The sequence below is a fragment of the Nocardia sp. NPDC004582 genome, assembly GCF_053602115.1.
On record NZ_JBSGCY010000033.1, the window covers coordinates 1 to 52,468 of the forward strand.

49 protein-coding genes and 1 other RNA gene are annotated in these 52,468 nt (G+C 69.4%); 32 read left to right on the top strand and 18 right to left on the bottom strand.

Annotated features, from left to right (window positions below; translation table 11 throughout):
- The 15 genes from ACWELJ_RS12405 to ACWELJ_RS12475 form a co-directional block, all read left to right on the top strand.
- On the top strand, positions 1-520 hold a 520-nt coding region (locus ACWELJ_RS12405), incomplete at its 5' end, for an ABC transporter permease (protein WP_452366248.1).
- A gap of 1 nt (position 521) precedes the next feature.
- A complete protein-coding gene (locus ACWELJ_RS12410; protein ID WP_452366249.1) occupies positions 522-1,379 on the top strand; it encodes an ABC transporter permease in 858 nt (285 codons plus the stop codon).
- Between the two features lie 4 nt (positions 1,380-1,383).
- Positions 1,384-2,409, top strand: coding sequence for an MlaD family protein (locus tag ACWELJ_RS12415; protein ID WP_452366250.1), 1,026 nt, complete (start codon positions 1,384-1,386; stop codon positions 2,407-2,409).
- Positions 2,406-3,410, top strand: a complete 1,005-nt coding sequence (locus ACWELJ_RS12420; protein WP_452366251.1) for an MlaD family protein — start codon at positions 2,406-2,408, stop codon at positions 3,408-3,410. The genes ACWELJ_RS12415 and ACWELJ_RS12420 overlap by 4 nt, the downstream gene beginning before the upstream one ends.
- Complete coding sequence (locus ACWELJ_RS12425) at positions 3,398-4,360, top strand: MlaD family protein (RefSeq protein WP_452366252.1); 963 nt, start codon at positions 3,398-3,400, stop codon at positions 4,358-4,360. The genes ACWELJ_RS12420 and ACWELJ_RS12425 overlap by 13 nt, the downstream gene beginning before the upstream one ends.
- Positions 4,360-5,346 (top strand): MlaD family protein, encoded by a 987-nt coding sequence (locus ACWELJ_RS12430; RefSeq protein ID WP_452366253.1) that lies wholly within the window; start codon positions 4,360-4,362, stop codon positions 5,344-5,346. Before ACWELJ_RS12425 ends, ACWELJ_RS12430 begins: the two co-directional genes overlap by 1 nt.
- The gene (locus ACWELJ_RS12435) at positions 5,343-6,395 is read left to right on the top strand and encodes an MlaD family protein (RefSeq protein WP_452366254.1); all 1,053 of its coding nucleotides are present in this window, start codon (positions 5,343-5,345) and stop codon (positions 6,393-6,395) included. The genes ACWELJ_RS12430 and ACWELJ_RS12435 overlap by 4 nt, the downstream gene beginning before the upstream one ends.
- On the top strand, positions 6,392-7,348 hold the full coding sequence (locus ACWELJ_RS12440; protein ID WP_452366255.1) for an MlaD family protein: 957 nt from the start codon (positions 6,392-6,394) through the stop codon (positions 7,346-7,348). The genes ACWELJ_RS12435 and ACWELJ_RS12440 overlap by 4 nt, the downstream gene beginning before the upstream one ends.
- A 17-nt stretch (positions 7,349-7,365) precedes the next feature.
- Positions 7,366-7,956 carry a hypothetical protein gene (locus ACWELJ_RS12445; protein ID WP_452366256.1) on the top strand — a complete coding sequence of 197 codons (591 nt, stop codon included), beginning with the start codon at positions 7,366-7,368 and terminating at the stop codon, positions 7,954-7,956.
- 41 nt (positions 7,957-7,997) lie between these two features.
- Positions 7,998-8,882, top strand: a complete 885-nt coding sequence (locus tag ACWELJ_RS12450; protein ID WP_452366257.1) for an SDR family NAD(P)-dependent oxidoreductase — start codon at positions 7,998-8,000, stop codon at positions 8,880-8,882.
- Positions 8,883-8,904: 22 nt separating this feature from the next.
- Positions 8,905-9,099, top strand: coding sequence for a hypothetical protein (locus tag ACWELJ_RS12455; protein WP_452366258.1), 195 nt, complete (start codon positions 8,905-8,907; stop codon positions 9,097-9,099).
- A 14-nt stretch (positions 9,100-9,113) separates the two neighbouring features.
- Complete coding sequence (locus tag ACWELJ_RS12460; protein WP_452366259.1) at positions 9,114-10,130, top strand: virginiamycin B lyase family protein; 1,017 nt, start codon at positions 9,114-9,116, stop codon at positions 10,128-10,130.
- Positions 10,127-11,080 carry a ketopantoate reductase family protein gene (locus ACWELJ_RS12465; protein WP_452366260.1) on the top strand — a complete coding sequence of 318 codons (954 nt, stop codon included), beginning with the start codon at positions 10,127-10,129 and terminating at the stop codon, positions 11,078-11,080. Before ACWELJ_RS12460 ends, ACWELJ_RS12465 begins: the two co-directional genes overlap by 4 nt.
- Before the next feature lie 153 nt (positions 11,081-11,233).
- Positions 11,234-12,202, top strand: a complete 969-nt coding sequence (locus ACWELJ_RS12470; RefSeq protein ID WP_452366261.1) for an alpha/beta hydrolase — start codon at positions 11,234-11,236, stop codon at positions 12,200-12,202.
- A gap of 118 nt (positions 12,203-12,320) precedes the next feature.
- Complete coding sequence (locus ACWELJ_RS12475) at positions 12,321-13,313, top strand: AraC family transcriptional regulator (RefSeq protein ID WP_452366262.1); 993 nt, start codon at positions 12,321-12,323, stop codon at positions 13,311-13,313.
- Here ACWELJ_RS12475 and ACWELJ_RS12480 read toward each other — a convergent pair.
- From ACWELJ_RS12480 to ACWELJ_RS12495, 4 genes are all read right to left on the bottom strand, one after another.
- On the bottom strand, positions 13,310-15,136 hold the full coding sequence (locus tag ACWELJ_RS12480) for an acyl-CoA dehydrogenase (RefSeq protein WP_452366263.1): 1,827 nt from the start codon (positions 15,134-15,136) through the stop codon (positions 13,310-13,312). The two genes, ACWELJ_RS12475 and ACWELJ_RS12480, sit on opposite strands and share 4 nt — an antisense overlap.
- Positions 15,137-15,281: 145 nt before the next feature.
- Positions 15,282-16,436 carry a TetR/AcrR family transcriptional regulator gene (locus tag ACWELJ_RS12485; protein WP_452366264.1) on the bottom strand — a complete coding sequence of 385 codons (1,155 nt, stop codon included), beginning with the start codon at positions 16,434-16,436 and terminating at the stop codon, positions 15,282-15,284.
- A gap of 132 nt (positions 16,437-16,568) precedes the next feature.
- Positions 16,569-17,894: a YhgE/Pip domain-containing protein gene (locus tag ACWELJ_RS12490; RefSeq protein WP_452366265.1), complete on the bottom strand. Its 1,326-nt coding sequence runs from the start codon at positions 17,892-17,894 to the stop codon at positions 16,569-16,571.
- Positions 17,895-17,916: 22 nt separating this feature from the next.
- The gene (locus ACWELJ_RS12495; RefSeq protein ID WP_452366266.1) at positions 17,917-18,900 is read right to left on the bottom strand and encodes an alpha/beta fold hydrolase; all 984 of its coding nucleotides are present in this window, start codon (positions 18,898-18,900) and stop codon (positions 17,917-17,919) included.
- Between the two features lie 187 nt (positions 18,901-19,087).
- Here ACWELJ_RS12495 and ACWELJ_RS12500 point away from each other — a divergent pair, with 187 nt between their 5' ends.
- The 11 genes from ACWELJ_RS12500 to ACWELJ_RS12550 all read left to right on the top strand — a co-directional run bounded on the left by ACWELJ_RS12500 (position 19,088) and on the right by ACWELJ_RS12550 (position 30,174).
- A complete protein-coding gene (locus ACWELJ_RS12500) occupies positions 19,088-19,426 on the top strand; it encodes a hypothetical protein (RefSeq protein WP_452366267.1) in 339 nt (112 codons plus the stop codon).
- Positions 19,416-19,853, top strand: a complete 438-nt coding sequence (locus ACWELJ_RS12505) for an SRPBCC family protein (RefSeq protein WP_452366268.1) — start codon at positions 19,416-19,418, stop codon at positions 19,851-19,853. The genes ACWELJ_RS12500 and ACWELJ_RS12505 overlap by 11 nt, the downstream gene beginning before the upstream one ends.
- A gap of 16 nt (positions 19,854-19,869) precedes the next feature.
- A complete protein-coding gene (locus ACWELJ_RS12510; protein WP_452366269.1) occupies positions 19,870-21,270 on the top strand; it encodes an ABC1 kinase family protein in 1,401 nt (466 codons plus the stop codon).
- Positions 21,267-21,599: a hypothetical protein gene (locus ACWELJ_RS12515; protein ID WP_452366270.1), complete on the top strand. Its 333-nt coding sequence runs from the start codon at positions 21,267-21,269 to the stop codon at positions 21,597-21,599. Before ACWELJ_RS12510 ends, ACWELJ_RS12515 begins: the two co-directional genes overlap by 4 nt.
- Before the next feature lie 88 nt (positions 21,600-21,687).
- Positions 21,688-22,644, top strand: coding sequence for an alpha/beta hydrolase (locus ACWELJ_RS12520; RefSeq protein ID WP_452366271.1), 957 nt, complete (start codon positions 21,688-21,690; stop codon positions 22,642-22,644).
- Between the two features lie 67 nt (positions 22,645-22,711).
- Positions 22,712-24,370 (top strand): CocE/NonD family hydrolase, encoded by a 1,659-nt coding sequence (locus ACWELJ_RS12525; RefSeq protein ID WP_452366272.1) that lies wholly within the window; start codon positions 22,712-22,714, stop codon positions 24,368-24,370.
- Positions 24,371-24,373: 3 nt separating this feature from the next.
- On the top strand, positions 24,374-25,771 hold the full coding sequence (locus tag ACWELJ_RS12530; RefSeq protein WP_452366273.1) for a M20/M25/M40 family metallo-hydrolase: 1,398 nt from the start codon (positions 24,374-24,376) through the stop codon (positions 25,769-25,771).
- A gap of 222 nt (positions 25,772-25,993) precedes the next feature.
- Positions 25,994-26,833: an alpha/beta hydrolase gene (locus ACWELJ_RS12535; protein WP_452366274.1), complete on the top strand. Its 840-nt coding sequence runs from the start codon at positions 25,994-25,996 to the stop codon at positions 26,831-26,833.
- A 193-nt stretch (positions 26,834-27,026) separates the two neighbouring features.
- On the top strand, positions 27,027-27,848 hold the full coding sequence (locus ACWELJ_RS12540; RefSeq protein WP_452366275.1) for a class I SAM-dependent methyltransferase: 822 nt from the start codon (positions 27,027-27,029) through the stop codon (positions 27,846-27,848).
- 74 nt (positions 27,849-27,922) lie between these two features.
- Positions 27,923-29,221: a PPE domain-containing protein gene (locus tag ACWELJ_RS12545; RefSeq protein ID WP_452366276.1), complete on the top strand. Its 1,299-nt coding sequence runs from the start codon at positions 27,923-27,925 to the stop codon at positions 29,219-29,221.
- Between the two features lie 101 nt (positions 29,222-29,322).
- Positions 29,323-30,174: an alpha/beta fold hydrolase gene (locus ACWELJ_RS12550; RefSeq protein ID WP_452366292.1), complete on the top strand. Its 852-nt coding sequence runs from the start codon at positions 29,323-29,325 to the stop codon at positions 30,172-30,174.
- 31 nt (positions 30,175-30,205) lie between these two features.
- Here ACWELJ_RS12550 and ACWELJ_RS12555 read toward each other — a convergent pair whose 3' ends face one another.
- The 6 genes from ACWELJ_RS12555 to ACWELJ_RS12580 all read right to left on the bottom strand — a co-directional run bounded on the left by ACWELJ_RS12555 (position 30,206) and on the right by ACWELJ_RS12580 (position 38,650).
- Positions 30,206-30,523 (bottom strand): hypothetical protein, encoded by a 318-nt coding sequence (locus ACWELJ_RS12555; RefSeq protein WP_452366277.1) that lies wholly within the window; start codon positions 30,521-30,523, stop codon positions 30,206-30,208.
- Positions 30,524-30,649: 126 nt separating this feature from the next.
- Complete coding sequence (locus ACWELJ_RS12560; RefSeq protein ID WP_452366278.1) at positions 30,650-30,838, bottom strand: DUF397 domain-containing protein; 189 nt, start codon at positions 30,836-30,838, stop codon at positions 30,650-30,652.
- Positions 30,835-31,734 (bottom strand): helix-turn-helix domain-containing protein, encoded by a 900-nt coding sequence (locus tag ACWELJ_RS12565; protein ID WP_452366279.1) that lies wholly within the window; start codon positions 31,732-31,734, stop codon positions 30,835-30,837. The genes ACWELJ_RS12560 and ACWELJ_RS12565 overlap by 4 nt, the downstream gene beginning before the upstream one ends.
- A gap of 713 nt (positions 31,735-32,447) precedes the next feature.
- Positions 32,448-35,462, bottom strand: a complete 3,015-nt coding sequence (locus ACWELJ_RS12570; protein ID WP_452366280.1) for a bifunctional [glutamine synthetase] adenylyltransferase/[glutamine synthetase]-adenylyl-L-tyrosine phosphorylase — start codon at positions 35,460-35,462, stop codon at positions 32,448-32,450.
- 201 nt (positions 35,463-35,663) lie between these two features.
- Complete coding sequence (locus ACWELJ_RS12575; RefSeq protein ID WP_357278199.1) at positions 35,664-37,004, bottom strand: glutamine synthetase family protein; 1,341 nt, start codon at positions 37,002-37,004, stop codon at positions 35,664-35,666.
- Between the two features lie 128 nt (positions 37,005-37,132).
- Positions 37,133-38,650 (bottom strand): alpha/beta hydrolase, encoded by a 1,518-nt coding sequence (locus ACWELJ_RS12580; protein ID WP_452366293.1) that lies wholly within the window; start codon positions 38,648-38,650, stop codon positions 37,133-37,135.
- Between the two features lie 165 nt (positions 38,651-38,815).
- Here ACWELJ_RS12580 and ACWELJ_RS12585 point away from each other — a divergent pair, with 165 nt between their 5' ends.
- The 5 genes from ACWELJ_RS12585 to ACWELJ_RS12605 all read left to right on the top strand — a co-directional run bounded on the left by ACWELJ_RS12585 (position 38,816) and on the right by ACWELJ_RS12605 (position 43,419).
- Positions 38,816-39,946, top strand: coding sequence for a S1C family serine protease (locus ACWELJ_RS12585; RefSeq protein WP_452366281.1), 1,131 nt, complete (start codon positions 38,816-38,818; stop codon positions 39,944-39,946).
- Between the two features lie 109 nt (positions 39,947-40,055).
- Entirely contained in the window at positions 40,056-40,925 is an 870-nt protein-coding gene (gene panB, locus ACWELJ_RS12590) for a 3-methyl-2-oxobutanoate hydroxymethyltransferase (RefSeq protein WP_452366282.1), read from the top strand.
- A gap of 200 nt (positions 40,926-41,125) precedes the next feature.
- Positions 41,126-41,572, top strand: a complete 447-nt coding sequence (locus ACWELJ_RS12595; protein WP_452366283.1) for a hypothetical protein — start codon at positions 41,126-41,128, stop codon at positions 41,570-41,572.
- Positions 41,572-42,528 carry a prolyl aminopeptidase gene (pip, locus tag ACWELJ_RS12600; protein WP_452366284.1) on the top strand — a complete coding sequence of 319 codons (957 nt, stop codon included), beginning with the start codon at positions 41,572-41,574 and terminating at the stop codon, positions 42,526-42,528. The genes ACWELJ_RS12595 and pip overlap by 1 nt, the downstream gene beginning before the upstream one ends.
- Positions 42,529-43,419, top strand: a complete 891-nt coding sequence (locus ACWELJ_RS12605) for a CHAD domain-containing protein (protein WP_452366285.1) — start codon at positions 42,529-42,531, stop codon at positions 43,417-43,419.
- Between the two features lie 119 nt (positions 43,420-43,538).
- Here ACWELJ_RS12605 and ACWELJ_RS12610 read toward each other — a convergent pair whose 3' ends face one another.
- The 4 genes from ACWELJ_RS12610 to rnpB all read right to left on the bottom strand — a co-directional run bounded on the left by ACWELJ_RS12610 (position 43,539) and on the right by rnpB (position 47,010).
- Positions 43,539-45,020 (bottom strand): RNB domain-containing ribonuclease, encoded by a 1,482-nt coding sequence (locus tag ACWELJ_RS12610; protein WP_452366286.1) that lies wholly within the window; start codon positions 45,018-45,020, stop codon positions 43,539-43,541.
- A 14-nt stretch (positions 45,021-45,034) separates the two neighbouring features.
- Entirely contained in the window at positions 45,035-45,277 is a 243-nt protein-coding gene (locus tag ACWELJ_RS12615) for a hypothetical protein (RefSeq protein WP_452366287.1), read from the bottom strand.
- A gap of 389 nt (positions 45,278-45,666) precedes the next feature.
- Positions 45,667-46,485 (bottom strand): SPFH domain-containing protein, encoded by an 819-nt coding sequence (locus tag ACWELJ_RS12620; protein WP_452366288.1) that lies wholly within the window; start codon positions 46,483-46,485, stop codon positions 45,667-45,669.
- 93 nt (positions 46,486-46,578) lie between these two features.
- An RNA gene (gene rnpB, locus ACWELJ_RS12625) (RNase P RNA component class A) lies at positions 46,579-47,010 on the bottom strand.
- 30 nt (positions 47,011-47,040) lie between these two features.
- Between rnpB and ACWELJ_RS12630 the strand changes: the two genes are divergently transcribed.
- The gene (locus ACWELJ_RS12630) at positions 47,041-47,928 is read left to right on the top strand and encodes an alpha/beta hydrolase (protein WP_452366289.1); all 888 of its coding nucleotides are present in this window, start codon (positions 47,041-47,043) and stop codon (positions 47,926-47,928) included.
- 40 nt (positions 47,929-47,968) lie between these two features.
- Here ACWELJ_RS12630 and ACWELJ_RS12635 read toward each other — a convergent pair whose 3' ends face one another.
- The 4 genes from ACWELJ_RS12635 to cobC form a co-directional block, all read right to left on the bottom strand.
- A complete protein-coding gene (locus ACWELJ_RS12635) occupies positions 47,969-49,195 on the bottom strand; it encodes a bifunctional RNase H/acid phosphatase (RefSeq protein ID WP_452366294.1) in 1,227 nt (408 codons plus the stop codon).
- 272 nt (positions 49,196-49,467) lie between these two features.
- Positions 49,468-50,205, bottom strand: a complete 738-nt coding sequence (locus ACWELJ_RS12640; protein ID WP_452366295.1) for a zinc ribbon domain-containing protein — start codon at positions 50,203-50,205, stop codon at positions 49,468-49,470.
- A 195-nt stretch (positions 50,206-50,400) separates the two neighbouring features.
- Positions 50,401-51,531: a Nif3-like dinuclear metal center hexameric protein gene (locus tag ACWELJ_RS12645; RefSeq protein WP_452366290.1), complete on the bottom strand. Its 1,131-nt coding sequence runs from the start codon at positions 51,529-51,531 to the stop codon at positions 50,401-50,403.
- A 78-nt stretch (positions 51,532-51,609) separates the two neighbouring features.
- A partial coding sequence (cobC, locus tag ACWELJ_RS12650; RefSeq protein ID WP_452366291.1) for an Rv2231c family pyridoxal phosphate-dependent protein CobC occupies positions 51,610-52,468 on the bottom strand: 859 nt, incomplete at its 5' end.

Here is a 52,468-nt window from a genome sequence, read left to right on the forward strand (position 1 = left end):
ACCGCGATCCCGACTGACACCGCGGCGAGCACACTACGAATCGCGCTTCTCACAGATCCCCCCGAATCTCCGGCCCTCGCTGGGCGCGCGCACCATTCGCGACGAGATCGACGCCCTGCGCACCATGGGCATCGACCCGGTCGCCCGGCTGGTGGTGCCGCGCATGGTGGCCATGGTGGTGGTCGCGCCGCTGCTCAATGTCCTGATCATCTTCGTCGGCGTGCTGGCCGGGTACGCGGTCGCGATCGGCGCGCAGGGCGTGACGCCGGGCAGCTACTGGTCGGCCTTCGGCTCGTTCACCGTCGTCACCGATGTCTGGGTGTCGCTGGGCAAGTCGGTGATCTTCGGGTTCCTGGTGGTGGTGATCGCCTGCCAGCGCGGCCTCGAGGCCAAGGGCGGCCCGCGCGGCGTCGCCGACGCCGTCAACGCGGCGGTGGTGCTCTCGGTGGTGACGCTGATCGTGGTGAACGTGCTCGTCACCCAGTTGGTGACCATGTTCCTGCCGACCCGGGTGGCCTGACATGACGCCCTCGACACACCGGCCCGCCGCGATCCGCTACTACGCGATGAAGCGCTCCGCGCTGCTCGGACCCCTCGAGAACGCCGGATTCGCACTGGGTTTCGCCTGGCACGTGCTCATCGCGGTGCCGCTGACCCTGCGCCGCTACCGGGCCGAGACCATGCGCACCGTCAACAATATGACCTGGGGCCGGGGCTCCATCATCGTCGGCGGCGGCACCGTGCCGATGATGATCGTGCTGGGCCTGGCCATGGGCGCCTCGGTGGGCATCGAGTCCACCGCGACCCTGGACATGATCGGGCTGGGCCCGGTGACCGGCGTGGTGTCGGCCTTCGCCAATACCCGCGAACTGGCCCCCATCGCCGCGGCCATCGGTTTCGCGGCGCAGGCCGGCTGCCGGATGACCGCGGAGATCGGCTCCATGCGCATCGCCGAGGAGATCGACGCGCTGGAATCGCTGGGCCTGCGGTCGATTCCGTTCGTGGTGACGACCCGGGTGATCGCGGGCGCGGTGGCCATCGTGCCGACGTTCCTGATCGCGTTGATCCTCAGCTACCTGGCCTGCGCCGCGCTGGTGACCCTGCTGCACGGCCAGGCCACCGGCGTCTACGACCACTACTTCTACCAATTCGTCAGCGGCGCCGACATTCTCGCGGCCGTGACGAAGGTTCTCGTCTTCGGGACAGCGGTGATTCTCATTCACAGTTATTTCGGCTTCTTCGCCACCGGCGGCCCCGAGGGCGTGGGCATCGCCTCCGGCCGGGCGGTGCGCGCCAGCTTCGTCGTCATCATCGCGCTGGACATGGTGCTCACCCTGCTGCTGTGGGGCATCGACAGCGCCGTGGAATTCACGGGGTGACGTGATGCCGACCTATGGAATGCCGGGGGTGCCCGTCGACCGGCGCCGCTCGCTGCTGATCGGCGTGGGCGCGGCGGCCACCGTCGCGCTGATGGCCACGGCCGCGACCGGTTACCACGCGACCCGGCCCGAGGACGGGATGCGGGTTGCTCTGTACACCGAGCAGATCGGCGACGGCATCGACACCGGCAGCCGCGTCTCGCTCGACGGGGTGGCGATCGGGCGCGTCGACGACATCTCCCCCGGTCCCGCCGGCACCCAGCGAATCACGCTGCGGCTGACCGCGTCCCGGCTGCACGGCCTCGACGACAGTCTGCGCGTCGACTACGCGCCGGAGAACCTGTTCGGGATCAGCGAGATCGAACTGCGGCGCGGGCCCGGCGGGCAGCCGTTGCGGCCCGGCGCGGAGATCCATCTCACCGGCGCCCGCGCGGCCGACGTCTACGACGCCACCATGGGCAGTCTGCTGCGCAGCATGTCGACGGTGTCGACCGCGGTGCTCACCCCGCAGCTGTCCACGCTCATCGACCGGCTGGCCACGGATCTGCGCGCCTTCACGCCGTTCCTGCAGTCGATGGTGTCTATGGCCCGGGTGGTCGCAGACAATCAGCGGCTGCAGCCCGCACAACTGCTGGGCCGCTTCGGGGATGCGCTCGGGCCGACCTCGGAACTGGTGGACGCCACGGTCAGCACCATCGACCACATCTATCGCATCGAGGATCTGCGCACCGATCGCACCCGCATCGACGCGGGCCTGAACATGGTGATCACCCAGCTGTTCCCGACGCTGACCAGCACACTGTTCCACGCCGCGACCTTCTCCGGGTTCACCGACATGCTCGCGCCGCTGCTCACCGTGCTGGCGCAGATGGTGCCCGCCCCGCAGCGCTCCGGCGCCGAGATCGCCGAACTGCTCACCCGGCTGCGCGACGCCATGCCGGACACGCCGTCGGGTCCGGTGCTGAATCTGGACGTCGAGCTGAGCGGTGTTCCCGCCGTGGCCGTCCCGTTGCTCGGAGGAGCTCGGTGAAGGCGGTCGGACCGGTGCTGTGGCGGCTGGCCCTGTTCACCGGGGCGATGCTGGCCGTGCTGGCGCTGGTGATCAGCCTGATCCAGCGGCCGATCAGCGGCGAGACCCGTTCCTACCGTGCGCTGTTCACCGACGCCAACGGTTTGAAGTCCGGCGACGACGTGCGGATCCGCGGGGTCGCGGTGGGCAAGGTCGGTGAGATCGAGCTGGCGGGCGCGCAGGCGTCGGTGCGATTCACGGCCCGCACCGACACCGCACTCTACGACAACAGCACGCTCGCCATCAGGTACCAGAACATGACCGGGCAGCGGTACATCGATGTGCAGCAGCCCGCCGATCCGGGTGCGCGGCTGCCCGGCGGCGCGGTCATCGGAACCGCGCACACCGTCCCGTCTTTCGACGTGACCGCCCTGTTCAACGGTCTGAAGCCGGTACTGGCGACGCTGTCCCCGGAGGCGCTCAACACGTTCTCCGAGAGCATGCTCGCCGTCATCGAGGGCAATGGGACCGGACTGGGCCCGGCCCTCGACGCCATCGGCAAGCTCGGCGCGTACGCCGGCGACCGGCAGCGGGTGATCTCGGTGCTGATGGCGAATCTGGCCGATATCTCCGACAAGCTCGGGGGACGCTCGCAGGGGCTGGTCAGCCTGCTGCGCAATCTCGCCGACGTCTACGAGTCGTTGCAGGTCAACATGAACGGGCTGCTCGACTTCGCGCTCACCGCGCCGCCGGTGCTGTATCCGCTGGACAGTCTGCTCGCGACGCTCGGGCTGAACGTGGGCGACAACCCCGATATCGACGCCGACGTGCGGCGGCTGTTCCCCGACCCGCAGCAGACGGTCGACGCCTTGAGCCGGCTGCCCGGCGCACTGGCCGCGTTGTCGGCGTCGATTCCGAACTTCGCCGGCGCGGGGTCGCTGTGCACCAAGGGAAAGGCTGATGTGCCACCGGTTCTGCAGGTTCTGCTCCGCGGACAGCAGGTGACGATATGCAACCCGTGAGGCGCCGCGAACTGCGGGCCGGGCTGGCCGCGGCCGTGGTGTTCGCCGCCGGTCTGCTGGCCGCCGCCGTGTTGTACGCCGTGCCGTTCGGCGCTCGCACCTATGTCGCCGAGCTGTCGGAGGCGCAATCGGTCCAGGCGGGCGACGACGTCCGGGTGGCCGGGGTGCCGGTCGGCACCGTGAAAGACCTGGAGCTGCGACCGGATCGGGTGATCATGCGATTCACGGTGCGATCGGGTGTGTTCCTCGGCGACCTGACCTCCCTGGACATCCGCATGCTCACCGTCGTCGGCGGCCACTACGTGGCGGTCGTTCCGGCGGGCACGAAACCGCTGGGGCAGCAGCATATTCCGTCGGACCGGGTCCGGCTGCCCTACAGCCTGATCCAGGCGTTCCAGGACGCGACCACGCCGCTGCGCGCCGTGAACGGAAACACCCTGCGTGGCAACCTGTCCGCGCTGGCCGGATCGCTCGAACAGAGTCCCGGCAGTCTGCGCGAGGTGCTGAACGGCGTCCAGGGCTTCGTGGACGTACTGGATCGCCAGCGCGCGGACGTGTCACGGGCCGTGGCGCTGGCCGACGAGTACGTCACCGCCATCGACGGCGCGCGCGGTGAACTGCGGCGGCTCATCGAGAAGATCAATCTGCTCGAGACCCTGCTGGTGAACAATCGCGCCGAACTGCGGGAGGCGGTGCGGTCCCTGGACCGGGTGGTGAATCGGCTCGGTGGGCTGCAACCGGCCTGGGAATCGACGCTGAAACCCATGGCGGAACAACTGTCCACCGCCGCGACCCGGCTGACCGAGCTGGGCGGAAAGCTCGAGCCGCTGATCACCGCCGTGCACGGCCTGCTGGAGAGGTTCCAGCAGCTGGTGCTGCCGGACGGGCAGCTGGGGGTCACCGACGTCGCCGCGACGGTGTGCGTCCCGGTCCCGGGGAAGGCGTGCTGATGTCGGTTCGAATCCTGCACCGGGTCTTGGGATCTCGCGCGCTCATGTCCGTGCTGGGCGTGCTGGCGGTCTGTGTCGCGGTGGCCGTCACCTATGTCGTCGCCTTCGATCCATTGCGCAAGACCGACGCCTATTGCGCCCTCATGCCCGACGGCATCGGGCTGTACCCGGGCAATCACGTCACCATGCGCGGCATCACGGTCGGCACGGTCACCGCGGTCGCACCGCAGGGCACCAAGGTGCGCGTCGATTTCACCGTGGACGCAACGCATCCGGTACCGGCCGACGCCGCGGCCACCACGGTCTCCGACACCGTCGTCGCCGACCGGGACCTGGCCGTGCTCAGCGGCGGACAGGCCACCGAGCGCTGGGACCGCGGCCAGTGCCTGACCCGCACGCTGACGCCCAAGAGCATCACCCAGACCCTGGACGCCATGGCCCAGCTGTCGAGCGAGGTGCTGGGCCGCGACCAGGACGACACCCTCGGCCGGGCCGTCGCCGCGCTCGATTCCGCGACCGCGGGCACCGGACCACAGCTCAACGAGATCATCCGAAAGCTCGGCAGCGCACTGCATTCCCCGGACGCCGCCATCGGGCATCTGGCGGGACTGATCGACGCGCTGTCCGCACTGTCGGAGGCGATCGCGAACCATTGGGGGGACATCAAGTCGATGCTGACGCGGATGGGCCCGGTGCTCGATCAGGTCAACAACGAACTCTTCACCGAGACCGTGGTGATCATCGACGGCTTCCGGCGGGTGCTGCCACTGTTCAACGACGTCACCACGCTGTTCGGCGATCCGATCTTCGAGGCCCTCGACGCGTCGATCCCGCTGCTGCGCTTCATCGGGGCGCATGTCGGAACCTTGCGCGAGATCGTCACCAAGACACCGATTCTCACCTCGGCGGTCACCTCCGCGGTCGGCTCGGGCCGCGCCGATCTGCAGGTCACCCGGGCGGTTCTCGGCCTGGCGGGTGCGCGATGAGGGCGGCGCGCGGGCGGCGGCTCTCGACGGCGATCGCGGCGGTCACGATGCTCGCGGCCGGCGGGTGCGGCTTCGACCCCGCCGCGATTCCCGTTCCGGGAACCGGTGTTTCGGGCCCCACCTACGACATCCACATCGAGTTCGCCAATGTGCTGAACCTGCCGTTGCGGGCCAAGGTGGTGGCCAACGGGGCCCAGATCGGCACCGTCACCAACGTGACGCTGGTCGACGCCGCGCCCGGGCGTGCGGGATTCGTTCGCGTGGACGCGACGGTCCAGCGCGCGGCGCACCTGCCCGCCACCACCTCGGCGGAACTGCGGCAGAACACGGTGCTCGGCGACATCCACATCGCCCTGCGCACTCCGGCGGACGGTTTCGGCACGCTGCTCGACGACGGCGCCACCATTCCACTGCGGCAGACCAAGCCGCCCGTGCAGATCGAAGACGCCATGGCGGGGATGGCGACCTTCATCCAGGGCGGCGCGTTCGACAAGCTGCAGGACATCGTCAACCGGTTCAACAGTGTGCTGCCCGCCGACCCGCGCGAGACCGCGCGGATCGCGGGCGTGGCGGGAGCCGATGCCCAGGATCTGGCCGCCCACCTCGATCAGGTGGACCTCTTCCTGGACGGGCTCGCCACCGACGCCGCGGTGGTGCGCGATCGCGACGAGCTGTTCGGGGAGCTGCTGACCCCGCCCGCGGTGGCGCAGGTCTCGGCGGCGATCACCTCGTTCGTCGGCGCCATCGGGGTGATCGGCGCGCTCGGCCCGGTCGCGCACGCCCTGGTGTGGCTGGCCCCGCTGGTGAGCGCCGGGGACGCGGCCGCGCGCGCCTTCGTGCCGCTGGCGTTCACGGCGCGGCCGCTGGACCTGGAGGCGCCGTCGAATCTGAACGCCCTGGTCGCGCTGTTGCGGGACAAGGTGATTCCGTTCGCCGAGCACGGGCCCAAGGTCGACGTGGTGCGAGTGGGCACCGGTGATCCGGTATCGCGCGACGAACAGGTCGACCGGATCGTCGAGACGCTGCGCATGATCGGAGTGGTGCGATGAAGCTCGGTTCGCTGGTCTCGCTGGGCGGTATCGCCGGCATTCTGGTGCTGGGGTCGGGATACCTGGCGATAGGGGTCGCCGGCGTCGACCCGATGGCCGAATACACCACCGCCACCATGGTTCTCGGCAATACGGCGGGCCTCGCCACCGGCTCGCCGATCCTGCTCAGCGGCGTGAAGGTCGGCGACGTCACCGCGGTGCGTGACGCCGACTCCGGGGCCGAGGTCCGCTTCCGGGTGACCGGCAGGTACCCGATCCCGGTCGACAGCGCCGTGAGCATCGAGCAGCTGTCCGCGCTGGGCGAGCCCTACGTGGAGTTCACGCCGAAATCCGAGGGCGGGCCGTATCTGCGTGACGGGCAGACGATCTCGGCCGAGCGGATCTCGCGGCCGCGCTCGATTCCCGAGGTGGCGCGGCTGATGACGCAGGTGCTGAATCAACTCGATCCGGCGGCCATGAGCCGGCTCACCGACACCTTCGGCGGCGCCCTGGACGGCACCGACTCCGCCATGGCCGACCTCGGCCGCTCGACCGCGCTGCTGGCCGCCAGTCTGGACAGCCGCCTGCCCGAGATCGCGAAGACGTTCACCGACATGCAGACCATGGCCGACGACATCGGCTGGGTCGCGACCGCGGCTCCGGCCGCCGCACCGCCGTTCGTGGAATTCAGTGTGCGCGTGGACCAGATCGCCCAGGCGCTGGGGCGACTGTTCCGGGCGGGCGGCGGCCCGCGGATGTACCTCGACGAGAACGGCCTGGTGCCGTTCCTGACCCGGCTCACCGCGTGGGTCGACACCGCGGGGCCGGAACTGGCACCGCTGGTTCCGGTGCTGCGTCCACTGGTGGACGACGCGGCGGCGCAATCCCCCCGCATCGATCTGAGCCGCCTGATCAGCGCGGCGCTGGACGGCGTCGGCGACGATGCCGTGCGGCTGCGGATCCATCTCAAATGACCGACCGAGGAGCCCCCATGCCGAGCACGACCACCACCGAAGACACTGCCGCCGAACAGGTTCCGGAGACGACGGCCCGGGTGCGCGCCACCCGATCGGTGCCCGTGACGACCATCGTGCGCGGCGCGGCGTACCTCGGGGTGGCGGCCGCCCTGTGCGCGACCACCGCGCTGTGGCTCTCGGCCCGCGGCGACGCCCGGCACGAGCGCGACACGGCCGCCGGCAATCGGCACGCCGAGCAGGTGGCCGCGGACTACGCGGTCGGCGCGTCCAATATCGACAACGCCAACTTCCAGGCCTGGGTCGATCGGCTCAAGACCAACACCACCCCGCAGCTGGCCAACAAGTTCGACGCCACCGCGCCCAAGCTGCAGGAGATCCTGATCCCGCTGAAATGGACCTCCACCGCGAAGCCGATCACCGCCAAGGTGGCGAGCGAGTCCGGCGGGGTCTACAAGGTCAACGCCTTCGTCAGCGTGACCTCCACCAGCGCCCAAACCCCCGACGGCGGCCAGATGACGGTCACCTACAACGTCACCGTCGACAGCAACGCGGGCTGGAAGATCACCGACGTCGGCGGCATGGACGGCGCCATGCCCCTCAAATAGCGACCTATTTCCGCACCACTGATCGACGACAAGGGAAGAACATGTCCGCACCTGCAGCACGCTCGGTCGACAAGGCCGAGATCGTGATCACCGGAGCCACCAACGGCATCGGCAAGGAGATCGCCCGCGACCTCGCCACCCGCCACGCCCGCCTCACCCTGATCGCCCGAAATCCGCGCAAGGCCGCGGAAACCACGGCGGAACTGCTCGCGCTGGGGGCCGCCCACGTCGATGTCGTCGAGGCCGACCTGTCCGACCTGTCCTCGGTGCGGGCCGCGGCCGCGCGACTCCACGACCGCCTCGACCACATCGACGTCCTGGTGAACAACGCGGGCATCACCCTGTTCCGCAGCGAGCCGCCGACCGTGGACGGCTTCGACGCCATGATCGCCACCAACCACCTGGCGCCGTTCCTGCTCACCGTCGGTGTGCTGGACCTGCTGACCAAGACCCCCGGGGCCCGCGTCGTCAACACCGCCTCCGAGGCCCACCGCCACGCGCGCCGCCCCGACGCGGCCACCCTGGCCCGGCCGACGGAGTACGGGGCGTGGGGCGGACAGCTCGTGTACGGCCAGTCGAAGCTGCTCAACATCCTGTTCACCAAGGAATTGGCGCGGCAGCTGCACGGCACCACCGTCACCGCGAACTGCTTCTGCCCCGGCGCGGTCTCGACCGGCCTGGTCCGGGACAGTTCCGCGGTCAGCCGCACCTGGTCGGTGGGCGCGCGGGCCCGCATCCTGCGTCGCCCCGCCGCCGGGGCGCGCCCGGGCCTGCGCCTCATCCTCGATCCCGCCCTGGACGGGGTCACCGGCCGGTTCGTCACCTCCACCCCCGGGCTGCGCTTCCTGCCGCCGCTCGCCGCTCTCTCCGATACCGCACTGCACCAGCGCATCTGGCAACGCAGCGCCGAGCTCACCGGGGTGTAGCGGTGCGCGCGCCACGTCGACCGTGACCACCCCGCCCCGCTTCACCCGCACGCGCTACCGGCGCGAGATCCTCGATCACCTGGGCACCTGCCCCGTCTGCGGCTATCCCTCGCAGGCGCACCTGGTCACCACGGAATTCCTCAGCGGTGACCACGAATCCACCCTGTTCGTCACCTGCGGCCTGAGCTGCGGGTGGCAACAGTCCACGCCCTCCTGAATTAGGAGCGATGAATGTCCCCTGCCCACAACCGAACCCGGCGACCCGCTCGGTTCCCGCGCCTCGCGGCGGCGGTCACGGTCCTCGCCACCGCCGCCACCCTCTGCGCGACCGCGGGCGCCGCGGCCGCACAAGATGATTCGGCCCTGACGGTGTTTCCCTTGCGGCCGATGTCCTCGCCCGCGACCATCGCCGCCGGGCCCGACGGCAATCTCTGGTTCACCGAGCTCACCGGCAATGCCATCGGCCGGATCAGCCCGGCCGGGGCGCTCACCGAATTCCGCACCGGACTCAGCGCACTCAGCGGTCCCGACCGAATCGCGGCCGGGCCGGACGGGAACCTGTGGTTCACCGAATGGTTCGGCGGGCGCATCGGGCGCATCAGTCCCGACGGCGTGATCACCGAGTTCGCGGCCGGCATCACACCGGGTAGCAGCGTATTCGGCATCGCGGCCGGGCCGGACGGGAATCTCTGGTTCACCGAATCGGTCTCGAACAAGATCGGGCGCATCACCCCGGACGGGGTGGTGACCGAATTCCACGGCGGGTCGAATCCGCTGGCCGCCCCCACCGACATCGTCGCCGGATCCGACGGGAACCTGTGGTTCACGCAGCGCTTCGGCGGCATCGGCCGGATCACCCCGCAAGGCCAGGTCACCGTGTTCACCGACGGCATCACGCCGATGGCCGGGTCGGTCAGCATCGCGGCCGGCCCGGACGGGAACCTGTGGTTCACCGAGACTTTCGGCGGCCGCATCGGACGGATCACGCCCACCGGGAAGGTCGACGAATTCACCGGGCCGCTGACCGCGACCACCCTGCCGGTGAACATCACCGCGGGTCCGGACGGCAATCTCTGGTTCACCGAGTACGGCGGCGCCAACCTCGGCAGGATCTCTACCGACGGGCAGATCACCGAAGTGCGCAATGTCGGATTCGCGACCGTGCCCGACGGCATCGTCGCCGGATCCGACGGCAACCTGTGGTTCGTCCAGGCGGCGGCCTCGCGGATCGGACGGTTCACGCTATGACGACACCGCAGCGCATCGCGATCCTGGGCGCGGGATCGATCGGGAGCCTGTTCGCGGCCCAGCTCGCCGCGGCCGGGCAGGACGTGACGATGATCGTGCGCAATGACGTTCGGCGCGCGTATCTGCACGAGCACGGGCTGGTCACCCGTTCGCGGCTCAGCGGGAAGACGGCGACCGTGCGAGTCGGGCTCGCGGCCGAACTCCGGGAGGCGTACGACCTGGTCATCGTGGCGGTGCAGCGGCCGCACATCGAGGCGCTGGTTCCGACCTTGGCGGCCAATGGATCTCGCGCGATCATGCTGATGTTCAACTGCGCGTCGGGGGCCGGGCAGTGGGCCGATCAGATCGGGGCGCGGCGGCTGCTGTGGGGGTTCCCGGCCGTGCTCGCCGATCTCCAGGACCAGGTGCTCGAATACGCCATCGTGCCGGCGGCACTGAAGTTCGTGCAGGTCACCACGGTCGGGACAGTCGACGGCGAGGTCACCCCCGAGCTGGCGGCGGCCCGGGACGCGTTCACCGCCGCGGGGATTCCCACGGTCGTCGATCCCGATATCGACGCCTGGCTGAAAACCCATGCGGCCTATATGGCTCCGATCATGGCGATGGGCTACCTCCCGCCGCGCGGACGTTTCGGCCCCAGGCTGCGATGGTCCGACGCCCGCGCGCTGGCCACCGCGATCCGGGCGGGCTTCGCGGCGGTGCGCGGCAATCGGATTCGGCTCACCCCGGGGAACATGCGCTTCCTGGACCGCCTGCCCGCCGGGGTGCTGACCGGGCTGCTGTGGACGGTGTTCTGGTCGCCGATGGCCAAACGCTCGCTGAGCTCGCATTCGGGGGCCGCGCCGGGCGAGGTGGCGATGCTGCTGGCCGAACTGGAGGCCCTGGCCCGGCGGGCCGGCACCAGCCCGGAGGCGCTGCGCACGCTGGCCGGACAGGTGCCGGTCGCCTGACCGCTTGCCGAATCTAGTAACTCATCGGCCGTCCGCAACCTGTGGCGAACCGTCCGGAATTCATAAATTCAATAGCAGCTCGATGAATCACGGAACCGAGGAAAACCCGAATTCCGGACGGACGCCGACAGCATTCAACGAAAGGACGAATCGATGACCGCCAACACCACCCCCCTGTACTACCGCGACCAGCAAGCCTGGCGTGACCTGCAGGAATTCCTGCCCGCCCGGCTGCGGCTGGACGAGACGAACGCACCGGAAGAGGATTTCTGGGAATGGCGCGGAAATACCGTACACCTGGATCGCTACCGTAATCCGAGCGCCAATGCGAAGGTCGTCCTGCACCACGGTGTCGGTACCAATGGCCGTCAGATGAGCCTCATTCTCGGCGCACCGCTGGCGCAGCGCGGGTTCGAGACCGTGGCGCTCGACAATCTCGGCTACGGCCTGACCCGGGTCGCCGACGGCACCATCCCCAGCTACGCCGACTGGGTCGATCTGGTGGTGGACTTCCTGGCCTACGAGCAGTCCCGCGACGACCGGCCGATCGTGCTCTACGGCCTGAGCGCCGGCGGCATGCTCACCTACCACGTGGCGGCCAAGGCCCCCAAGGGCACGCTGCGCGGCATCGTCGGCATGACCTTCCTGGACCAGCGTGACCAGCAGGTCAAGGACGAGACCGCCCACGACCTGGTCACCGCCCGCCTGGGCGGGCCGCTGATGGGCGCGTTGGCCCACACCCCCGCCCGGGGCTTCCGCTACCCGATGACCCTGGCCTCGAAGATGTCCGCGCTGGTGAACGACAAAGCGGCGCTGAAGGTCATGACCCGCGACAAGACCTCGGGCGGCAACTCGGTGCCGATCCGCTTCCTGGACTCCTACATGAGCTACCAGCCCGCGGTGGAACCGGCCGACTTCGACGCCTGCCCGGTGCTGCTCACCCAGCCCGCCGAGGACCGCTGGTCGCCGCTGCACCTGAGCAAGCCGGTGCTGGATCCGATCACCAAGGTCCCGGTCACCACCGTGATGCTCGACAACGCGGGCCACTACCCGATCGAGGAGCCCGGCCTGCAGCAGATGCAGGACGCGATCGCGGAGTTCGTCACCAAGTACACGCAGTAGCGAGTACTCGCCGTGCCGCGACGGCCCACCCGAACCACGGAGTTACTAGAATCGGCAAGGACGTGTCCGACCGGTTCCAGGGAGCTCCGTGGTTCATTGGGATGTACCGCGCTCGACGATGGGCGCCCTGCTCACGACCCGGCTCGGCGAAGAGCACGGGCTCACGACGGCAACCCTGTTGCGCGACAGCGGGATCACCGCGGCGCAGCTGGCCGATCCCAGCGGCGAGGTGGCCGCGGCCGAGGAGCTGGCCATCATCGGCAATCTGGTACGCGAACTCGGGAATCCGCCGGGTCTGGGCCTCACCGCCGGCGCCCGGTTCCGGCTCACCTCCTACGGCATGTGGGGATTCGCGATGATCAGCAGCCCCACCCTGCGCTCGGCTATCCGGGTCGGCTTCCAGTTCGCCGAACTGAGCTTCTCCCTGAGCGAGACCGCGCACCGCGACAACGGCCCGGATCTGGAATTGATCCTCGAACCGCTGCGCATCCCGCCGGAGCTGCGCCGCTTCACCATCGAACGGGATATGGCGGGCATCCAGACCCTGCACCGCGATCTGCTCGCCGTGCCGACCGCCCTGACCCGGGTGAGCTTCGCCTTCCCCGCTCCCCCGGACGACGTCCTGCCGCACTACGACGAAATCTTCGGTATGCGACCTGAATTCGACGCGGACCAGAACATCCTCGCCTTCGACGCCGCCCTCGCCGACGCGCCACTGCCGCAGGCCAACGAGCAGACCGCCGCCATCGCCATGCAGCACTGCCGCGACCTGCTCGACCGCCGCCGTGCCCGCACCGGCATCGCCGGCCAGGTCCGCGACCAGCTGCTGGAAAACCTGACCGACCCGCCCGACGCGGTCGCCATCGCGAACTCGCTGCATATGAGCGAGCGCACCCTGCGCCATCACCTCGCCCAGGAGGGCACGTCCTACCGTGCCCTGCTGGACGAGGTCCGCGAACGCCTCGCCGAGGAGATGCTGGTCGCGCAGGCGCTGCCGGTCGCCGAGATCGCCCAGCGCCTGGGCTATCTCGAGGTGTCGAGCTTCTCGCAGGCGTTCCGGCGCTGGAAGGGCATGGGCCCGCGCGCCTTCAAGCAGCTCCAACCGGCTTAGAAGGCGGCCTCGTCGAGGGTCATGATCTCGTCGTCGAGCGCGGCGAGGATGTCGCGGTCGGCGTCGAGGCGGGGCAGGATCTGCCCGGCGAAGAACGTGGCCGTCGCCACTTTGCCCGCGTAGAAGTGACGATCGGCGTCGGCGGAATCCAGTGCGGCGAGCGCGCTCTCGGCGCCGGCCAGCAGCCGCCACCCGACGAGCAGATCGCCCACGGCCATCAGGAACCGGACCGAACCCAGACCGACCTTGTACAGCTCCCTCGGCTGCTCCCCGGCGGCCAGCAGATGGCCGGTCAGGATCCCCGCCATGTCCTGCACCCGCTCGACCGCGACCGACAGCTGCTCCTTGGCGAGCTTCAGCCGCCGCGGGCCGTCGGACTCCGCGGTCCGGCGGACCTGGGTGAGCACATGCCCCAGCGCGACACCGCGGTTGCGGGCGATCTTGCGGAAGAAGAAGTCCTGCGCCTGGATGGCGGTGGTGCCCTCGTACAGCGAGTCGATCTTGGCGTCGCGGATGTACTGCTCGATCGGGTAGTCCTGCAGGAAGCCGGAACCGCCCAGGGTCTGCAGCGATTCGGCCAGGTACTGGTAGGCGCGTTCGGAGCCGACACCCTTCACGATCGGCAGCAGCAGATCGTTGACCGCCGCGGCCAGCTCCGGGTCCGCGCCCGAAAGATGCTGCGCCACCTCGTCGTTCTGGTGCCCGGCGGTGTAGAGGTAGATCGAGCGCAGCCCCTCCGTGTACGCCTTCTGCAGCAGCAGTGAGCGGCGCACGTCGGGGTGGTTGATGATCGTCACCTTCGGGGCGGCCTTGTCGGCCTGCCGGGTCAGATCCGCGCCCTGCACGCGTTGGCGCGCGTAGTCCAGGGCGTTGAGGTAGCCGCTGGACAGCGTGGCGATCGCCTTGGTGCCCACCATCATCCGGGCTTCCTCGATCACCTTGAACATCTGCGCGATGCCGTCGTGCACCTCGCCCACCAGCCACCCGACGGCCGGGACGCCGTGTCCACCGAAGGTCAGCTCACAGGTGGCCGAGGCCTTGAGGCCCATCTTGTGCTCGACATTGGTGACGAAGACGCCGTTGCGGTCGCCGAGTTCGCCGGTCTCGGGGTCGAAATGGAACTTCGGCACGAAGAACAGCGACAGGCCCTTGGTGCCCGGTCCCGCACCCTCCGGCCGCGCCAGCACCAGGTGCGCGATGTTCTCGAACAGGTCGTCGGAGTCGGCGCCGGTGATGAACCGCTTGACGCCCTCCAGCCGCCACGAACCATCTTCCTGCGCAATGGCTTTGGTGCGACCCGCGCCGACGTCGGAGCCCGCGTCGGGCTCGGTGAGCACCATGGTGCCGCCCCAGTTGCGGTCCATCATCAGCTTCGCCCAGTGCCGCTGCCGCGCGGTGCCGACACCGTGCACGACATTGGCGATCATCGGGCCGCTCAGGTACATGTAGGCCGCCGGTTGGGCGCCGAGCACGAATTCCGAGATGGCCCAGGAGACGATCGCGGGCGCGGGCATCCCGCCGATCTCCTCCGCCTTGCCCACCCGCCACCAGTCCGCGTCGCGCCAGACCCGGACCGCCCGCTTGAACGATTCCGGCAGCCGCACCGCGTGTGCCGCGGCATCGAAAACCGGTGGGGTGCGGTCGGTCTCGGCGTACGGGGCCGCCACCGGCCCCTCGGCCAGGCGGGCGGCTTCGGCCAGCATGGTGCGCACGGTGTCGGCGTCGAGGTCGCCGAAGGCGCCCGCGTCCAGGACGGTTCCGAGCCCGAATACCTCGAACAGGTTGAATTCGAGATCGCGGACGTTGCTCTTGTAGTGGGTCACGGGCACCACTGTTCGAGAACGCACCACCGGCTGACAATGGCTTGTTAATGACCGATAAGTAGGAAACCGCGTGAATACTCGCCATTTCCGCACTGGTAGCGGGCCGGACCGATCGACTAAGTTAATCGCCGCTAAGTGGCACAATTCACCGGACCGGCGCCGCGGCGATTCGATCGCCGACCGCCACCAGCACGTCCACGAGATCGTCGCGCCACCGCAGGCGCGGATTGCGCACCGCCTCGATGACGACCGTCGTCAGGGCGCGAATCAGCAACCGCGCCACCGCCGCCGGCAGCTCGGGCCGCACCGCCTGCAGCATGCGTCCCCACTGCGCGATGCCGTCCAGCCGGACCTGCCGGTAACGCCGCACCGCGTCGGTGGGCAGATGCCGGGTCTCACTGACCGTGATGGCCAGCAGATCGGGCTCGTCGACGCCGAACCGGGCGAAGTTGCGCAGCAGCGAGCGGAGCGACGCCTCGGCGCTGCGGGTCTCGGCGACCGCCCGCAGCAGCGTCATCTGCAGCCACTCGTCCTGCCGGCGCACGATCCGATCGAGCAGCTCGGCCTTGTTCCGGAAGTGGTAGTACAGCGCGGGCCCGGACACGCCCACCGCCGCGCCGATGTCCTCGATCCCCACGTCGGCGAAACCGCGGCTGCTGAACAGCTTGGCCGCCTCGGCGAGCATCCGTTCGGAGCGCAGCGCCCGATCCAGGGCCGGATTCCCGCCGATCGCACGCGCCGGCCGCAACGGCGGCCGCCCCGCCGGGTGGCGCGGGAACTCGGTCCGGATCACCTCGGCGACAACGGAATCGAGCGCCTGCGCCGCGGCCTGCGGCGGCAGTTCCGCCCGATGGTAGGACGGGCTCACCGCGATCGACAGCACACACCAGCTCAGCAGTTCGACATCGGCGGCGTCCAGGTCGGGACGACAGCCCCGAATCCAATGCCGCAGATAGCCGGTGATGCGGGCCGCGCGCAGCAGCACCGCGGACCGGTCCTCGGGGGTGAGATGACGAAACTCGAGCTGCCACAACCGGGGCAGTTCACGCAGTTCGAGGACGACCCGGACCAGTTCGGCCGGCACCGCCGCCCCGGACCGGTCCGCGCGATGGGCGGATTCGAGCCGCGCCAGGGTGTCGTCGAGCCCGGCCAGCAGGCATTGCCCGAGCAATTCCCGCTTGCTCCGGAAATGCCGGTACAGCGCCGGACCGGAGATGCCCGCCGCCGCCGCGATCTCGGCCATCGAGGTCCCGTGGTAGCCGCCGTGCGCGAAGGCGTCCACGGCGGCGTTCAGGATCATGACGCGCCGGGTCGGGGGACGCTTTCGCGGCGCGACGGGACGCGACCGGACGCGACCGGCGGGTATTCGCGTAGCGGGCAACGCGGCACGACCTTCATCTGCGGGGCTTGCCGCCACGATAGCGGCCGGACGTCAGCGGGCGGGGGCGGGTGCGCGGTGCAACTCCTTCCGGTCGTAGTAGCCCGTCACGATCAGGCCGACCAGCAGACCGATCACCAATCCGAGCAAGGTCATCCAGCACGCGTGACTCAGACCGGCCGACCCGTCGCCGTTGAAATACAGAATGGCGCGGACGCCCAGGTACACCTGATGCATCGGCTCGAAATCGGCCAGCCAGGCGACCGGCCGCGGAATCGCCTCGACCGGGACGGTGCCGCCGGAGGACGGCAGGCCGAGCACGATGAACAGCACCAGATTCACCAGCAGGCCCATGGTGCCGAGCGCGGAGACGATCGACAGCGCGGTGACGCCGACCGCGATGATCGCGAACGTGCTGTAGAGGAACAGCAGCAGCGGCCGGTCCATCGGCATGCCCAGCCACTTGCCGATACCCAGGAAGATCCCCGCCACCACCGGGGCGACGCCGGTCATGACCGCCCACTTCAGGAACAACGTGCGCAGCCGCGAGATCGGCACCGGCGGATAGTGCAGGTACCAGGGCCCGAACTCGGTCGGCGCGAAACCCAGGGAGGAGTCGACCATTCCATTGATCACCATGGCGCCGGTGAAGCCCGCCAGCAACACCATCACGGTGTAGAAGAAGGCCGTGATCCCGCCGCCGGTGCCGCCGGGCAGCGGATGGAACGGGGTGACCGTCACCTCGATCGGCGCGGCCAGCATGAGCCGGCTCAGCCCCGGCAGCTTCGATACGCCGCCGGAGGGCTGCAACTGGGTGTTCACGGTGTCGGTGAGCCGTTGGCCGACAGTGTCGTTGGCCTGTTTCAGCGCCGTCCCGGCGATGTTCTGCATCACCTGCGATCCGAAGGTGCCGGTGCGCGGATTGGTGAACACCGTGATCTGCGGGCGGGTGACATCACCGGGCACGGCACTGGCGGCCGCGAAGATGCCCAGCCGCTTGGTGAAATCACTGGGGATGACGATCGCCCCGTACACCTTGCCCGTGTTCAGCTGCTGCTGCGCCTCACTGATGCCGAGCACCCGCAGATCGAACTTGTCGGCCGGAATCTGTTGCACCAGAGCGTCATTGATCTGCTTGCCGATATTCGTGGGCTGCCCGCCGATCACGTCGCCGGAGTCCTGATCGACCAGGGCGACCGGGAATCCGTGCAGATGCTTCGACGGATCCACCACGTACGACAGATACATGGTGGCCAGCAGCGCCATCAGCAGCGACACCACGACCGCCGGAGCCAGCCACACCCGGGGACTCTTGCGCGGCACCGACTCGGGAGCGCCGTCGTCCACCGACTCGGGCGCGGCTTCCTCTGCATTCGCCATGGGGTACCCGACTCTCTGTGATTCAGGGATTGGTGCCGGTGACCTCGCGCACGAATGCGTCGACGGCGTCCTCCATCTGGGTGAGTCCGGGTTCCTCGAGCGGATAATGCCCGGCGTTCTCGAGCATCACCAGCTTCACCGGAACCTTCTTGATCGGGTCGAGGACGGGTTTGCTCAATTCCAGCGGCGTCCAATGATCGGCCGCGGGCTGGGTGTGCAGGATCGGGCACACGTCGAAATCGGGCGGCTCGATATCGGGGACGTAGGTGCGGTAATCGTCGAGAAACTTCATCGACGCCACATTGCCCGCCGAAGTCTTGTCCGCCAGAAACACTTTCATGGCGTCGTCGTTGTTGCACAGCGCGCTCATCTTCGAGGCGAGGCTCATCGGGTATTCCAGGCCCTTCATCGGCGACTTGGCCAGGGCTTCGATCCCCTTGGTGCCCACGGTGGCGCTGAACTTGTCGTGCGCGGTGGCGATCCACACGTCCCGGTTGCGCTGATCGAGGAAGGTCATGCCCACGATGCCGGACAGCGTGCCGCGCGGTGCGTGGGCGGCCACATGATAGGTCACCATGCCGCCCGCCGACAGGCCGTACAGCACGATCGGGCGATCGTCGCGCGACTTCTCGTAGCGCAGGTAGTCGGTGACCATCTGGATCCAGTTGCCGTACCCGTAGGTGCCCTCGGGCCGGACCTGCGTCATGCCGTAACCCAGATTGTCGAGCGCGGTGACCTCCCAGCCCTTGTCCGCCAGGGGTTTACCCAGAATGAGGTTCATCTGCCGGCCGTTGGTGCCGACGCCATGATGCAGGATCACTTTCGCGGGGGCGCTGGGATTCAGGTATTGGTCGAGATGGATGTTGTTGCCGTTCCATTCCCAGAAATCCTCGGTGGGAAGGTCCGCCTCGGTGGTGAGCCGAAGCCGGGGCGGCAGGAATTCTTGCAGTTCGCGCCAGGCGGATTGATCGTGGTACAGGGTGTCGGGACCGGTCTTTCGCTTCATGGGAACCCCTCTGGTCCGAGAGTTTGCGAGCCGTTCGCTGTCTTATCGTGCTCAGTGGCCACCGGTCAGTCAATAGTCGGCCACCCCTCGCGAAATTAGCCTACAGTGTGGTACCTACATCTATGTACACAATGGCCACGACCGCCGCGCTCCCGCGCCCGGTCCGTTAGCGACAGGACCCACGGCTATGACAGCCCAGGCATCTCCTGAACTCCCCGCGCTCGCCGAGCCCGATACCGACGAGCGTGAGGACACCTCCCCGCTGCGGTATTTCGGCTGGTATCTGACCGTCATCGGCATCTCGCACCTGCTCTTCCCCCGCCCCTGGGATCGGATGACCGCCATCGCCTATCGTGCGCCGCTGCGCCCGAAGACGCTGGCCTTCGGCGTCACCGAGACCGCCATGGGAATCATGTTCCTGCGCAAGCGAACCCGCCCGCTGGGCCTGCTCGCGGTGATCGCGCAGGCGCTGTTCCTGGTGCGCAGCTTCGTCACCTTCCGTCGCGGAGGCGTCGATGCCGTCTAACACCGTCGAAACCGTCATCGAGGCCCCGCTCGCGGTGGTCTACGAAGTGTTCACCGATCGCGAGCGCAGCGGCGAGTACCTGCCCCTGAGCACCCGCCTGGATGCGCCGGGCACCGACGAACGGCAGGGTGTGGGCGCGGTGCACTTCCTCGGCTTCGGCCGCTTCGGGGTGCGCGAGCAGATCACCGAGCTGGTTCCCGGCGAGCGCATGGTCTATCGGGTGCTGTCCGGGCTGCCCGTGCGCAGCCATGTCGGGACCGTCGAATTCCGGGTGGACCCGGCCGGCACCCGAGTCCGGTACACCATGGAATCCGTTCCCGCGCTGCCGATTCCGGGCGCGCTGGTCCGGGCGCTGCTGCGGCGGTCCACCGCCACCATGATCGCGGGCGCCCGCAAGGCCGCCGCGGCCCGCACGGCTGCCCGGTGAGAGCGGAGGACAACCCATGCCCGAGGAGAAACGACTACCGACCTCCCGCACGGCGCGCACCGCGATCCTCGGCCGCGTCGTAGCCGGACAGGCGGCCCGTCAGGTCGGCGCCCGGATCGCGGCGACCGGCCGCGGCGAGGAGTACCGCGCGGCCACCCTGGAACGCCGCCAGGCCGAGGCCGCCAAGGCGATCGTGACCGGGCTCGGCACCATGCGCGGCGCGGCCATGAAGATCGGCCAGATGCTGGCCGTCGTCGACATGGGCGTCTTCCCTGAGGAAGTCCGCGCGGACATGCAGCAGGCCATGACCAAGCTGCTCGACTCCGCGCCGACGGTGCCCTTCGCCAAGATGCGCGGCGTCATCGAAGGCGATCTGGGCGTCCGACTCGGCAGTGTGTTCGCCGACTTCGACGAGACCCCGCTGGCGGCGGCCTCGATCGGGCAGGTGTACCGCGCCCGGCTGCGCGACGGCCGCGCGGTCGCGGTGAAGGTGCAGTACCCCGGCATCGACAAGGCGATCCGCGCGGACCTGCGCAATCTGTCACTGGTGATGCGGGCCGGGCGCGCCATCGCACCCAATACCGACTGGGCGGCCCTGGCCCAGGAGATCCGGGAACGGCTCGAGGAGGAACTCGACTACGAGCTGGAGGCGATGAACCAGCGCGCGGTGGCGCGGCTGTATCGCGGGCATCCGTTCATCACCGTCCCCGACGTGATCGGCGCGCACTGCGGCCCGCACGTGCTGGTGACCGAGTTCTTCGACGGCGCGCGCTTCGAGGAGGTCCGCGAGCGGTCCGCCGAGGAGCGGAATCGGGTGGCGGAGATCGTCTTCCGTTTCTACTTCGGCGGCCTGATCAACCACCGGCAGTTCTCCCCCGACCCGCACCCGGGCAACTTCCTGGTCGGCGCCGACGGCCGGGTGGCCTTCCTCGATTTCGGCCTGTACAAGCACCTCGGCCGGGAACAGGCCGAAACGCAGCGGGCCCTGCTGTGCGCCATCCTCACCGACGATCCGGAGCGGATCTTCACCGAGATGCGGCGGGCCGGAATGATCACCGACGCACAGGGTGTCAGTCCGGAGATCGCCCACGCCTATATCCGGGACCTGTTCTGGTGGGCCGCCACCGCGGGGCCGGTCGAACTCGCACCGGACGTGATCAACGAGGCGCTGGTCAACACCATCAGCCCCAGCTCCCAGTATTTCGGCATGACCCGGCGGCAGTCGCTGCCCGCCGATCAGGCCGTCGTATTGCGGATGATGCTGCTGGTCATGGCCACCGCCGGGCATCTGCGGGCCACCGGCGACTGGAACGGCATCCTGCGGGAATGGCTGCACGGCGCGGAACCGGCCACCCCGTTGGGCCGGGCCGATCGTGAATTCCGCTCCACCACAACGACTCCCACCCCCCGATCATGACGAGAGAGCCCGACGTGAAGCCGCTCGACCGCCTCCAGTCCGCCGCACTCGACACCGTCAACGCCGCCCTGGCCGCGCCGCTGACCACCGAACTGGTGCACCGCGCGACCGATGCCCGCGATTCGATGCTGCGGATCCAGGACTCCGTGCTCGGCACGCTCAACCTCCCGACCGCATCCGAACAACATCTGCTGCAGGGCCGGGTGCGTGCCCAGACCCGACAGCTCGAGGATCTCCAGGAGCGCGTGGACGAGCTGACCGCCGAGGTACGCGCACTCTGGGCGGCGATCCGGACGATGTCCGCGAACACCGGCGCCGCCCCGCAATGACCGCCTCGCCCGGCGGCGGCGCGCGCCCCGGGCAGGGCGAATGCCCTTCACAGACACCGACTCTCGACAATCGACGAGGAGCTTCACCATGTCGCCCGAACCGTCATCCGACACCCGGCCGCCGATCCGCCAGGACGTCGCCATCCCGCGCGGCGGCCACACGCTCAGCGCGTGGCACTACCCGCCCGCCTCCGACCAGCTGCGCACCGAACACGGCACGCCCGCGGTGATCCTCGGACACGGCTACGGGCTCACCCGCGACTGCGGGCTGGCCGCCTACGCCGAACGCTTCGCGGCGGCCGGGCTGCACGCCGTGGTCATCGACTACTCCGGCTTCGGCGGCAGCGGCGGACAGCCGCGCGAGGTGGTCACCGTCGGTTCGCAACTCGATGATTACGCCGCCGCCATCGACTGGACGCGCGACCTGCCCGGGGTCGACGCCACCCGGGTGGCGCTGTGGGGCACCTCGTACTCGGGCGGTCTGGTCATCGCCGCGGCGGCGCTCGACGGCCGGATCGCCGCCGTCGTCGCACAGGTCCCGAACATGGACAATCGCGCGACACTGCGATTCCTGATCCGCACCACGCCGATTCGCCGCCTCGGCTGGCTGTTCGCCTGTGTCGCCCGGGATCTGGGACGCGGCCTGCTGGGACGCGAGCCCTACTACATCCAGGCCGTCGGGCCCGCGAACGCGGCGGCCGCCTACGTCTCCGACGTCTCGTGGGGATTCGTCGAACCGATCGCCGGCCCCACCTGGCTGAATCGAGTCGGCCTGCGCGACTTCGCCACCGTGCCGTTCTTCCGGGCCGTCAAATATCTGGACCGGGTGCCCTGCCGGGTGCAGTTCTTCGGCTGCGAACTGGACGACCTCACGCCGGTCGAACCGACCCTGCGCGCGGCCGCCCGGCTCGGCCCCCGCGCCGAACTGCACCGCTACCAGGCCGGTCACTTCGAGATCTACGCCGAGCCGTTCATCTCCCGGGCGCTCGACGCCCAGGAGGCGTTCCTGGTCCGGGAACTGGCGGGCGACGCCGTCGGCGGATAACGGGACCGCTCGCGCGCACCCAGGTTCCTGGGGCTGGTCAGGGGCGCGCACAACCACCAAGGTCACTATGGTGAGCATGCGGATGGTGGTGTGGCGCGCGGTGGTCGGCGTGCTGGTGGTGATGGGCGCTGTGGTCGCGCCGGGGCAGGCGAGCGCGGATCCGGGGTACCAGTGGCGGGAGGAGTTCATCACCGCACCCGACGGGACGCGGTTGCACGCGGATGTGCTGCGACCGGTGGGGCTCGGGGACGAGGTGCGGACACCGGTCGTGATGACGGTGAGCCCGTATCGCTCGCACGAAGCGCGGTTGACCGAATTGCGGCCCGGCGGCGGGCCCTCGACCGGGGATCTGCCGGTGCCGATGCTCCTGGCCGCCGGATACACCTACGTGATCGTGGACCTGCGCGGGTTCGGCGGCTCCAACGGATGCCCGGATTTCGGGGGGCCGGGTGAACGGTCGGATGTGAAGACCGCGGTGGAATGGGCGGCGGCCCAACCGTGGTCGACCGGGCGGGTCGGGATGTACGGGGTGTCCTACGAGGGCTGGACCGGGCTCATGGGGCTGGCCGAGAAGCCGGCCGGGCTGGCGGCGGTGGCCGCGTCCGAAGTCGTCGCCGACCCCAACGCGTACCTGTACATGCAGGGCATCGCGTGGAAGTTCTCGCTGAAACCGATCAGCGAACAGGGTTTCCGGCCCGGGGACCTGGCCGGATTCGAGCACCTGCTGATCGCGTCGACACCCGCGCACGTCAATGACTCGGCCGAGTACAAGGCCAACGCGTCATCCTTCGACCCGGCCTGCTACCAGCGCTATCTGGCCGAGACCAGCGATCACGACGCGAACACGCCGTTCTGGCGCGACCGCGATCTGGTGGAGAAGCTGCGCGGCAACACCATTCCGCTGTTCCTCGGCCAAGGGTTCCTCGACTACAACACCCGCGCCGACCGGGTCCTCCAACTGTGGAACGGGCTCGGCCCCGGCGAGCACAAGGCCCTGTTCGGGCAGTGGGGGCACCGCGACTGCAGCGAGAAATGCGGTGCGACACAGTTCTCCTCGGAACTGCTGGCCTTCTTCGACCGGCAGGTGGCGGGCAAGGATGTGACGGTGCCCGGCCCGCGCGTCACCGTCGGGCAGTTCGACGGCCGCTGGCGGGCGGAGACCGCGTGGCCGCCGGCCGACAGCCGTACCCTCGACATCGATCTGCGCGCCGGGCGCTACACCGATCGCGGGCTGCTGCCCGGCGCGGACCGGGAGATATGGACCGTGTCCGCACCGCTCGCCGAGGATCAGCAGCTGTCGGGTGCGCCGACCGCCACCCTCACCCTCGACGGTCCCGCCACGGCCAGCGTCACCGTCGAGGTCTACGACATCGGGCCCGACAATCGGGCCACGGTGATCACCCGCGGCATCGCGCCGGTCGCCCCGACCACCCAGGTCCGCCTGCTCGGCCAGGACTGGCCGCTTCCCGCCGGGCACCGCATCGGCGTCCGGGTCACCGACGTGGTCGACGACGTGTGGGCGCACCCGCCCGCCAACGCCCCCGTCACCGTGACCGCCGCCCAGCTGCACCTGCCGATGCTGTCGGGAATCCGCGTCCCGGACCTGCCGGGCGGCCTCAGCGAGGCGATTCCGAAGTGGCGAAACGAGAAGACCGTCTCCCTGACCACCGATGTGGTGAACAATGCCACTGTGGCCCTGACCTTCCCTCCCCGGACCGGCGGTTAGCCCATGACCAGCACCGCGCCGACCGACGCGCCCACCGTCGACGATGCCACCGCCGAGCGGCTGGCCGGGGCGCTGCGCTGCCGCACCGTCTCCCACGAGGACCACAGCCGCATCGACCCGGCCGAATTCGACCGGCTCATCAGCCACGTGGAGCAGTCCTTCCCCCTGGTCCACACCCACCTCAGCTGGGAGAGCTTCGGCCACAGCCGCCTCTACCGCTGGGCGGGCGGGGACGGACCCGCGACCACCGGACCCGAGCCGGGAACCGGTCGTGAGGCCGTCGGCGCGATTCTGCTGGCGCACATGGATGTCGTGCCGGTGGACGACCACGACGGCTGGCCGTATCCCCCCTTCGCCGGGGTCGTGGACGACGAATTCATCTGGGGCCGCGGCGCGATCGACGACAAGAGCCGGCTGATCGCGATCCTGGAGGCGGTCGAGGCGGCGCTGCGCGACGGTGTCCGGCCCACGCGGACGGTGTATCTCGCGTTCGGCCACGATGAGGAGATCTTCGGGGCCGAGGGGGCGGGCCGGATGTCGCGGCGGCTGCGGGACGCCGGGGTGCGGGCCCGGCTGCTGGTGGACGAGGGCGGCGTGATCACCGTCGGCGTCGCCGAGGGCATCGATGTGCCGGTGGCCACGATCATGGTGGGCGAGAAGGGATTCGCGACGGTGCGGCTGTCGGTGACCGACGTGGGCGGGCACTCGTCCATGCCGGGGCGGCAGACCGCGGTCGGGCGGCTGGCGCGGGCGGTGGCGCGGATCCAGGACCATCCGTTCCCGCTGCGGCTGACCCCGGTCGCCGTCGACATGCTCACCCGGGTGCGGCAATTCGTGTCCGAACCGCGGCGCACCCTGCTCGGGCTGATCAATGTGGCCGGGCCGATCGCGACGCGGGTGCTGGCGGCCCGCCCGCAGACCGAGGCGCTGGTGCGCACCACCACCGCGCCGACCGTGATCAGCGGTGGGGTCAAGTCCAACGTGCTGCCACAGCGGGCCGAAGCGTACGTGAATTTCCGTATCCTGCCCGGTGATTCGGTGGCCGGGGTGCTGGCGCACTGCCGCAGAGTGGTGCGCGACGACGGCGTCGCCATCGAACTCGACGGCACCTGCTCGGAGCCGTCGGCCGATCCGAGCGCCGGACCGGACTTCGAGGTGGTCGCCGATGTCGCGCGCGCGGTGGTGCCGGGGCTGGCCGTCACGGTCGGCGTGGTCCCGGCCGCCACCGACTCCCGCTACTACGACGATCTGGCCGCGACCCGCTGCAACTTCGCGCCGATCATGTTGTCCGCCGCCGACCTGGAACGCATCCACGGCACCGGCGAACGCATCTCCCGCGCCAACTACGCCCGGCTGATCCGGTTCAACCGGCTGCTCATCGACCGCATCGCCGCCTTCTGACCGCGCCGCCGTACTCGCCGCCCACACCCGATCGGCCAGATGCCGAGGATCGATCGTGCGCGCCGCCACGCGGTCGCCGGTGCCCGCCCCATCGCGCGTCCGATGCGCGAGAATGGCTCCGCCGGTTGGCGACATTTCGGACGCGCACGGTGGCGGCCGAGACGGCGACCCGGCACCCCTGCCCTCGTAGGTACGTGACGACCTCGACTCGAAGGAGCGGCGATGACCCGCACGGAGACCGGTGAATTCCAAGGCGCGGGCGGCCGCGTGTTCTGGCAGGCGTGGCTGCCCGACAGCGAGCCGCGCGCGGTGGCGGTGATCGTGCACGGGTACGCCGAGCATTCCGGGCGGTACGCGCATGTGGCGCAGCGCCTCGCCGAATCCGGGTTCGCCGTCTACGCGCTCGACCACACCGGGCACGGCAAGTCCGAGGGCGCGCGGGCCAATATCGGCTCGCTCGACACCGCCGCAGACAATGTGCGCACCATGCTCGCCACCGCCACCGGCCGCCATCCGGGGTTGCCGAAATTCGTCATCGGCCACAGCATGGGCGGGCTCACCACCGCCTACTTCGCCACCCGCGACCAGCCCGAGGTGGACGGCCTGGTGCTGTCGGGCCCGGCCATCGACATCGAGGCCGGCAATGCCGTGCAGCGCCTGGTCGCGCCGCTGGTGGCCAGGTATCTGCCGAATGTGCCTGTGGTGAAACTGGATTCGAAGCTGGTCAGCCGCGACCCCGAGGTGGTGCGCGCCTACGACGCCGACCCGCTGGTGCATCACGGCGGCGTGCCCGCCCGCACCGCCGGGGAGATGCTGCGCGCCGGGGAGTACGTCAAGTCGCACCTGGACCGGCTGACCGCGCCGCTGCTGGTCCAGCACGGCAGCGCCGACGGCCTCGCCTCACCCACCGGCACCGACCGGGTGGAACGCGACGCCGCGTCCAAGGACAAGACGATCATCCGCTACGACGGGCTCTACCACGAGATCTACAACGAGCCCGAGCAGGACAAGGTGCTCACCGACCTGGTGAACTGGCTCGAAGCGCACCTGCCCAGCGCCTGAGCGGATTTCACCCGCCCGGCTCACCTGTAGGTCTTCAGGCAGGCGTCCTCGCCGTCGAGGACGCCGGTCCGGAACGCCCCGAATCCGTGTTGTCCCCCATCTCGCCTCCCACACCACTCGGGACAAGTATCCACCGAGATATCGCACGAAGTCCCCGGTCCCGCAACGACAGTTCGTGACACAGTCGAGGACCATGAGCGACTATCGCGGCCTGAACCGGGCCAACTGGAACGATCGCGCGCCGCTGCACGCCGATTCCCTCGACTACCACCTGGACGAGTTCCGGACCGACCCGTCCTTTCTCAGCCATGTGGTGCGCTTCGATCTGCCACGGCTCGGCGATATTCGCGGCGTCGACGCGGTACACCTGCAATGCCATATCGGCACCGACACGCTGTCGCTGGCCCGGCTGGGCGCGACCGTGACCGGCCTGGACTTCTCCCCCGCCGCGCTGGCCGAGGCCCGCAAGCTGGCCGACGCCACCGCGACGCCGATCGAGTACGTCGAATCCGATATCTACGACGCGGTATCCGCGCTCGGCGGGCGGCGGTTCGGGCTGGTCTACACCGGGGTCGGCGCACTGTGCTGGCTGCCCGACATCCGCCGCTGGGCGATGACCGTGGCCGCGCTGCTGCGGCCCGGCGGCCGTCTGTTCCTGCGCGAGTACCACCCGGTGCTGTGGTCCGTCGACGAGACCCGCACCGATGCCCTGACCATCGGGTACCCGTATTTCGAGACCGCCGATCCGATGGTGTTCGACGACGAGACCACGTACGTCCAAACCGATTCCACCGTGGCCCATACGACGACCCACGAATGGAATCACGGCCTGGGCGAGATCGTCGAAGCCCTCCTGCAAGCCGACCTCACCCTCACCCAGCTCGTCGAACACGACAGCGTCCCCTCGAATCCCTTGCCGGGCCGCCTGGTCCACGACGAGCACTGGGAATGGCGTCTGATCGAACACCCCGAACGCCTGCCCCTCAGCTACACCCTGCAAGCCCGCAAAGGCTGAGCGGCGCCATCGGGAACCGGCATCGGCCCTCCCGCGTCCAAGCACTCGGAAGCCGGACGATGGGAGGGTCGCCGATGGAACCGGAAGCCTTGCGGCGCAGCGCCCGCCTGAGCCAATCGGGCGCCGAGCACGACCAGGCCCGCCTCGCCGGCCGCGCCACCGACCCCGACTACATCGACCGCGTCGAAGACTTCACCCAGCTGTCCCACCACCGGATCCACGACTGCGTCCAAGCCATGAATCCCGGCGACCTGCGCACCGCGGCCGACACCTGGGTCACCATCGCCGACAGCATCTTCGGCGCCGTCACCACCCTGCACGCCACCATCCACACCGCTCTCGCCGACAGCATGACCGGCCGCCTCGCCGACGCCGCCGCGGCCGCCGCCCGCCGATTCGTCCAGGACGCCACCGACACCGCCGAGATCACCCACAGCACCGGCCACCGCATGATCGCCGCCGCCTTCGGCGCCGAAGCCCTCCGCAAAACCGTGCCCCCACCGGTGACCCACGGCTCCCGATTCGACCGAGACGAGCAATACCAGCTCGCCCTCGCGGCCCTCGACGCCAACTACACGCCGATCTACCCGCCCGCGGGCTCGGGGATCCCCGCCTTCTTCGCGATCACCGCACCGGGCGAGTCCGACGCATCCGGAAACACCGGTGGCGCAACGGATCCGACCCCTGCCTCCAACCCACTGTCCGACACCGCGCTCGGACCCACGTCGAACCGCTACGCCATGGGAAATCCCGCAGACCTCGGCGAGCACCGGCCACAGGCCACCGATAGGACCACGCCAACGAATTCCTCAGCCGCACAGCCCATCCCCCAGCACCGATCCGATCTCGGCGAGCCGGCGATCGCTTCGGGACAGGCCGCGGACCCCGCCGCGGATCGGTGGTCATCGCACTCCGATCACGACCACCCGTCGACGACCGCCGACACCCATCCCGCCGCAATCCCAAGCTCCCCTTCCCCGCTCTCGACACCACCGGTCGGCGAACCGACCCGCCCCGGCCACCCCGCTTCCCCGGTCGGCACGCCACCGAACCGCTACTCCCCCATCCCCTTCCCCGACCCCGCCCGCAGCTTCCCGGCCCCAATCACCCCCGAGCCCGCCACTCAGCCTCGCCCCCTCACCCCGCCGTCCCGCCCCGAATCTCCCACCACCGCCATACCTCCGGGCATGTTCGCTCCCGCCGCCCGCACCCCAAACCCCGACGCGGCCCACACCTGCCCGCCCTGGCTCCTCCGCAACCGCGAGAACGAACTACTCGGCACCCCACCTCCCCACGTCCGCCCCACCCTCGGAGCCGAATTCCCCTCCGCCGGCATCGCCCCCGCACCCGCCCCGGACGACCACCTCGATTGACCCCGGACTGTCGGTGCCGCTGGAGTCAGCACAGCGAAATCCATTGCATCCCTCAACAATTACACATGTCGATCTCAGGAACGCGTTCTAGTTTCGAGTTCATGGAGACAACCTTTGAAGCCACGAAGCGTGAAATCGTCACGGACACAGGCGTTCTGCGATACCACGAGGTCGGTGATGGGCCACCGCTGGCGATGCTGCACGGTTCGGGGATCGGGGTGAGCGGCTGGCGGAACTACCGTGGCAGCCTGGCAGCGTTCGCGAAGCACTACCACTGCTACGTGCTCGAGTTCCCCGGATTCGGGATCAGTGACCCGGTTCCGGGCAATCCGGTCTGGACCGCGATGGATGCGGTGGTCCGCTTCATGGACGCGCTGGGCATCGAATCCGCGGCCGTCATCGGGAACTCGCTGGGCGGGGTGGTCGGGCTGAACCTGGCGATCCACCACTCGGCCCGTGTCGACAAGCTCGTGTGCATCGGCGGGGTGGGACCGAATCTGCTCACCCAGCCCCTCAGCGAGGGGTCTCAGATCCTGCAGGATTTCACGGAGCAGCCGACACGGGAGAACCTGATCCGCTGGTTGCGGTGCATGTCCTACAGTCCGGAACTCGTCACCGAGGAGTTGATCGAGGAGCGCTGGCAGACCGCGCTGGACCCGGACGCGCTGGACTCGATCAAATCCATGTATGGCAAACAGGCTTTCGCGGAGCGCGTGCGCATGCTGGCCGACACCGACAGGCCGCCGTACTGGGCGATGATGCACAAGGTCGCTTGCCCGACGCTACTCGCGTGGGGACGCGATGATCGCCAGACGCCGCTCGATATGGCCTTGCTGCCGATGCGCAGCATCCCGCACGCCGAACTGCATGTGTTCCCGAACTGTGGACACTGGATCATGCTCGAGGCGAAGGACGCGTTCGAACGCATCGCCGTGGAGTTCCTGCGACGCTAGACGATCCGCCGGCCGGCGCGGACGCTCCGGTCTACTCAGTCGAGACCAGGTGCATTCCGGTGGCCTCCACCCGGGGGCCGCAGATGAACGGACCGGCTCGAAGCAGATCACAGACCACCAGGTCGAGGATGTTCCAGTACATGTCGCTCGAGCCCTGACTCACCGAGAACCCCACATCACCGCCGAGCGCGCGCTCCAACGATCCGGTTTCGGCCACAACAGGCGTGGCGGTCCCTTCAGCGGCCGGCTGCAGCACCACCGGCGCGGCGCCGGCGGTTCCGGCCGCGGCAGCGGTGATCAGGCATCCGGCCACAACAGCGACAATGCGTTGGCTGGCAGCGACTTTCATGGGCGCTCCTCATATCTCGTGACGTCGTTGCCACCCTACGCACGTCTGAAGCATCAGAGTTCCAACTTTCCTGCCCCTACTTCCGTGGTCGGGCTCGCACACTCGGCTGAGCCGCGCGTCCCCGCGTCAGCGGTCCCAGATGCGGCTGCCGAGGAAGGCGTCCCATTCGGAGCCGTCGAAGAACAGTTCCGGGCCACCGGGATTCTTCGAGTCGCGAACACCGACTCGATCATCGTCCTGATAGACCTCGACGCACTGGTTCGAGGTCTCACTTCGGGTGGACTTGTACCACTGCCGGATAGGCGGATTGTTCACGCCGCATACTCCTTCGCCACCTCGAGCACCATGGTCCTGGTGTCGTCCTCAGTCAACGCTACCGTTTGCAGAGCGTCGATCGCCGCGCGATATCGGTCGATCACGTCTGTTCGATCGTGATAGAGCGCCCCTACAGCACCCTCGAGGTAGACGACCGGCGGCTCTGTCAGGCGGCTCTGGAGACTGTCGAACTCGAGCAACGTGAATGACTGCATCACAAGACCCCGATGAGGTCCGATACCGAATGGAATGACGCGGATACCAACGTTTTCCCGCTCACCCACCTCGGCCAGCCAGCGCAGCTGCGCGGCCATCACGGCGGGTTCCGCTGGGCGATGCCGCAGGACCGCCTCCGACAGAAAGACCTTCAACTGGAAGGCGGGGTTATCGAGGCGGGTCTGTCGACGCTCCATCAATTCGATCCGCCGCTCGGTATCGACGATCGACAGCTCCGGCGCATCGAGCTTGGCGATCGCCCGGCGATAATCAGCTGTCTGCAACAGACCGTGGACCAACACGAGCTGATGCGTGGTCATGCGATCGGCTGCCGTTTCGAGCCGCAGGTAATGCGGAAAATGCGAAGGTAATTGATCCGCGTACGGCTGCCAGAACCCTTTCGAATTTCCTTGCAACTTATCGGCTTTGGCCTGTTCTCTGACCTCTTTCCAGAGATTCAGCGCCTCCGCTCGACTCGCCTGGTCTGCCTGATAGAAGGTGAGCAGGCTTTCGAGCTGCATGGTGGTCATCTTCGTGAGCAGCCCGTCTTCCAGCCGCACGATGGTCATGCGAGAGGTTTCAGCGTGTAGCCCAGCTGCCAAGGCCGTCTTCTTCGCCCCTTCTCGCATCTGACGCAAGAAGTTTCCAAATGCCCTGCGGGAGACCGTTGATCCGGCCATGTTAGTTAGCCTCGCAATCTACGGATTGCTCAGGACCGGTGTGCTCATGGTGAGCATGCACACCATGAGCGTGCACAGCCTGAGCATGCACAGTATGTGCACCCATCGTAATTCGCGTGCAGCACACAGTGAACGGAACTCGTCGGCCATCCTGGGTGCACCGGGAATCAGCGCCGAGCGAAAACGCCCGCGACGCTGTTCGGGAATCAGGCCATTCGGGAACCACACGATTCGAGGGGATGCCGTAATGCTTTGGGACACATGGGCGCTGCTGTCGATTCTCGCCCTCTGCCTGGCCGTGATCGGCTGGAGCGGGTGGGGTTTCTACCGGGATGAGCATCCGGGTGGTGAGGCCCGGTTTCTCAGACTGTGTCTCGACGGTTCGAGGTATGTGGAGGCGCCTGCGCGCGGGCGGGCGGGGCGGCTGCACCGCGGCCGGCATCGGACGTAGGGCGGTGACGACGTTGTCCTGGACCACATCTCGGGTCAACCATCACCGACTGCCGCTGACGCCGTCGATGCGGACTTCCGACGGCGTGAGGATCCTGTTGTGGCCGCATCGGCTGTGCACCGCGGGCGACGGCCATCAGCCCGGTTCGTGTAGCGCGCGCACGCAGCTGCTCGCGATCGCCCGTCAGGCCGGGTGGGCCTGGGTCGATGTCGAGTATCCGGGGCGATAGCCTCCCTGTCCCGCCGACGCCTCCCGCGCGTCGCTATTCGCCGCCGAAGACCCTTTCCACCACTGTTTTCGCGCGGCGGGTGACGCGCATGTAGTGGTCGAGGAATTCGCTGCCGTCGTCGTTGGGCCAGCCGGCGACGCGGGCTACCGCGGAGAGGAGGGTGCCGGGGCCGGGGAGTTGGTCGGCGGGTTTGCCTCGGACCAGGACCAGGGCGTTGCGGGCCTTGGTGGCGGTGAGCCAGGCGTCGCGCAGGAGGGCGGCGTCGGCGGTGTCGATGAGTTCGGCGCGTTCGATGGCGTCGAGGGATTGCAGGGTGGAGGTGTTGTGGAGTTCGGGGACCTCGTGGGCGTGCAGCAGTTGCAGGAGCTGGACGGTCCATTCGATATCGGCGAGGCCGCCGCGGCCCAGTTTGGTGTGGGTGGCCGGATTGGCTCCGCGCGGGAGGCGTTCGGAGTCGACGCGGGCCTTGATGCGGCGGATCTCGCGGACGCCCTCGGGCGACATGCCGCCCTCGGGGTAGCGGACCGGATCGATGGTGCGCAGGAAGCGGACTCCGAGTGCGGGGTCGCCCGCGACCTGGTGCGCGCGCAGCAGCGCCTGGACCTCCCACGGCTGCGCCCACTGCTGATAGTAGGCGGCGTACGCGGCCAGGGTGCGGACCAGCGCGCCATTGCGGCCCTCGGGGCGCAGCCCGGCGTCGACCTGCAGCGGCGGGTCGGTACTCGGCGCGCCGAGCAGCCGCTGCACCTGTTCGGCCACGCCGACCGCCCATTTCACCGCGACGGTCTCGTCCTCGCCGGGCCGCGGGTCGCAGACGAACAGCACGTCCGCGTCGGAGCCGTAGCCCAATTCCATGCCGCCGAGCCGGCCCATGCCGATGACGGCGAAATCCGCGGGCGCCGGCCGGCCGAGTTCGGCCTCACTGGCCCGGATCACGGCCTGCAGCGCGGCTTCCAGGGTGGCGATCCACACCGAGGACAGCGCCGCGCACACCTGCTGGACGTCGAGCATGCCGAGCACGTCGGCGGAGGCGACCCGGGCCAGCTCGTGCCGGCGCAGCGAGCGCGCGGTGGCGACCGCGCGCTTGGGATCGTCGTAACGCCGTGCCCCGGACAGGATTCCGCGCGCCACGTCGGCGGGCTTGGTGGCCAGCAGCAGCGGCCCGTTCGGGCCGTCGGCGTACATGCGGATCGTCTCGGGCGCGTTGATCAGCAGATCCGGCAGGTACGCCGAGGAGCCGAGCACGATCATCAGCCGTTGCGCGATCGCCCCTTCGTCACGCAGTTCGCGCAGGAACCAGATCTCGTTGTCCAGGCCCTCGGAGACCCGCCGGTAGGCGAGCAGGCCCGCGTCGGGATTGGGTGTCTCGCCGAGCCATTCGAGCAAGGTGGGCAGTAGCAGCGCCTGAATGCGACCCTTGCGGCCGACCTCGCCGGTCAGCGCCTTGAGGTGGCCGAGCGCGTTCTCCGGGGACACGTAGCCCAGCGCGGCCAGCTGCCGCACGGCCGCTTCGGGGCTCAGGCGCAGCTGGGCGGCGTCCATGCGCGCCACCGAGTCCAGCAGCGGCCGGTAGAACAGCTTGGCGTGCAGCCGCCGCACCCGCACCGCGTTGCGTTTGATCTCGCTGGTCAGCACCCCGACCGCGTCCTGCCGCCCGTCGGGGCGCATGTGCGCGGCGCGCGCCAGCCAGCGCATGCCCTCCTCGTCCTCGGGGGCGGGCAGGGTGTGGGTGCGCTTGAGCTTCTGCAGCTGCAGCCGGTGTTCGAGCAGGCGCAGGAATTCGTAGGAGGCGGTGAGGTTGGCGGCGTCGTCGCGGCCCACGTAGCCGCCCGCGGCCAGCGCGCCCAAAGCCTCCACGGTGCTCTGCACGTGCAGCGACTCGTCGGCCTTGCCGTGCACCAATTGCAGCAGCTGGACGGCGAATTCGACATCGCGCAGACTGCCGTGCCCGAGTTTGAGCTCGCGTTCACGCAGGTCCGCGGGCACCAGGTCCTCGACGCGACGGCGCATGGCCTGCACGTCGGCCACGAAGTCGGGCCGCTCGTTGGCCGCCCACACCATGGGCATGAGGGCCTTCTGGTACTCGCGGCCGAGGTCGAGATCGCCGGTGGCGGGCCGCATCTTGAGCAACGCCTGGAACTCCCAGGTGCGCGCCCAGCGCTTGTAGTAGGCGATGTGCGAGTCCAGGGTGCGGACCAGCGCCCCCGCCTTGCCCTCGGGCCGCAGCGCGGCGTCGATCTCGAAGAAGGCGGCGCTGCCGACGCTCATCATCTCGGCGGCGAGCCGGGTGGCGGTGGTGTCGGCCGGCTCGGCGACGAAGATGACATCCACGTCGGAGACGTAGTTCAGTTCCCGCGCACCGCATTTGCCCATGGCGATGACGGCCAGATGCACCGGCACGTCACGGTCCTGGCACACCCGCGCGACCGCGACCGACAGCGCCGCGGTGAGCGCGGCATCGGCCAGATCGGTGAGGTGCTGACCCACCTGCTGGTACGGCAGCACCGGTTCGTTCTCGACGGTGGCGGCCAGGTCGATGGCGGCCAGCAGCATGAGCTGATCGCGATACCGCTTGCGCAGCAAGGCGATCGCCTCGGGCCCGGAGATCCCCGCCCGGTACATCATGGGCCCGGCCGCGGCCCCGCTCTCCGGGACGGCGTGCACGGCGTCGAGCAGATCGGCCAGCACTTCCGCGCGGCTGGGCAGCGTGGGCCGCCGCAGCAGCCGCCACGCGTCCGGATCGGCCACCAGGTGGTCGGCGAAGGCGCTGGAGGAGCCGACCAGCGCGAACAGCCGCCCGCGCAGCGCGGAGTCGCGGCGCAGTTCGGAATCCACGGCGGCCCAATCGCTCCCGAGCCGCTCACGCAGCCGGATCAGCGTCAGCAGCGCCAGATCGGCGTCGGGGGAACGCGACAGCGCCCACAGCAGGGGAACGCTGTCCACGTTGTCCCACGCCAACTCTCGCAGAGAGGCGGCGGCCGACGGCTCGAGCAGACCGAGCCGCCCGACACCGGGCACAGCGGAACGAGCAGTCGGTGGCCGAACCATGCCCTTCAAATTACAGGTCGCGCCCACCAGACATGCCACCCATCCCGCTCAAACCAGACACTGTGTCCAATCCGCTTCCGGTCCGCGACGCCACCGAGTGGCCACGGTGACGTGCCGATCAGGGCATGAGAGTGACGGCGAGAGACGCGAATCGGGCCGCGATCACGAGGATCGCGGCCCGATTCGGGTGTTTTGCGAGGGTCAGAGACCCAGGTATTCCTTCAGCTCGTACGGCGTCACCTGGGCGCGGTAACCCGCCCATTCGCGGCGCTTGTTGCGCAGGAAGAAGTCGAAGACGTGCTCGCCGAGGGTCTCGGCGACCAGTTCGGACTTCTCCATCGCCTTGAGCGCCTCGTCCAGGGACGCGGGCAGCTCACGGAAGCCCATGGCGCGACGCTCGGCCGAGGTCAGCGACCACACGTCGTCCTCGGCCTCCGGGGGCAGCGTGTAGCCCTTCTCGATGCCCCGCAGGCCCGCGGCCAGCAGCACCGCGAAGGCCAGGTAGGGGTTGCAGGCGCTGTCAGGGCTACGGATCTCGACGCGCCGCGAGGCCGACTTGTTCGGGGTGTACATCGGGACCCGCACCAGCGCAGAACGATTCGAGCGACCCCAGGAGGCGGCCGTCGGGGCCTCGCCGCCGTGGATGAGGCGCTTGTAGGAGTTCACCCACTGGTTGGTGATCGCGGAGATCTCGTGCGCGTGCTCGAGGATGCCGGCGATGAAGGCGCGCGCGGTCTCGGACAGGTTGTCCGGATCGTCCGGGTCGGCGAAGGCGTTCTGCTCGCCCTCGAACAGCGACATGTGGGTGTGCATGGCCGAACCCGGGTGGTCGGCGAACGGCTTGGGCATGAAGCTCGCGCGCACACCCTCGTCGATGGCCACTTCCTTGATCAGGTAGCGGAAGGTCATGACGTTGTCGGCCATGGACAGCGCGTCGGCGTAGCGCAGGTCGATCTCCTGCTGGCCGGGCGCGCCCTCGTGGTGGCTGAACTCCACCGAGATGCCCATGGACTCCAGCGAGTCGATGGCGTGGCGGCGGAAGTTCGGGGCCTCGTCGTGCACGGCCTGGTCGAAGAAGCCGCCGTTGTCGGCCGGGATCGGCGAGGTGCCGTCGTGCGGGCCGGGCTTGAGCAGGAAGAACTCGATCTCCGGGTGCACGTAGCAGCTGAACCCGAGGTCACCGGCCTTGTTGAGCTGACGCCGCAGCACGTGCCGGGGGTCGGCCCACGACGGCGAACCGTCGGGCATGGCGATATCACAGAACATGCGCGCCGAATGCTGATGCCCCTTGGAGGTGGACCACGGCAGCACCTGGAAGGTGGACGGATCCGGCTTGGCCACCATGTCCGCCTCGGAGACCCGGGCAAACCCCTCGATGGCCGAACCGTCGAAGCCGATACCCTCCTCGAACGCGCCCTCGAGCTCGGCGGGCGCGATCGCCACGGACTTGAGATATCCCAGGACATCGGTGAACCAGAGACGCACGAAACGGATGTCCCGCTCTTCGAGCGTCCGGAGCACGAATTCCTTCTGACGGTCCATGACCGCGACTGTAGGGTCCCGGAGTTAAATCCGTGTTACATACGTCGACAGATTCAACTCTCGGAACCCTCAGCAGTGACGACCCCGAACCGCGCGGCGATTCCGGCGCGCGGCCCGGGCGCCATCGATCAGCAGGTGAGGCCCTGGGCGGGCTGCTTCAGGTCGACCAGGTAGTCGATGACCGGGTCGTCGACGCATTTCACACCGGACAGCGACACCGTGTGGCGTGTCCCGTTGAAGGTGATGAGCGACGCGCCGAGCTGCTGGGCCAGGTCCACGCCGGCCTGATAGGGGGTGGCCGGATCCTCGGTCGTGGAGATCACCACGACCTTGGGCAGGTTCGGGATCGAAAGCTTGTGCGGGGTGCTGGTATTGGGGACCGGCCAGATGGCGCACAGTTCCAGCGGGGCGGCATCGCTGCCGTGGCCGTCGTCGAGGAACGGCGCCACCCGGCGATAGTCGGCGTCCTGCTTGGCGGCGACGGCGCGGTCGCTGATGGCCGGATCGTCCACGCAGCGGATCGCGTTGAAGGCGTCGGCGCTGTTGTCGTAGGTGCCGTCGTCGTGGCGGCCGTCGTACATGTCGGCCAGCGCGAGCAGCGTGTCGCCGCTGCCCTGGGCCAGTTCGCGCAGGCCCTTGGTGAGGGCGGGCCACAGGCGGTTGGAGTACAGGGTCTGCTGGACGCCGGTGACGGCGTCGCCGTAGTGCAGGCCGCGACCGTCCTGGGTGGGCACCGGCTTGTCCCACAGCGGGTCGACGAGGGCGCGGAACTTCTTGGTGGCCTGACCGGCATCGTCGCCGAGCGGGCAGTTGGTCTTCTCCTTGGCCGCGCAGTCCACCGCGTAGGCGTCGAACGCCTTCTGGAAACTGGCCGCCTGCGCGACCGACTCCTTGACCGGATCCTGCTCCGGATCCAGCGCGCCGTCGAGGACCAGGGCGCGCACCTTGTCGGGGAACTTCTCGGCGTAGGCGTAGCCCAGGCGGGTGCCGTAGGAGTAGCCCACGTAGCTCAGCTTGGCGTCACCGAGCGCGGCCCGGATCACGTCCATGTCCTGCACGACCTCGCGGGTGCCGACGTGGCCGAGGAACTCCTTGCCGGTGCGCTCGACGCACTTGTTCGCGAAGTCCTTGTTCTCCGCCTCCAGCGCGGCGATGCCGGCGGGCGAGTTGTCCTTGTTCGGCTCGGCGCGCTGGGCGTCGTTCTCGGCGTCGGTGCGGCACTTGATCGCGGGCTGCGACGCGCCGATGCCGCGCGGATCGAAGCCGACCCGGTCGAAGCGGTCGGCCAGCGCAGTGTTGTCGCCGAGCGTGACCATGCTCAGGCCGGTCACGCCCGGGCCACCCGGATTGAACAGCAGCGAACCGATCTTGGCGCCGCTCGCCTTGACCCGCGAGATGGCGATCTTGGCGGTGGCCCCGCCGGGATTGGCGTAATCGACCGGCACGGTCACCCGGGTGCACTCGGCCCCGCGCGGCATCTGGTCCTCGCTGTACTCGCGGCAGCTGCCCCAGTTCAGGGTCTGGTTGTAGAACGATTCCATCCCCACCGGTGCCGACGCGGTGGGATTGCCGTCCACCACGCTGGTGCACGCAGCCGCGGTCATCGCCAACGCCGTCGCCATGAGCACGACCCGGCCGGTTCGCATCAACGCCATCCCACGATCGTGCCATGTCACGGTTTCGGCCATGGTGGAGGTGCGGCGCCGGTCCGGCTCGGTACGTGGGTGTTCGCACGGAAAGTCCCCAGGCCGCTCTCAGAAACCGCATGCTTAATGGGAGAGAACCGGGGGCTCTACATACGAGGGGATGCCATGTCCGTGCAACCACTTTCGCCGAATCGGTCCACTACTCGCTCGACCCGCCCCCGCGCGCTGCGCATCGCCGCGGCGGCGGTGGTCGCGCTGACCGCCACGCTGGGACTGGTCGCGTGCGGGCCCTCGACCCTGCCGGGCGCGCCGGTCGCGGAATCGCCGGGCGGGGTGACGAAGAGCCAGCCGATCGACTTCACCACCGCGCCAGCCGATCTCGACGCGGCCGCGCGAAATGTGGTGCCGGGCATCGTGGATATCGACACCGAGCTCGGGCTGCAGAACGGCCAGGGCGCGGGCACCGGCATCGTGCTGGGCTCGGATGGCATCGTGCTCACCAACAATCACGTGGTGGAGGGCGCGACCAGGATCTCGGCGACCGATCTGGGGAACGGGCAGACCTACGAGGCCACCGTGGTCGGGTTCGATCGCAGCGAGGACATGGCCGTCATCAAACTGACCGGGGCGGCGGGGCTGCAGACCGCGCCGCTCGGCGATTCGGACAAGGTGACGGTCGGTGACGCCGTGGTCGGCGTCGGCAACGCGGGCGGCCGCGGCGAGCCCACTCCCGCCCAGGGCACGGTGACCGCGCTGAACCGGTCCATCACCGCCAGCGACGAGACCACCGGCAGCTCCGAGCAGCTGACCGGTCTCATCCAGGTGGCCGCGAATATCGAGCCGGGCGATTCCGGCGGGCCGCTGGTCGACGCGACCGGCAAGGTGATCGGGATGGACACGGCCGCGTCCACGGGGTTCCGGTTCAGCATCGGCGGCGGCCAGGGCTTCGCCATCCCGATCAACAAGGCGGTCGGGGTCGCCAAGCAGATTCAGGCGGGCCAGGGCTCGGACCGCGTCCACCTCGGCGACACCGCCTTCATCGGCGTCTCGGTGACCTCCGCCGGAGGCGGCGCGCAGATCCGGGGCGTGGTGCAGGGCGGGCCCGCCGATCAGCTCGGGCTGGCCCCTCGCGACGTCATCACCGGCCTCGACGACCACACCATCACCACGGCCACCGACCTCACCGCGACCATGGACCTGCACCACCCGGGCGACACCGTCACCTTGAAGTGGACCGACGCGACCGGGCAGAACCGGTCCGAGCGCATCCAGCTGGCGAAGGGACCGGTCGGCTGAGATGTGAGCAATTGCATTCCTGGGGTGAGCGGCCGCGATGGCAGACTGAGGACGTCAGAACAACCCGGGGACCCGGCACGGGCCTCGAGGAACGACGAAAGGGACGATGATGTCCGTATCCGATGCGGAAACCCCTGTGTACGGTTCGGCGCCGAAAACTCCCAACCGCGGGGAGGCGGAGCGAAAGCGGAAGACGCGAGTGCAGCACCTGCAGCAGATGAAGCAGGCGGGCGAACGCTGGTCGATGCTCACCGCCTACGACTACTCCACCGCACGGCTCTTCGAAGAGGCCGGGATTCCGGTCCTGCTGGTCGGCGACTCGGCCGCCAATGTGGTGTACGGCTACGACACCACCGTGGCGATCACCGTCGACGAACTGATCCCGCTGGTGCGCGGCGTCGTCAAGGGCGCCCCGCACGCGCTGGTCGTGGCGGACCTGCCGTTCGGCAGCTACGAGTCCTCCCCCGAACAGGCACTGGCCACGGCCGTGCGGTTCATGAAGGAGACCGGCGCGCACGCGGTGAAGCTGGAGGGCGGCGAGCGCGTCGCCGACACCATCCACAAGCTCACCGCCGCCGGCATTCCGGTGATGGCGCACATCGGTTTCACCCCGCAAAGTGTCAACACCCTGGGCGGATTCCGGGTGCAGGGCCGCGGCGACGGTGCCGAGCAGCTCATCGCCGACGCCATCGCGGTGCAGGAGGCCGGGGCCTTCTCGGTCGTGATGGAGATGGTGCCCGCGGAGCTGGCCGGGCAGGTCACCCGCAAGCTGACCATTCCGACCGTCGGCATCGGCGCGGGCGCGGAATGCGATGCGCAGGTGCTGGTCTGGCAGGACATGGTGGGCTACACCGGCGGCAAGACCGCCAAGTTCGTCAAGCAGTTCGCGGATGTGGGCGGGCAATTGCGCACCGCCGCAGCCACTTACGCCGACGAGGTGCGGCGCGGGGTGTTCCCCGGCCCGGAGCACAGCTACTGAGCGGTCCGGCCGCGCAGTGAACCAGAACGCCCCCGCGATGATCGCGGGGGCGTTTCGCTGCGCGATGGGCCGATGCCCAACCCGGCACGACCCATAGCTTCCGGCTATTCCCCAGCCTTCGGGCCCCGTCATCTCGGTCCACAGCCCGCTTTTGGTGGCAGACTCGAAAGCCAACGAGCTGGAACGACCAAAGGGAATTCATGGATCGTGGAACGAGTCGCTGGATCCGCCGCACGTCGCTGCTGGGCGCGGCGCTGGCCGCCGTCGCGTTGACCGCGGCGTGCGGGGACAACACCTCCACCGGGTCGTCGCAGCCCAAGGGCTCCGGCTCACCGCTCACCACGGCGCCGGCGACCACGCCGAGCACCGGTGCGGCGTTGAACATCTCCGACGATCAGGCCAAGCAGATCTGCGACATGCTGCGCCCGCAGCTGTCGGACTGGCGGGTGCAGGGGCCGACGCTGGGCAAGATCGCGTTCAACGCGACCGTGCTGCAGTGGGCCACCCAGAACGGCTTCCTGCTGCAACTGCCGGGCGATCGCGGCGTGGTCGACCGGGTCACCACCAAGAGCTGTTCGGACGTGCGGGATCAGACGCTGTCGGCGCTGGAGATCCCGAATATGGCCGCGGGGCTGGTGGCGGGCTGATGCGCACCCTGTACCCGGTGATCGAGCCCTACGAGCAGGGCATGCTGGACGTCGGCGACGGCCAGTCGCTCTACTACGAGGTGAGCGGCAATCCGGACGGCAAGCCCGCTGTCTTCCTGCACGGCGGGCCGGGCGGCGGCACCGCGCCCTACCACCGGCAGTTCTTCGATCCCGAGGCGTACCGGATCGTGCTGTTCGATCAGCGCGGGTGCGGGCGGTCGACGCCGCACATCGCCGACGGGGCGAGCCTCGAGCACAACACCACCTGGGATCTGGTCGCCGATATCGAAAGGCTGCGAACGCATCTGGGCGTCGAGCGGTGGCTGGTGTTCGGCGGGTCCTGGGGTTCGACGCTGGCGTTGAGCTACGCCCAGACCCATCCCGAGCGGGTCGCCGAGCTGGTGCTGCGCGGCATATTCCTGTTGCGGCGCAAGGAAATCGATTGGTACTACAATGGCTCCGCGGGGTACGTGTACCCCGACGAGTGGGAGAAGTTCCTGGCGCCGGTGCCGGAAGCCGACCGCGGGCACGACCTCGTCGAGGTCTATCACCGCCTGCTGCACTCCCCCGATGCCGCTCTCGCCACCGACGCGGCCGTCGCGTGGTCCACCTGGGAGGGTGCCACGAGTTCCCTGCTGCCCCAGCCGGATCGGGTCGCCGAGACCGCCGATCCGCGCTTCGCGCTGGCCTTCGCGCGCATCGAGAACCACTACTTCGTCAACCGCGGCTTCCTCGACGAAGGTCAGCTGCTGCGCGACATCGACCGCATCGCCCACATCCCCGGCGTCATCGTGCAGGGCCGCTACGACGTCGTGTGCCCGGCCACCAGCGCCTGGGATCTGCACCGGGCCTGGCCGAACTCGGAACTGCACCTGGTGGCCGACGCCGGCCACGCGGCCCTCGAACCCGGCATCACCCACCACCTGGTGGAAGCCACCGACAAGTACAGGACGTAGATGAGCACCACAGCCGGTCCCGCCTTGGTCGACGCAGTAGCCGCCGATGTGGACCGGCTGTGTACCGCCGAACCCGATGTGCGCCAGGACCTTCCGGACTCGGTACACAAGATGCGGGTGGCCACCCGGCGACTGCGCAGCGTGCTCAAGTCCTATCGGCGGGTGTTGCGCCGCACGGCCGTCACCGAGATCACCGACGAATTGCGCTGGCTGGCCGGGCTACTCGGGGTGGCGCGGGACGCGGAGGTCCGCGCCGAACGCTTCACCGAGCTGCTCGCCGTCACCGCGACACCCGCCGAACAGGCGGTGCCGACGGACGAGAAGGCCGTTCACCACCAAGGTTTCGCACAGCGGCTCATCACCGAGGAACGCGACACCTATGCCGGAGCCCACCGCGCGGTGGTCGCCGCGTTCGGCGACCGCCGCTACGCCGCGCTGCTCCGTGACCTGCGGGACTTGATCACCGACCCGCCGCTGAAGGACTCCCGCGCCGGCGAACCCGCCGAACCGGTCTTCACCAAGGTCCTGCGCCGCGACCTCCGCAAGCTGCGCCACCTCGTGCACGCCGAGCACGGCCTGTCCGGCGACGAGCGCATCGAGCGGCTGCACGATATCCGCAAGGCCGCCAAGCGATTGCGCTACTCCGCCGAGGCCGCCACCGCCGTCCTCGGCAAACCCGCCGAGGACCTCGGCAAGCAGGCCAAACACCTGCAGGGAGTGCTCGGCGACCATCGTGACGCCGTGGAAGCCCTGAACACGATCCGCACCCACGCCGTCGACGCCGACTACACCTACCAGCGCCTCTGCGACGCCGAGGCGGCAGCCGCCGCCAAAGCCCTCGCGCAGTACCCCGACGCCGTCGAATTCGTCCACCACCACCCGCTGAGCTGACCGGCCGGCACGGACCACCACGGCGGCAGCGTCTCGCCGCCGCGCGCCCTTCGGGCCCAGCGGGCCGCACCAGGGACCCGCCGTCCTCGGCATCATGCTCGCCATGGTGGCGCGACAGGTCAGGGGCTGGAGGCGGGTTCGGCTCCGGGCGGATAGGAGAAGGTGACGGTGCGGGTGGCGGGGTCGGCTTCGGCGAGGCGGACCTGGATGTTCTCGCCCTCGGGCGGCTTGCCGGTGCACTTGGCCAGGACGGGTGGGTCGGCGATGAAGATCTCGGCGGGGCGGGTGCCGTTGGCTTCGCGGAGCACGACGGCGTCGAAGTCGGTGTGCAGGCGCGGGGACAGGACGGTGGCCTCGGTGAGGTCCAGGCAGGCGCGTTCGACCTTGCCGGCGAGGGCGTCGGTGCGGCGCATGGTGTCGACGGCGGTGCTGAGTTCGTCGAGAACCCAGTGCGGGACTTCGGTTTTCGCGCAGAAGGCCAGGCAGATCTCGGTGGCGTAGCGGTCGGCGAGGCGACGCAGCGGAGCGGTCACGTGAGCATAGGTCCCGGCGATCGCGCTGTGCCGCAGCGTTTCCGGGTCCTGCCCGTTCAGGATCGTGTAGTTCGCCCCGCGCAGCAGACTGACGGCTTCCGACATGAGCACCAGGGCGGCGGGAGTATTGCAGTCCAGACCGGCCAGCATGCGGCCCACCGACTCGTCCGTCGGCCAGGCCACCCCGACCGCCGCGGCGGTACGCCGCATGGACTCGATAGCCGTGGGCGGAGCCGGGGGCATGGTCCGCAGCAAACCCGGCGGCGCGGGTTTGCCGGAGCCGTTCGAGTTATGTCCATCAAGCATGATTCGGGCAGCGCACATGCCGGTCAGGAGGGAAACCTGTTCGTTCCAATCGTCGGCGGCGGTACGCGGTTCGATAGCGAGTTGCCAGTGATCGACTCCGGCTTGCGCGCCGTCGCGCACCACGGTCTGGGCGGGCAGTCGCAGCGTGATCGCGCCGCGCGCGATGCCGGCCGCGATGCGCAGCCGCCCGAAGTCGGGCAGCGCGGCGATCGACGGGTGCAGGCGGCCGTTGTCGGCGTCGGCCTGCACGCCCTGATAGTCGAGGCGGGCGCGGGAACGGACCAGCGCGCGGGTCACCGAGAAGCGCACCGGTTCGGCGTGCGCGTCGCATTCGATGGTCCACAACGCGGCCGGGCGGTCGACGTCGGGCAGCAGGCTGGCGAGGCCCTCGCTCAGCACCGGCGGGTGCAGCGGGACGGTGCCGTCGGGGAAGTAGAAGGTCTGGCCGCGGGCCAGCGAGGCGCGGGCCAGCGGCCCGCCGGGGACGACCACCGCGGCCACGTCGGCGATGGCGTAGTGCAGGAGGAATCCGCCGCTCGGGGTGCGTTCCAGGCAGACGGCCTGGTCCAGATCCATGGCACCCGGGGGATCGATGGTGACCAGCGGAATCTCCCGCCGGTCGGCTCGGGCGCCCGCGAACGCGTCGACCGCGTCGCGGGCTTCCGAGACGGCCTCGGACGGGTAGTCCGAGGCCAGTCCGAACTCGGTTCGGACGGCGCCGAAGTCCACCGGCGCCGACACGATCCGTTGATGCAGTTCCACTGCGGAGACTGTCCCTACTGCAGGGCCAGCATCGTGCCGTTCAGCTCGTTGAACGGACCGTACACGGTGAACACCACGCGGCCGCCCGGGTACTGCGACGACAGCGCCGCGGCCGAGTCCAGGGCTTCCCCGAACGACGCGGCCGACGGATGCGGCAGGCCGGCGATGACCTGTCCGAAGTGGTTCTGCGCCACCCACTGCGTGTCCGCCGCGGTGAGATCCACCTGAATCCCGCCCGGCAGCGGCGTCACGGCCACCGCGGAGGCAGAACCGGCACCCAGCACAGCGGAAGCGGCAGCGGCGAGAAACGCTCCAACTGCCAGTTTGCGAGCAATTCGCATTGAGACGAGACCTGCTTTCCGACGTTTGTTGAGCCCTTGTCCCGTCGCGGACCGCTACGGAACTTTCCAACGCGCAACACTTTATGACGTCGATCACGTTCGATGCCAGTTCAAGGCCGATAACCGGCCCGACACGCCGAGCCGCGCCGGTACACACCGGGTGGCGCGCCGCAATTCTTGCTCGCCGCGCGGACCGCCTATCGACCGCGCAGTCCGCCCGGGAACTTGGCACTGAAGAGTTTGAATGCATACGCGACGGCGAACAGCACCACGATGGCCGCCGGTTGAACGAGACCAGCCATGACTTACTCCCTCATCTCTTGTGACGCACCGGAGTCCTCCGGCGCGGTCCGGGCCGGTGGCCGCCCGCTGCGTTCGAGGAAACGCAGCAGCTCCACCGGGAACGGCAACACCAGGGTCGAATTCTTCTCCGCCGCAACCTGAACCACGGTCTCCAGGAATCGCAGCTGCAACGCGGCGGGGGCTTCGGACATATTGGCGGCGGCCTGGGCCAGCTTCGCCGAGGCCTGCAATTCGCCCTCGGCGGAGATGATGCGGGCGCGGCGTTCGCGTTCGGCCTCGGCCTGTCGCGACATGGAACGCTTCAGCGCGTCCGGCAACGCCACATCCTTGATCTCGACGCGGTCGATGTGCACGCCCCAGTTCAGGGCGGGCGAGTCGATGAGCAATTCCAGGCCCTTGTTGAGCTGCTCCCGATTCGACAGCAGATCGTCGAGTTCGCTCTTGCCGATGATCGAGCGCAGCGACGTCTGGGCCACCTGCGCGACCGCGAACAGGTAATCCTGCACCTCGATGAGCGCGCGCATGGGGTCGATGACCCGGAAGTAGACGACCGCGTCCACCCGGACGGTCACATTGTCGCGCGTGATGCCCTCCTGCGCGGGCACCGGCATCGTGACCACCTGCAGGGAGATCTTCGACATCTTGTCCACGCCCGGAATCAGCAGCCGCAACCCCGGCTCCCGCACGGCCCGCACCCGCCCGAGCCGGAACACCACGCCCCGCTCGTATTGCGTGACCACCCGAACCCCGGCCGCCACGCCGATTCCGGCGATCACCACGATGGCGGCGAGCCATCCGAGCAGCAGATACAGAACATCCATGGCGAGCTCCGCGAAAATATCTCCGCGCCATCGGAAATCCGACGGTGTGCCTCCATGATGGCACCGGAGGGTGAACCCCGCGACGGGGAAAGGCGGACGAGCCGGTCTGTAAGCCGGATCCTGTCCCCGACGTCGCGACGCCGGGTGGCGACCATCCATCTGGACACACCGTTGCCGGGTGCCTCGAGCGGTCCACCCGCAGGCTCGGGCGAGCAGCCCTCGAACACCTGCGCAGCCGCACTCTCGCGAGTGCGGCCTTCGACCTTGCTCCGGGCGGGGTTTACCTAGCCGCGCCGGTCACCCGGCACGCTGGTGCGCTCTTACCGCACCGTTTCACCCTTACCGGCGGTGCACTTCTCGCGAAGTGCGGCCCGCCGGCGGTTTGTTTTCTGTGGCACTGTCCCGCGGGTTGCCCCGGGTTGCCGTTAACAACCGCCCTGCTCTCCGGAGTCCGGACTTTCCTCGGCGACAGGCTGCGGCACACGCGTTGCCCGTTCCTCTCGCCGCGGCCGCCCGACCGACTCGTCCGCGGCCACCAGGGTACGGTAGGTGGCCATGGAGCGTGTCGAGGTGGGGTTCCCTTCGGGTGTCGAACAGTGCGCCGGCTGGCTGTATCTCCCAGATGGTCCGCCGCGGCCGCGCCCGCTGGTGGTCATGGGACACGGGCTGGGGGCGGACCGCGAAATGGGGTTGGATCGGTACGCGCGGCGTTTCGCGTCGGTCGGAATCGCGGTTCTGGCCTTCGATTATCGGCATTTCGGCGCCAGTGGGGGCGAGCCCCGGCAGGTGATCAATATCGCGCGGCAGCGCGAGGACTGGCATGCGGCGATCGCGTTCGCGCGCACGATTCGCGGGATCGACGCGACGCGAATCGCCTTGTGGGGCAGTTCCTTCGGCGGCGGGCACGTGCTCGCGGTGGCGCCGGACGACCATTACATCGCGGCGGTGGTGGCGCAGTGCCCGTTCACCAGCGGCTGGTCCTCGGCGCTGGCGAAGGGCCCGTTCAGTCTGATCAAGACCGGCACGCTGGCGGTGACGGATCAGGTGGTGGGGCCCATCATTCGCCGCCCGATCACCGCGCGGCTGGCGGGCAAGAAGCACTCCGCGGCATTGATGAGCGCCGCCGACGTGCCCGCCGGATTCGGGCGGCTCGCCGAGGAGAGCGCGCAGTACCGGCCGAAGGTGCCGGCGCGGATCGGGCTGTCGACCCTGTTCGACAATCCGACGCGGCACGTCAAGGACATCAAAGCGCCTGTGCTGTACGCGATCTGCGACAACGACTCGGTGGCCCCGGCGGGCCCCACGGTGAAGGCGGCCGAACGGACCAAGCACGCCACCGTGAAGCGCTATCCGATCGGCCATTTCGACATCTACTTCGACGACTGGTTCGAGAAGGCGGTCTACGACCAGACCGAATTTCTGATGGCCACCCTGCGTCCGTGAACCGAACCCCCTGTGGCGCAGGGGGTTTCCCAGGCTCCGGTCAGAGATACGACGTGTCGTTGACCAGGCGCACCGACGAGCCGCCGTCGGGATAGAACTCCCCGATCGACAGCGACGCCAGATCCAGGTGCAGCCGGTACAGCAGCGACGGACCCACCCCGAGCGCCAGCTGCAGCAGCGTCTTGATCGGCGTGACATGGCTGACCACCAGCACATTCGCGCCCGGATACAGCGCCACCAGATCCCGCCGCACCGACTCGACGCGCTCACGCACCTGATCGAAACTCTCGCCGCCGGGCGCGGAGATCGACGGATCGCCCAGCCACCGCCCGTGCAGCTCCGGATCATGTTCCCGGGCTTCCAGGAAGGTCATGCCCTCCCAGGCCCCGAAGTCGGTCTCGGTCAACCCTTCCAGCACCCGGACTGGCAGCCCGAGCGCCTTCCCGGCCGCCTCCGCGGTCTCGCGCGCCCGCCCCAGCGGCGAGCACACGATGGCCTCGATCCCACCCTTGCGCACGAGCATGGCCGCCGCGTTCGCGGCCTGCTGCCGTCCGAGCTCGGTCAGCGGCGGATTGCCGCGCCCCGAATACCGGCGTTCCACCGACAGTTCCGTCTGCCCGTGCCGGAGCAGCAGCAGCCGTGTCGGCCGCCCCATGGCCCCGGTCCATCCGGGCGCGGGCGTGGCGGCGGATGCGGGACTGTCCACGACGCCGCCCGCCACCGCGGCGGCGACCTGCCCGAGGGTTCCCTGACGGCTCCCGGAATCACGGTCGGCCACCGTCGAATTCGAGTCCTCGGATCCCAGGTCGGCGGGTCGGCCCAGCGCCTGGCCCGACTCCCGCAGCGCCGTGCGGACCTCGGCGACGGTGTCGGCGTCGTCCATGGCCTCGTTGGCGAGCCGGTCCGCGTGCGAGTTCTCCTTGCGCGGAATCCACGCGAAGCTCACCCGATCGAACCCGGCCACCAGCCGCCGCGCCCGATCGGCGAGCGGAATCATGGCCTCGTGCTTGACCTTCCAGCGCCCGGACATCTGCTCGACGACCAGCTTGGAGTCCATGCGCACGGACACCTCCCGCGCACCCAGCTCGGCGGCCGCCTCCAGACCCGCGATGAGGCCGCGGTATTCGGCGACATTGTTGGTGGCCACCCCGAGGAATTCCTTGCGCTCGGCCAGGACGCGCGCACGATCGGCGTCCCAGACCACCGCGCCGTACCCGGCGGGGCCGGGATTTCCGCGGGAGCCGCCGTCCGCTTCCACGATCACCATGTCCACCAACGCTGTTCACCTTCCGTGCAGGTCCGAGAATCGGCCGGCGGGTCACACCGCCGTGGCGTCGAGGTCCGCGCCGCGCGGCACCCGGTTCGCGGGTCGGCCGCCGCGCCGCCTCACCGTGTCATCGCCTCGGGTATCCGGAGCGGGCCAGGCGTCGATCCTGTCGCGTCGCCGTGCTGGTTCGCGGTATTCGGGCTGTCGTGTCGTGTGCCGGTCCACGCCGGGCGGCACGGGTGCCGCGCGCCGGTGAGCGCGCGGCGGTCGGGTCAGAGCCCGGAGTGCTTGGTGCGCACCAGGATCGCGCCGCATTCGGGGCAGCGGACGACGACGTCGGGGGCGGTCTGGGCGATGCGGGAGATCTCGCCGCGGTCGAGTTCGATGCGGCAGGCGCCGCAGCGGCGGGCCTGGAGCAGGGCCGCGCCGACACCGTAGGTGGTGCGCTGCTTGTCGTAGGCGGCGAGCAGGTCGGCGGGGAACGTGTTGGTCAGGGCGGTGCGGTCGGAGTCGCAGCGCTGCTGGGCGACGGCCAGGTCGGCGAGGGCGCTGTCGCGCAGGCGCTCGGCGTCGACCAGTTCGGCCTCGGCCTGGTCCAGGTTGGCCCCGGCGTGGGCGTGCGCGGCGGCGGCGGCCTCGCGGCGCTCCATCACCTCGATCTCGTCGTCCTCGAGGACCTTGCGGCGGCGTTCCAGGCTGGTCAGCTCATGTTGCAGTTCGGAGAGCTGCTTGGCGCCGACCGACCCGGCGGTGAGCAGGCCGCGGTCGCGTTCCTCGCGCTTGCGGACGGCCTCGATCTCGCCTTCCAGCTTGCGGATGTCGCGATCGAGGTCGTCGATCAGGATCTCGGCCTTGACCGCCTCGTCCTTGCGGGTGGTGCGCTCCGCGGCCAGCCGATCCACTTCCTGCTGCTCGGGCAGCACCTTGCGGCGATGCTCGATCCGCGTCAGCTCGGCGTCGACGGCGGCGAGGTCGAGCAGCTTGGCCTGGATCGATGGTTCGGCATTCAACGCGAAGGTCTCCTGGACGCTATGGACGAAATTCAAGACTCCCACCGTACCGTGTCTAATTTGCCCTCCGCTTCGCTCCGGGCGGGTTCGCGGCCCCGAGGTCTCGATTCTTCCCTCCTCCGCTCCTCCGCTCCGCTCCCCCGCCCCGTCGGTCCAGAATCGAGACGGCCGCGAACCACCGGTGTGATGCCCAGGTCAGCAGTCCGACGCGCCCAGGGTCCAGGGGTCGGTGCGCAGGGCGGAGACGCGGGTCTCGAGGCCGGGCAGGGCGTGGCGGACCACACCTTCGGCCTGCCCGCACCACGGGAACTCGGTGGCCCAGTGGGCGGCGTCGATCAGGGCCGGGCCGCCCGCGCGCAGGTGTTCGTCGGCGGGGTGATGGCGCAGGTCGGAGGTGACGTAGGCGTCGACGCCGAGGCGGGAGACCTTGCCCAGGAAGGAATCTCCCGCGCCGCCGCAGACGGCGACGGTGCGGATGACCCGGTCCGGGTCGCCGGCGGCGCGCACCCCCCAGGTGGTCGCGGGCAGCGCGGCGCGCACGCGAGCGGTGAACGCGCGCAGGGTTTCCGGGGCGGGAAGCTCGCCGACGCGGCCGATGCCCAGACCGGACGGCAGGTCGGCGCGTTCGGTGACGTGATAGGCGGGTTCCTCGTACGGGTGAGCCGCGCGCAGGGCGGCCAGGATCGCGGCCCGGCGCGACGGCGGGGCCACCACCTCGAGGCGATCCTCGGAGACCTCGTGCAGCTCGCCGACCACGCCCAGGGCCGGATTGGCTCCCTCGAGGGGCCGGAACTGGCCGGTGCCCGCGACCGTCCAGGCGGCGTCGGAGTAGGTGCCGATCGTGCCCGCGCCCGCCGCGAACAGGGCGTCCAGCACGGCGTCGCGGTGCGTGACCGGCACCTGCACCACCCACTTGTCCAGGGGAGTCATCGGTTTCGGATCGAGCGGACCGGTGACGGTCAGCCCGATCGCCGCCGCGAGCGCGTCGGAGACACCCGGATCGGCGGAGTCGGCATTGGTGTGGGCGGTGAACAGCGCGCAACCCGACCGGATGAGCCGATGCAGCAGCGCGCCTTTCGGGGTGTCGGCCGCGACGGTGTCCACGCCGCGCAGCAGCAGCGGGTGGTGCACGACCAGCGCCTGGGCGCCCCACTCGATGGCCTCGTCCACGACCGCGGCCGTGGCGTCGACGGCGAACAGCACCCGCGAGACCGAGTCCCGCGGGTCGCCGCACACCAAGCCCACCGAATCCCAGGACTCGGCCAGCCTGGGCGGGTATGCCGTATCCAAGGCCGCGATGAGATCCGCCAGCCGCACCGTAGTCACCACAATCGAACCTCTCCGACTCTCGGGGCCGGTGGGGCCGCCGCCCCGCGAAACCCCTGCCATTGCCGCCTTACCTGATCACAATCCCACGTCGCGGATTGCCGCGACCAGCCGATCCACCGCTGCGGCGCCCCGCACCGCGACCCGCAGGAAACCCGTTTCCAGCCCGGGGAACGTGTCGCCGCGGCGCACCGCGATCCCCTTGTCCGCGAGCCGCTTTCGCAGCAGTTCCGCGTCCGGCACCCGGATCAGCAGGAACGGACCCGACGCGGGCTCGTGCACCTCGACGCCGAGCGCCCGCAGCCGCGGGATCATGGCGGCGCGGTCGGCGGCGATGCGCTCGGCCATTCGCCGCGCCCGCGCGACGGCGGCCGGTTCGCTCACCGCCGCGATGGCTTCCAGCTGCAAGGTGCCCAGCGGCCAGTGCGCGCGGCCGTGATTCAGCCGCGCCAGCACCTCCGGCGCACCGAGCGCGTACCCGCAGCGCAGTCCCGCCAGCGCCCAGGTCTTGGTGAGGCTCCGGAACACCAGTACATCCGGATGACGCTCTCCGGCAAGGGATTCCGACTCCCCCGGCACCGCGTCGGCGAACGCCTCGTCCACCACCACGATGCGTCCCGGCCGGCGCAGCGCGCGGAGGCTGTCCGCCGAGTGCAGCACGGAGGTCGGGTTCGTGGGATTGCCCACCACCACCAGATCCGCGTCTTCCGGCACCACGACACCGTCGAGGCGGTACGGCGGTTCCAGGATCACCCGAGTCACCGGCGCCCCGGCCTCGCGCAGCGCCAGCTCCGGCTCGGTGAAGGACGGATGGATCACCGCGGCCCGCCGGGACACCAGCCGCGGCAGCATCGCGAACCCCTCGGCCACCCCGGCCAGCAGCAGCACCTCGTCGATCGAGCGTCCGTGCCGCGCGGCCACCGCCGCCCGCGCCGCC

What these genes read in the sequence shown, in the direction of transcription:
- ACWELJ_RS12410 (WP_452366249.1), top strand. Translation starts at nt 522, where the DNA reads ATGACGCCCTCGACACACCGGCCCGCCGCGATCCGCTACTACGCGATG.
- ACWELJ_RS12415 (WP_452366250.1), top strand. Translation starts at nt 1,384, where the DNA reads ATGCCGACCTATGGAATGCCGGGGGTGCCCGTCGACCGGCGCCGCTCG.
- ACWELJ_RS12425 (WP_452366252.1), top strand. Translation starts at nt 3,398, where the DNA reads ATGCAACCCGTGAGGCGCCGCGAACTGCGGGCCGGGCTGGCCGCGGCC.
- ACWELJ_RS12430 (WP_452366253.1), top strand. Translation starts at nt 4,360, where the DNA reads ATGTCGGTTCGAATCCTGCACCGGGTCTTGGGATCTCGCGCGCTCATG.
- ACWELJ_RS12435 (WP_452366254.1), top strand. Translation starts at nt 5,343, where the DNA reads ATGAGGGCGGCGCGCGGGCGGCGGCTCTCGACGGCGATCGCGGCGGTC.
- ACWELJ_RS12440 (WP_452366255.1), top strand. Translation starts at nt 6,392, where the DNA reads ATGAAGCTCGGTTCGCTGGTCTCGCTGGGCGGTATCGCCGGCATTCTG.
- ACWELJ_RS12445 (WP_452366256.1), top strand. Translation starts at nt 7,366, where the DNA reads ATGCCGAGCACGACCACCACCGAAGACACTGCCGCCGAACAGGTTCCG.
- ACWELJ_RS12450 (WP_452366257.1), top strand. Translation starts at nt 7,998, where the DNA reads ATGTCCGCACCTGCAGCACGCTCGGTCGACAAGGCCGAGATCGTGATC.
- ACWELJ_RS12460 (WP_452366259.1), top strand. Translation starts at nt 9,114, where the DNA reads ATGTCCCCTGCCCACAACCGAACCCGGCGACCCGCTCGGTTCCCGCGC.
- ACWELJ_RS12465 (WP_452366260.1), top strand. Translation starts at nt 10,127, where the DNA reads ATGACGACACCGCAGCGCATCGCGATCCTGGGCGCGGGATCGATCGGG.
- ACWELJ_RS12470 (WP_452366261.1), top strand. Translation starts at nt 11,234, where the DNA reads ATGACCGCCAACACCACCCCCCTGTACTACCGCGACCAGCAAGCCTGG.
- ACWELJ_RS12475 (WP_452366262.1), top strand. Translation starts at nt 12,321, where the DNA reads ATGGGCGCCCTGCTCACGACCCGGCTCGGCGAAGAGCACGGGCTCACG.
- ACWELJ_RS12485 (WP_452366264.1), bottom strand. Translation starts at nt 16,436, where the DNA reads ATGATCCTGAACGCCGCCGTGGACGCCTTCGCGCACGGCGGCTACCAC.
- ACWELJ_RS12490 (WP_452366265.1), bottom strand. Translation starts at nt 17,894, where the DNA reads ATGGCGAATGCAGAGGAAGCCGCGCCCGAGTCGGTGGACGACGGCGCT.
- ACWELJ_RS12495 (WP_452366266.1), bottom strand. Translation starts at nt 18,900, where the DNA reads ATGAAGCGAAAGACCGGTCCCGACACCCTGTACCACGATCAATCCGCC.
- ACWELJ_RS12500 (WP_452366267.1), top strand. Translation starts at nt 19,088, where the DNA reads ATGACAGCCCAGGCATCTCCTGAACTCCCCGCGCTCGCCGAGCCCGAT.
- ACWELJ_RS12505 (WP_452366268.1), top strand. Translation starts at nt 19,416, where the DNA reads ATGCCGTCTAACACCGTCGAAACCGTCATCGAGGCCCCGCTCGCGGTG.
- ACWELJ_RS12510 (WP_452366269.1), top strand. Translation starts at nt 19,870, where the DNA reads ATGCCCGAGGAGAAACGACTACCGACCTCCCGCACGGCGCGCACCGCG.
- ACWELJ_RS12515 (WP_452366270.1), top strand. Translation starts at nt 21,267, where the DNA reads ATGACGAGAGAGCCCGACGTGAAGCCGCTCGACCGCCTCCAGTCCGCC.
- ACWELJ_RS12520 (WP_452366271.1), top strand. Translation starts at nt 21,688, where the DNA reads ATGTCGCCCGAACCGTCATCCGACACCCGGCCGCCGATCCGCCAGGAC.
- ACWELJ_RS12525 (WP_452366272.1), top strand. Translation starts at nt 22,712, where the DNA reads ATGGTGAGCATGCGGATGGTGGTGTGGCGCGCGGTGGTCGGCGTGCTG.
- ACWELJ_RS12530 (WP_452366273.1), top strand. Translation starts at nt 24,374, where the DNA reads ATGACCAGCACCGCGCCGACCGACGCGCCCACCGTCGACGATGCCACC.
- ACWELJ_RS12535 (WP_452366274.1), top strand. Translation starts at nt 25,994, where the DNA reads ATGACCCGCACGGAGACCGGTGAATTCCAAGGCGCGGGCGGCCGCGTG.
- ACWELJ_RS12540 (WP_452366275.1), top strand. Translation starts at nt 27,027, where the DNA reads ATGAGCGACTATCGCGGCCTGAACCGGGCCAACTGGAACGATCGCGCG.
- ACWELJ_RS12545 (WP_452366276.1), top strand. Translation starts at nt 27,923, where the DNA reads ATGGAACCGGAAGCCTTGCGGCGCAGCGCCCGCCTGAGCCAATCGGGC.
- ACWELJ_RS12550 (WP_452366292.1), top strand. Translation starts at nt 29,323, where the DNA reads ATGGAGACAACCTTTGAAGCCACGAAGCGTGAAATCGTCACGGACACA.
- ACWELJ_RS12555 (WP_452366277.1), bottom strand. Translation starts at nt 30,523, where the DNA reads ATGAAAGTCGCTGCCAGCCAACGCATTGTCGCTGTTGTGGCCGGATGC.
- ACWELJ_RS12565 (WP_452366279.1), bottom strand. Translation starts at nt 31,734, where the DNA reads ATGGCCGGATCAACGGTCTCCCGCAGGGCATTTGGAAACTTCTTGCGT.
- ACWELJ_RS12570 (WP_452366280.1), bottom strand. Translation starts at nt 35,462, where the DNA reads ATGGTTCGGCCACCGACTGCTCGTTCCGCTGTGCCCGGTGTCGGGCGG.
- ACWELJ_RS12575 (WP_357278199.1), bottom strand. Translation starts at nt 37,004, where the DNA reads ATGGACCGTCAGAAGGAATTCGTGCTCCGGACGCTCGAAGAGCGGGAC.
- ACWELJ_RS12580 (WP_452366293.1), bottom strand. Translation starts at nt 38,650, where the DNA reads ATGCGAACCGGCCGGGTCGTGCTCATGGCGACGGCGTTGGCGATGACC.
- ACWELJ_RS12585 (WP_452366281.1), top strand. Translation starts at nt 38,816, where the DNA reads ATGTCCGTGCAACCACTTTCGCCGAATCGGTCCACTACTCGCTCGACC.
- panB (WP_452366282.1), top strand. Translation starts at nt 40,056, where the DNA reads ATGTCCGTATCCGATGCGGAAACCCCTGTGTACGGTTCGGCGCCGAAA.
- ACWELJ_RS12595 (WP_452366283.1), top strand. Translation starts at nt 41,126, where the DNA reads ATGGATCGTGGAACGAGTCGCTGGATCCGCCGCACGTCGCTGCTGGGC.
- pip (WP_452366284.1), top strand. Translation starts at nt 41,572, where the DNA reads ATGCGCACCCTGTACCCGGTGATCGAGCCCTACGAGCAGGGCATGCTG.
- ACWELJ_RS12605 (WP_452366285.1), top strand. Translation starts at nt 42,529, where the DNA reads ATGAGCACCACAGCCGGTCCCGCCTTGGTCGACGCAGTAGCCGCCGAT.
- ACWELJ_RS12620 (WP_452366288.1), bottom strand. Translation starts at nt 46,485, where the DNA reads ATGGATGTTCTGTATCTGCTGCTCGGATGGCTCGCCGCCATCGTGGTG.
- ACWELJ_RS12630 (WP_452366289.1), top strand. Translation starts at nt 47,041, where the DNA reads ATGGAGCGTGTCGAGGTGGGGTTCCCTTCGGGTGTCGAACAGTGCGCC.
- ACWELJ_RS12635 (WP_452366294.1), bottom strand. Translation starts at nt 49,195, where the DNA reads ATGGTGATCGTGGAAGCGGACGGCGGCTCCCGCGGAAATCCCGGCCCC.